The organism is Rhizobium sp. GCM10022189, assembly GCF_042656325.1.
In the GTDB taxonomy this organism is placed as follows: domain Bacteria; phylum Pseudomonadota; class Alphaproteobacteria; order Rhizobiales; family Rhizobiaceae; genus Rhizobium.
In genome coordinates this window covers 55,680-109,686 of sequence record NZ_JBHSOR010000057.1, presented here as the reverse complement: position 1 = coordinate 109,686, position 54,007 = coordinate 55,680, and the positions used below count along the sequence as shown (strand labels likewise).

Below are 54,007 nucleotides of genomic sequence, written 5' to 3'. Positions count from 1 at the left end.
GCCATGGATTAGTCTGTCCGATGCGCTTGGAAGAACGTATCCGACCGAGAGCGGCAACGCTGAAAAGGGTATCGATCTCTCCGGCGTCGACTCGGGATGGGCGACTGATCGAGTTTACCGGTTCTGTTCGGGACGGCCGAACGTCTATGCGCTCGACGGACGTGAACCGAGCGGCCTTCCTCCCCTTGGAACGCCGGTCAAGAAGGACATCAAGGATCGCCTGAAACGGGTGGTCGCAAAGTCTCTGCTCTACCCAGTAGGCTTGTTCGACGTCAAAACAGCGGTGACGGCCGCGATGGCGAACCTCGTTCAGGGGCGAGGAGACGGTGCCCAGTGGCCGCGTAATACGATCCATCTTCCGGCGGATCTCTGCGACGAGGAGTTCGCCAAAGAGCTGACCGGCGAAAAGCTGGTCGACGCCGAAGAGGAGGCTCGGGCAAGCATCACCCGCCGGGCTCGCCGAATGGTCAAGCCGAAGGCCGGCAAGAAGTGGATGAAGATCATCGGTCGTAAGAACGACTGGTTCGACGCCACGGTCTATGCCTATGCACTTGGCTGGCATCTGCAGAATAAGCGTCGGCTCAATCTCGATCGCTGGGCCGACCTGGTCCGCGATCTGCATGGTGTGCCGGAGGAAGAGAAGGATCTCTTCACGGTCGCCGACGAAAGCCCGTTCGTGAAACAGGCGAAGAAGCCAGCCGATCCCGTTGCCCCGAAAGGCAGCCCACGTAAACGCAGGAAATGGGGAGCGTATTCTTGACGGAAGCTAAGCCCCGCTACCGCGTAAAGGCAGTCGGCGTCCACACCCAGGCAGCGCCGCACGTCCCTGCGCCTCGTCGCCACACTGCCCGGTACCTGCGCGGCGACAGCGCTGGCGTCTTGGCGATGCGAAAGGCGATCACGCGTGACGCCAAGCGGGACGTTCGTGAAGCTGCCGATCGCGCCTCGGCGCTCGCAACTGATTTCCTGCACAACAGCGGATGGATCGCAGGCGCCGTCACACAGATCCTATCTGACACGATTGGCGAGGAGCTGAAGCTCAATTGCCGGGCTCAATTGAAGAAGTTCGGCTATACCGACGTACAGGCCGCGAAATGGTGCCGCCAGGTCGAGCGTGAATGGCGACGCTGGGCTTGGAACCCGAAGGAATGCGATCTCGCCGGCAAGGCTACTATTGCCGAGATGGTCGAGGCCGCAGTCCGCTCCTACCTGGTCACGGGTGAAGCATTCGGCATTCTCGACAATTTGCCGCTGCGAGAGCAGCGCCGCCTGGGCTTGAAGACCGGCACGAAGGTTTCACTGATCGCTTCGCACCGGCTGCCCAGGGTGACGCGCGAGGCTGAAGGCCTCGATCAGGGCATCTTTCACGACGCCTATTGGCGCGCAGTGTCGTATCGCTTCCGTGTCCGTGAGGCGGGGATTGAGAGCGATCGCGATATCGATGCCGCCGATGTCATCCACGTCATGGATCGCGGCGAGAACCTGAATAGCGCCCGCGGCATCTCTGTTCTTGCCGCAGCGCTGAAGGTGATTGCGCAGTCCGATCAGCTCGCAGATGCGACACTGGCGACGGCGCTGATGCAGACGATTTTCGCGGCGACGATCAAGAGCCCGGAAGCGAGCGCAGAGGCTTTCGAAGCGATCTCGACGCTCACGGATATTCCGGAGCCCAAGGATTTCGACGGCAGCGAAGGCTCCTGGGACGAGTTTCTCAGCGGCCTGCAGCATGACCTGCTCGGCGTATGGGATGCGCGCCTCGGCGCGCTGAAGGAAAAGGGCATCTCGATGTCCGATTCCGCAAGGGTCAATCATCTTGGCCCTGGCGAAGAATTCCAGATGCATACGGCGGCGACGCCGGGATCTCAGTATCTGCCGTTCTTCCAGAACCTGCTTCGGGAAGTCGCGCGATGCCTGGGGATCACCTTCGAAAATCTGACGATGGATCACTCGTCGGCTTCGTATTCGTCGGTGCGAATGTCGGTCGCCAGCATCTGGCCGATCGTTCTGCGCCGACGCACCCGCATCGCCGTTCCGTTCGTCCAGGCGATCTTCGAGCGATGGCTGGAAGAGAAGATCTTTCGCGGGCAGATCCCGTTCAAAGGCGGGTACGCTGCCTTCCAGGCTGACCGCGAGAGTGTGTTTCAGTCGGAATGGAGCGGTCCAGCCGCGCCGTCGGCCGACGATTACAAGGCTGCGATGGCTCAGAAGATCCGCCTCGAGTTGGGCACATCAACCTTCTTCGAAGAGTGCGCGATGATGGGAAAGAACGGCGAAGAGCAGATCGAGCAGCTCGGCCGCGAAATCAAGATGTTCGCAAGCGCAAACGTCCCGCATCCGTTCGGCCGTGCAAAAGGTGGGGGCGGCGGTCCAGATGGAGCGGCCGTCGAGGGAAATCGCGAACCTGTGAAGGAAGCCGCCTGATGGCCGATGAACAGGACCCGAGCGGCGTCGATTGGTGCGCGCGCGCGATCAAGCTTCGGAAGGTCGAGGAAGCACTCCTCAGCGGCGAAATGGTCACCGAAGCGCGCTTCGGCGAAGACATGGCTCGTTATGCCAACGCCAAGCTCGACGATGTGAAGCGGGCGCTCGATGAAGCCATCCGCAATTGCCAGCTTTCCCGCGGCGAGACACCGAAACGCAAGCGCTTCGCGATCCGTGGCGTGATGCGCCCTTACTGAGGTTTTTCATTATGGCTGCTATTCTCGAAGACGGAAAGCTCCGGCTCTCTGGCTATGTCGGCGATTATTATTTCGAGGACGGTTTTACGTCAGGCGACGTCGTCATGGCTCTCGCGCAGATCGACGATGCCGACCCGCTCACGGTGTTCCTCAATTCCGGTGGTGGTATTGCCACGGAAGGCGCGGCAATTCATGCGCTGCTTTCCGCACGGAAGGGCAAAACCGACATCGTCATTGAAGGCGTCGCCGCGTCAGCCGCGTCGTTGATTGCGATGGCAGGCAAGAAAGTCACCATGTCTGCCGGCGCCGTCATGATGATCCACGATCCCAGCGGTTATACGGCTGGAACCTCGGACGATCACAAGAAGGCGATCGAAGCTCTTGAGGCTTTGGCCACAGCCTATGCCCGCGTCTACGCGATGAAGTCCGGCAAGACTGCTGAAGATTGCCGCGCCATCATGAAGGAAGAGCGCTGGCTCACCCCTCCGGAAGCAGTCAGCGAAGGCTTCGCCGACGCCACGACCGAAACTGCGGCTGAGCCCGTCGCGGCATTCGATTATCGGATTTTCGCCCACGCGCCGACAGCGCTCGTCGATCTCGCAAAACAGAAGAATTGGTCGATGTCGACCAAGCCGGCGGCACCCGCCGCAAGTACCCGTCCAGCAGAGGAGCCCTCAATGACGGATAAGGAACGTGCGGAACAGCTTGCCGCCGAAAATGCCAAGCTGAAGACGGATCTCGCTGCAGCGACCGCGAGCGTGGACACCGCCGTAAAAGCCGACCGCGAGCGGCGCGCGGCGATCATGGGGTTGGAAGAAGCCAAAGGCCGCGAGACGCTTGCCGAGCACCTCTTCAATACAGGGAGCTCGGTCGACCAGGCGAAGGCAACACTCGCCGTTTCGCCGAAGGCCGGTGCGACTGACGAGAAGGAAGAGGAAGAGTTCCAGCCTCGTCGGATGAACGCGCAGGGTTTGAATAAGACCCCGCTCAACACGAAACCCGGTGACAAGGCAACGGCGCGGGCAGTTCTTTCTGCCTCTGTCGATCGTCTCAACAAGCGCCGATAACAGGAGATCGCTCCGATGCCCGTACTTACTCAGGGCCTTCGCCCGACCGGTCACTATCTCGTCTCCGAGGCGAACGGCTTTCGTTCTCGCGATGTTGGTGTCATTGCCAGCGGTAGCGGAAAGCTCGACGCAGGTGCCGTTCTCGGCCGTGTCACCGCCACGAAGAAGTTGGTGCCGCTTGCACCGGGTGCTGCCGATGGCTCGCAGAACGCCGCTGCGATCCTCTATGAGGCCTGCGATGCGACTTCCGCGGACGTTCGTCGCACCATTACCGCCCGAGATACCGAAGTTCAGGCCGCCGTCCTGGTCTGGGCTGCCGGTGTCACTGACCCCCAGAAAACCGCCGCGCTTGCCCAGTTGGCCGCGCTTGGCATCGTATCCCGATAAGAAGGAGGGCATTCCATGGCCTTAGTGACTGACGTTTTCAACCAGAATGCCTGGGGTGTCATCGAGATGCAGGAAGAGGTCGTCGACCGCGTCGATTTCAAGCCTCAGCTCCTTGGATCGCTTGGGCTCTTCTCTCCGATCTATTCGCGGTCGCGCACGATCGCCATCGTCGATCGGAATGGCACGCTCACCCTGATCCCGACCTCGCCGACCGGTGCTCCTCCCGAAGAGCTGATCCCGAAAGGCGCGAAGGTGCGGACTATGGAAGCGGTGCGGCTGGCGAAAGGTTCGACGATCTATGCGATCGAGTTGGCCGGCATTGCTGCGCTGCCGATGGAAGACCAGACCGTCGAGGTTGCCGACGAGGTGAGCAGCCGCACTGCGCAAATCACTGACGATCTCGAACTGACCTGGGAGCATATGCGCTTCGGCGCCATCCAGGGCAAGGTTCTGGATGCCGACGGCACGACGGTACTTGTCGACTGGTACAACTTCTGGGGTATCGCAGAGCCTGCAGAAATCGACTTCGAACTCGACGTCGACACCACTGATGTCCGCAAGAAATGCCGTGACGTTAAGCGTGCGATGCAGAAGGCCGGCAAGGGCATCTGGACGCCTGGCACGCGTGTCGGCTCGTTAGTGGGCGACACGTTCTTCGACACGCTTGTCAACCACAAGCAGTACAAGGAAACGAAGCTCAACACCGAAGGTGCAATGGCACTAGAAGGCATTGAGGGCTATTCGGTCGTCACTTTCGAGGGCATCACCTTCATCAATTACCGCGGCACCGATGATGACAGCACCATCGCCATCGCCACTGATAAGGCGCGCTTCTTCCCGATCGGTGCGCGCAACGCCTTCCAGGTCGGCTGGGCTCCCGCGAGCGAGTTCAAGCCGTATCTGAACAAGCGTGGTCAGGAGAAGGTCGGCCTTCTGCTGGCCGATACGTCCGGCCGCGATGAATGGGACAGGATCGAAATCTACAGCTATCCGCTGTTCATCGCGACCCGTCCTGAGATGCTTCTTCGCGGCAAGGCGTACTGATCGGCGCGAGGCCGCTTAGTCAACACCTCACGGAGGGAAGAGAGCAATGACAAGGCGTCTTGTAACTGAGGCGGGCTTCTATAACGGCGAGTTTCTGAAGCCCGGGCAGCACTACGAAGGCAATGACGACGAAGCAGAACACGCCGAAGTCACCGACCGGTTGACCAAGGACGAACTGCTCGCCATCGCCGCCGACCGTGGTGTCGAGGCCAATGCGGATATGACGAAGGCGGAGATCGTCGCCGCCATTAACGCAAAGGCCTGAGAATGCCGATAGCTGCACGGTTCCACGAGCTCCGCGATCGCGTCGTTTCTGCGGTCGACCAGGTGTTCGCGGAGCCCGTGCGGCTGTCGCCCATGAAGGCGGCTTCGGCTGATCCGGACCGGGCGCAGGTCACCATCGAGGCAGTGCTGCGCACCGGGGAGGAGAAGCCGACCAGTACCGATGGCGGAAGTGATCGGAAATGGAAGGCGAAGATCGTTGCCGGGCAAGCCGAGCTTCGGATCGACAGAGCGAAATATCCGGATGTCGAACTGAAGAAGGGTGATAAGGTGAGGGCGCTTTCGCGGCCTGGCGATGTCGTATTCGAGGTTCTTTCGGTGAACGGCCGCGATCATACGCGGCTTATCGTGAGATTGGGGCAGAGCTGATGAGCCTTGTTCGAGCTGCGGTGCGGATTTCGGCGATCATGGCGCTGAGAGACCGCACCCTCGTCGGCAGCAATGTTCTCGACAGCCAGATCGTCGCCATCAAGTCAAACGATGCCGGATCGCTGCGGCTTTCCGAGGATGCGCCGTTCATCGCCGTATACACGGACGAGGCGAGCACGAAGGATACCACGATCGGCAATGCCACCCGTGCGCTTGGCGTCAATGGGCCGACAGCGATCCTGTTCGAAAGCGGCATCGCGGCGACGATGACCGAAGCTGATCCGGACACCGACGAAACCAAGATCATTGGTATAGGACTGCCGGCGACCGATGGGCCGATGGAATTCATGCTCGACATGGTGATGCGCCAGATCGTCGATACGCTGAACGACCCACACAACGAGTGGTCCAAGATCTTTCTCGGCTTCATGTCCCGCGTTATCGATGTGGCGAGGGCAAGGGCTGGCAGCGATGAGGACGGTTTGCGTGTCGCCGGTCAGCAGATGCGCGTCATGGCCGATCTTTTGACTGATCCGGTCAAAGGCGAGCCGTTGAAGCCAACCTCGACCATGGCCCGTTTCCTCGCGAAGACCGACAGCGTCACAGACCCGATGATCAGGGCGCAGATGGAGATGATCTCCGCACAGATCAGCGGTTCGGAACTGCCGTGGCATATCGTTCAGCGCAGGTACGGCATGACCAGCGAAGAGGCGGATGCGCTGCAGGTCGGCTCGGCCGATCCGGCCGGCGGCGATATCGGGATCACGGAAGTCAGTGTCAGCCCGGCCGAGTTGGCGCAGCCGTGATCCCGGACAACATCGCCGATATGGTCGCTGACATCTATGGCCGGCTGGCCGAGCTTGAGCGCCGCAACCGTAACCGCAAGCGCACCGGGACGGTCAAGCATGTCGATCATGAGAAGGGGCTCTATAGGGTTGCTCTTTCCGAGCAGGGCGGCAAGCCGTACCTGACGGGATGGATCAGCCCGAAGCAGCTCGGGGCCGGTCTGGTGAAGATCGACATCCTGCTTTCCGAAGGAGAGCAGGTGGATGTCGTCTCGGAAACGGGCGACCTGACGGACGCACAGATCGACCTCAGCAGCTATTCCGAGCAGAACGTCCGGGATAACAGCGACGTCCCGTTCAAGGTGACGATCGGGCAGACGATCTGGAGCCTTACCGAGGATACAGCAACCCTCGAGGCTCGCAAGGTCAAGATCAAGGGTGACGTCGATTTCGAAGGTGGTTACCTGCATCACGAGGACAAGGATGTCGGGCACACCCACAAGCACAAAGACGTTCTGAAGGGCGGCGACCTTACCGGCCCTCCTGCTTGAGGTAAGCAATGACCGATTCTACGGGTGTAAACGCGCAGACGGGCAAGCCCCTCAGCGACTGGGAGCATACGGAGCAGTCGATCGAGAAGATCCTGACAACACCGATCGGAGCGCGCGTCATGCGCCGCACCTTCGGCTCGGATCTGCCGGATCTGGTCGACCTGAAGATGACCCGGCGCAACATCCTCGCGATCTACTCCGCGTCTGCGTCTGCGATCGCACGATGGGAGCCGCGCTTTCGGATGCGGCGGGGGCAGGTCCTGACGGTCGCCGCCACGGGCAAGGTCGAGCTCGTCATTCTCGGCACCTATTTTCCGCGCGGCCACCTCGGCGATTATTCAATTGCTGAGGATCGCACGACACGCATTGCCTTTACGAACTGATCGGGACGCCAGCATGATCGACATCAGCACGCTTCCCGCGCCCCGGATCATCGAGGAGCTGGACCATGAGGCGATCGTGACCCGTCAGAACGGGTTGTTCCAGCAGAAGTGGGCAGAGGTTCGCGCGGCCAATCCGTCCCTTGCGTTGCCCGCCTATGACGTGGTGCTGCTGGAGACCGACCCGCCGGTTATCCTGAACGAGGCGGAGAGCTATCGCGAAACATTGATGCGCCAGCGCGTCAATGAGGCGATCCAGGCCTATATGCTGCCACTCGCGGTGGACGCCGATCTCGACATGCTGGCAGCATTCTACGATGTGACGCGGCTTGTCGGAGAAAAAGACGACAGGTTGCGTGCGCGCGTCGTACTCGAAATTCAAGGCCGCTCCACCGGGGGCACTGCGCCACGCTACAAAGCGAGGGTCATGGCGGCCGATGTCCGGATCTCGGATGCGATCGTCTACACGGTCGGCCGTAGCCCGCTGATCCATATCGCGATCTTCTCGACCGATCCCGATGGGGTTGCCTCCCCGGAACTGCTGGCGATTGCCGACGCGGCCGTGCAGCCGCTCGACTTCAAGATGGTCAACGACACGATCGTCACGGAGACAGCGGTTCGCACCGTCGTCAATATCGCCTTTGATGCATGGCTGCTGCCGGATGCAGATGCAGCGACGCTGGAGCGAGCTACGATGAGCCTGAGAACCGCGTGGGCAACAGAAAATACACTTGGCCGCAACCTGGTGCTGGAATGGTGGAAGTCAAAGCTGATGATCGCGGGCATGTACAAGGTCACGCCTACATCACCGCTCGGTGACGTGATCGTGCCGCCCAACCAGGCGATCTCGATCGGAACCATCACGGGGACCCTTCGCGGTCGGGATTTCTGATGGCCGGTTCACTGCTGCCGTCGAATTCCGGGCTGCTGGAAACGACGATCGAGGCTTCGCTCGGTGACCGCTGGGAGGATATCGGCGCCGCTGTGACGGCCATCCGCACGGCAAAACTCGTTTCGCCGCCGTCGTCGTTCCTGCCATGGCTGGTGCTGGAATACGGTCTTGGCGAACTGACGCCCTTCGTGCCAAACCTCTATAACCTTGTCGTCGACCGGGAAGGGGTGAAGTGGCAGCGCATTCGCGGGACGCCGGCCTCGGTCGCCAAGGGGCTTGGCTTCGTTGGCTACAGCGCCACGCTGGAAGACGCATGGTACGGCCGGGCCTTCTGGAATTCGACGCAGTTGCGCTTTCCGGCGCTTCCGGCCGCCGACGATCCGGACCTGTCGCGGATCGAAGGCATCACGCAGCTCTCGCTGCCCAAGCGGTCGATCCTGCGCCGCGGCGTCTACCAGTACGATGCGCAGGCGATTGAGCTCGACCGCTCGCGCCTCGATGACGGGATGCTGGAGCGGGAGAGCGGCGTTGCCGTAACGAGCGCCGGAACGCTCTGGTCGTTCGGGCGCACGTCCGAGATCGAGCACCTGCTGACTGAGGCCGAAGGACTTGCGATCGGCAACTGGATCGATCCGCCTGAAGGCGACAGCCTGATCTGGATTGACATGGATTACCCCTGGGTCGACGCTGATTTCGGCTGGGCCGACAATCCAACGGTTGCCCGTCAGATCCTGATGGCGTCGTGGTTTCAGAGCCGCGCGCTCTACGTCACCTTCCGCGATGGCGAAGGCGCCGTCATCGGCCACCGCCGATGCCGCGCCGTGCGCCCGGTCAACCAAGGATTCGGTGCGGGTTATACCTTCGGCGGCGCCACCTATCGCCCGGCTACAGGCGCCACGATGCTCTATGTCGAGGCGATGACCGATTTCGGCGATGCTGCGGACGTGCAGGCGGCGAGTCTCGAACTGACGGTCGCACCCGTTCTTGCGCCGGGCGTCCCGTCCGGTCGGCTGTGGCTCGATCCCGACGACATGACCGGCGGAGATGCAATTGCCGTTCGCCCGGTCTCCCTTCCGTTGCGTACCACCGTGCGCGACCAGATCAAGTTCCTGATGAGGTTCTGATGTACGAACACGAGAGCGGCTTGCCGAACGCCTTCGACAGGGCGGCCGGCAAGGGAGCGTGGCAGAGCGTCGTCTTCTACGGCGACCGCCCGTTCCTACAGGGGCCGGAATTGCAGGAGATGCAGACCATCGCGCGCAGCCGTCACAACCGGCTCGGACGCCTGGTCGCCAAGGATGGTAATCGTATCGATCGCGCCGACGCTGTCGTCGACATCGAGGCTGAAACCGTGACGCTTAGCGCCGGCAGCATCTATGTCGAGGGCGATGTGTTTCCGGTCGCGCCGGCCGTGCTGACGGGCGTGACGATGACGGGCCGCACCGAGGTCGGTGTGCGCGTGAGCAAGACCTACATCACCCACGAGGACGACCCGTCCTTGCTCGGGATTGTGCCCGGCTCGCTTGCAGAGGGTGAGCCAGGTGCTGCGCGTGAAAGCGTGTCCATCTCCTGGGCATGGGTCGACGATGACGGCGAAGGTCAGTTCTATGCCGTCTATACATTGCAGGGCGGGACGATCCTCGACCAGACCGGTCCGTCGATCCTCGAGCCGGCCATGCAGGCGCTGGCCGCCTACGACCGGCCGAACGGCAACTATATCGTCAGCGGCTGCCGCGTGACCGCGCTCGGCGCCGATAGCGGCGATCAGGTGTTTTCGATCGAGCAGGGCGAAGCGAACATCAACGGCTGGAAGCGGACGCGCTATGCCGCGCTGCGCCATGCCGAGCCGGAGGCCTGGGAAGAGCTGGCGATCCCCGGCGAAACGCACACCTATACGGGCGGTGCATCCGTCACCTTCAATGTCGATGCCGCGCCGATCGGCGTCATCAACTCGATCCTGCTGACGAAGGAAAAGACTGTCACCGTCACGCGCGGCGCGATCGTCAACGGCGCCGACGGCCTGCCGGACACCAGCGTCATCTCCGTTTCGCTCGTCAAACAAGGGGGCACGACCTATGCCTCGCCGGCTGACTACACACTTGTCGGGAATACGATCGACTGGGCACCGGCCGGAAGTGAGCCATCGGTCGGCTCGACCTATCAGGTGACCTATCGTTATCGCGCGCTGGTCACGGCCGACAGCTTCACGGATACCACGATCACGGTCTCCGGCGGCGCGACAGGCGGCGACATCATCGTCGCCTATACCCAGAAGCTGCCGCGAATCGACCGGCTCTGCCTGCAACAGGACGGCTCGCCGCTCTACGTGAAAGGCCTGCCGGCGAGGATGAACCCGCTGGCGCCGGGCGTCCCGTCCGATGTGCTGCCGCTCTGCCAGATCAGCAACAACTGGATGGCACCACCTGCGATCGTCAATGACGGCGTGCGCTCGCTGCCCTATTCCGAGATGTGGCGTTATTTCGGCCGCATTCTGGACCTTGACCGGCTGGTGCAGCTTGAAAGATTGAAAAGCGGGATCGATAGTCGGGAGCCGGTCGCCAAGCGTGGCATGTTCGTTGATCCGTTCATCGACGATTCTTATCGCGATGCCGGCGAGGCGCAGACCGGCGCGATCGGAAACAGCATTCTCGAGCTGTCGATCACGCCGACCTTCTACCAGGCCGATTTCGATGCGCCTGTCATGCTCGACTGGACGGAAGAGGTTGTCGTTTCGCAGTTGCTGAAGACGCAGTGCGAAAAGATCAATCCTTATGCCAACTTCACGCCGCTTCCAGGCGCGATGAAGCTGACGCCGGCTGCCGATTTCTGGACGGAATCTCGCACCGAATGGCTTTCGCCGCAGACCAACGAGTTCAATCGCGGCACGCGGCGGGACAACGGGCCGCTGCAGGAAGTCACGACCGATAACCAACTTGTCGACCAGCGCGTACAGCAGGCAGAATTCCTACGGCAGATCAGCGTGAGTTTCGAGATCAGCGGTTTCGGGGCAGGCGAGATCCTGGCCACGCTGACGTTCGACCAGATCAGCGTGAAGCCGCCCGGCACGCAGACGGCCGATGCCAGCGGCAAGATCATGGGCACATTCACGATCCCGGCCAATGTGACGGCCGGCACGAAGGAAGTGCACGCGCTCGGGCAGGGCGAGACAGAGGCTATCGGTCTCTTTACCGGGCAGGGCACGATTGAGATCGATGTGATGCGCCGGGTGACGACCGTCAATAACTGGACGCGCCGCCAGCTCACCGTCCGGGCGGGCAGCGGCAATGGAACCGGTGGCAGCAGTGATCTCGGTGGCGGCGGATGGGGCGGCGCGGATCCGCAGGCGCAGCTCTTCGCGCTCGCGGAAACACGGCAGGTGGTCGGCGTCGACTTCCATCTCTGCAATATCGGCGATACGGCGAAGCATCTGCTGGTCGACCAGGTCTCGACCGATACCGGCTATCCGACGACGGATGTCGCAGCCGAGGCTGTTGTCTCGATGGCGGGCGCGATCGTTGGCTGGAAGTCGGCCCGCTACAATCTGCCGCTGACGACGCCCAACGATCGCAGCCATGCCTTCGTGATCAAGACTGACGATAACGCGCACTCTATCTCGATCGCCAAACTCGGCGGGTTCGACGCGGATCAGCAGAAGTGGGTTACGGTCCATCCCTATGTGACCGGACCGCGCTTTTCGTCCGTCAATGCGGCGACATGGACCGCACATCAGGACGAGGCGCTGACATTCAGGGTCGTGGCAGCGAAATTCGCAACGCTGACCAAGACCGTCGAGCTCGGCAGTTTCGACCTCGTCGACTGCTCGGATCTTCAGGTTCGCGCGGCCGTCGAGCTGCCGTCTGCCGGCTGCAATGTCGTCTTCGAGATCGAGCGGACCAACGGCACGATCTACCGGCTTTTGCCGTTCCAGGTGCTTTCGCTTCCGGAATTCATCACGGAAACGGTCGAGCTGCGCGCAGTACTCACGGGCACCGCGAAGCTTTCGCCGATCCTCTATGCACCGGTCGAGCTTGTCGCGGGCGAGATCGCGACCGACCTGACCTATGTGACGCGCGCCTTCGATCTCGGAACGGCCGTGCGCATCACCAGTTATCTGAAAACCTTCCTGCCGGGCGGAGCGACGATCAGCATGGCCTATTCGATCGATGGCGGGGCGTTTGTAGCTCTGCCGCTCATCGGAACGGATCCTCTCGCGTTTCCGCTCTGGACCGAGAAGAAGTTCGAGGCAACGGCGCTGACCGGTGTGCAGGCTCGGCTGAAGATCTCGGCGACGGGCGGTCCGGACGCGCGGCTCATGATCGGCGATTTCGGCGCCGGAATTTTCTGACGAGGATAGTCCATGGACCAGACGCCGAATTTCAACATCCCGATGCCTGATGCGGATGCCGACCCGTCACGGACCGTCAGCGAGGAATTTTTGCGGCTGGCGGCTGCATGGCTTATCGTCGATGCTTTGCTGAAGGCGCAGGCCGACGGGATCGCCGGCAAGGCAAACACCAACCATACGCACCAGATCAACGAGATTTCCGGCCTCGCATCGGCGCTTGCCGCCAAGCTCGATGCGAATGTGCAATTCAGTCTCGATGATCTCTCCGACGTGGATGGAGCATCGTCGGCCGCTCTGAACTATGTGCTGGTCAAGGGTATCAACGGCATCTGGCGGGCATCGTCGGCAATCGCTGCACTCGGGCCGCATCAGCATCAGCGCAGCGATATCGCCGGCCTCGACAATTACATCGACGGACGGTTCAGTGCCCTGATCGGCGGCGCTCCGGACGCTCTCAATGCCATCAATGAATTGGCAGCGGCGATCGGCAATGATCCCAATTTCGCGGTCAGCGTTTCGCAGCAGGTGGCCGATGTCAAAGCCCTTGTGCCGGATTATTTCGGTGGTTTCGTACCGGCATACGTGTCTACCACAACGTTCTCGGTCAGCGCGGGTGCCGGGATATTTGGAGGCAAGAAGCACTCGACGGCGGTAGCTACTGGATGCTCCCTTGCGGCGATCTTTGGTACTGGCAACGGTTGCCTGGATACTGGCGCCATACAGGCCAACAAGTCCTATTTCGTGTACGCCATCAGAAACCTTTCCAATGGGGCAACCGCGTTCATCGCCTCACGGTCAGCCACCGAGGGCGGAGTTGCAATACCTTCTGGCTGGGAGTTGTTGTCGGGAAGCCGTGTGGGGATCATTCTCACCAATGGTTCGGGACAGATCATGCCCTTCGTCCAGAGGGGCAACAGAGTGGTGATGCCGGATGTCCTCTGGCTAAGTTCCAGCACAGACCTGACTACTCTGGCAACTACTACGACAATTCCTAATGGGCTGTCCGTTGATGTCGCTGTCTACCTGACAGTTCAAATAGCAACCACGGGTGCCGATGCCTTTTGTATCGTGGGGGACGCCGATGCAGCCAATGCGCTAGTCGCTTCACCATCACCCAGCTATAGGGTGGCGTGTCGTGCGAGGACTGGCAATGATTACCCAGATAGCAGCCTTGCGGCAGGTCTTGCCCGATCCAATGATCTTGGACAGGTGTACATTGTCATTGACCACTCAACGACAGCGGCGGCATCAGCAATTTACGTCAATGGGTGGCATGACTACCAGTGCAAGAGGCTCTTTGCATGACCAAGGTTTACGTTCGTAAAGACAGCCTCGGGACCATCCTAGGGGTCAGCACCTCACCACTGGAAGGTTACCTCGCAGTCCACGATGACCAGGAACCGGCCATCGCGAAATTCCTGAATGATCCGCTCGGCCTGAAAAATGCCGCGCCGACAACAGAAGCCGTCGGCAAGGAACGTGATCGTCGTCTCGCACTGGGTTTCAATTACGACTTCGGAGACGAACGCGGCGTTCACCATTTCGCCACGACTGAGGCCGACATGCGCGGCTGGGATCGCGTCACCAAGTTGAAGGATGTGATGCTGCAGGGCGGCGACACGACCTCGACGATCACGATCGCGACCGCCACCGGCATCACGCAAGTGACTGCACCCGAGTGGAACGAGATTCTCCTCTACGCAGGGATGCACTTCGAGCAGCCGCTCTACCAGGCGAGTTTCGCACTGCAGGCAATGAACCCGATCCCGGCTGATTACGCCACCAATCCGGCCTACTGGCCCGCCTGACACCAAACCATCGACATCGCCAACCTCTGCCAAAGGAGACCCCCAGTGGCCGACCTATCCTATTACCATGGCGTCAATCTTGCCGAGAGCGGTGATACGCCCTCCGTCGCCCGCGTGACGAATTTTGGCGTGACCTTCCTGAATGGTGTCGCGCCCAATGCCGACCCGGCCGCCTTTCCGCTTAATGAGCCGAAGCTGATCACCTCGCTTGCAGGTGCCGAAGCGCTTGGATCGGCCGGCACCCTGCAGGATGACGCGATCACCTATTTCGGTGAGGGCGCCTCGATGCTGGTCGTCAACCGGGTCGCCAGCGACAATGATGCCGCCGTACAACAGGCAAACCTGATCGGCGATCCGGTCGCCCGCACCGGCCTTTATTCCGCGCTGCGCGCCAAGGCTCTCCTTGGCGTCGCGCCCCGCGTGCTGATTACGGCCGGCCAGACCGGCGTCTGGATCGAGGGCGGCCTGACATCGGTGGCGCTGACGAGCGGCGGGCAGAACCTGACGGAAGCGCCTGTCGTTGTCTTCACAGGTGGCGGCTCCGATGCCGGCAAGGTGTTGCCGACCGCGATGGCCGTGATGGGCACGGGTGCGGCCGCGGGTACGGTAGTCGGTATCACCATCACCAATGCCGGCAAGAAGATGACCGCAGCGCCAGCCGTCGCTTTCACGGGCGGTGGCACAGACCCGGACAAGGCCTTGCCGATCGCGGTCGCCAATATCGGCGATGTCGCCAACCCCTTCATTTCGGCGCTCAACACCATCCTGCCGCAGATCCGCGCCCGTGCCTATATTGCCGGTCCGAACACGACAAGCGACGAGGCCGTGCGCTTCCGCAACACGATCAATGGCGGGCGCATCCTCGTGATCGATCCGCAGGTGCTGAAGAATATCGACGGTGTGCCGGTCACCAAGCCGGTCGCGCCGGTCTTTGCCGGCGTGCGCGCCCGCGTCGTCGCGTCGGCCGAGGGTGTCTCCGGTTCGGTGTCGAACAAGATCATCCGCACGATCGACGGTGTGGCTCGCACCATCGCCTATCCGGTCGACAGCAACTATCTGAACGAACGGCAGGTCTCGACCATCATCAACGAGCGCGGCGGCTTCCGCACCTGGGGCAGCCGCCTCTGCACCGACATTCAGCTCTGGCAGTTCGACAGCGTTCGCGCCACGGCCGACATGATCAACGAGGCGCTGGAAGATCTCTACTTCCAGTATGTCGACCGCAAGTTCACCAAGGGCAACCTGAAGAACATGATCGAGGACGGCAATGCCGCCCTTCGCACCTTCAAGAACAATGACGACATTCTCGGCGGCCGTGTCTGGCTCTCCGACCTCAACACGCCTGATCTGAATTCCAACGGCAAGGTCTTCCTGAACGTCGAGTTCGAGCCGGTCGGCATCATGGAACAGATCAACCTCACCACCTTCCGCAACATCCTCTACTACCAGCTCCTGCTGGACGAGGTTCGCGGCGCAATCGAAAACGGCCCGCTGACGCTGGCGGCATAAGGAGCGCTTCCGATGACAGAAAGCAACAAACCCCGCCTCATCATGCGCGACTGCACGCTCTGGGCGGACCGCGAAAGCAAGCTCGGGCAGATCGGCGACATTACGCTGCCGGTCGTACAGAAGAAGCTCGAGGAGATCCGCAACGGCGGCATGATCAAGCCGCGCGACATCACGCTCGGCTACGAGAAGCTCGGCTTCAGCTTCAAGATGCCAGGCCTCGACCCGCAGATCGTCAAGCTCTTCGGCTTGCGGCCCGGCGTCGAAACGCCGTTCATCATCACCGGTGCGCTGGTCGATGAGGACGGCACGGTTCATTCGGCCGTAGCAACCGTACGCGGCTCGATCAACCAGCTCGACCACGGCAACTGGAAGCCCGGCGAACTGCCGGAAAACGACAACACGGTTTCGGTCAACTACTACAAGCTTGAAATCGACGGCGAGGAGCTGATCGAGATGGACGATTTCGACATCAAGATCGGCGGCGTCAGCCAGTACCAGGGCATTCGTAACGCGCTGTTGCTCTGACGGTGCGTGATCCCAAGCATCATCCATAACGGCCGCTCAGAGCGGCCATTTCTTTAGGTGAGACATGACTGACGAAATCATTTCATACACGCTCAAGAAGCCGATCGAGCACGGCGACAAGACCTTCTCACGGCTCACGTTCCGCGAAGCCACGGTCGGGGACATCATGCTCGCGGAATCGGTTGCCGGCGGCAACGTCGCGCGCTCTGCCGTAATGCTTGCGAACATAGCTGACGTGCCGCTGCCGGCCTTCAAGAAAATCCCGGCGCGAGAGTTCAACAAGATCCTCGATCTGACGAAGGATCTCCTGGGAAACGAGGAGGAGACGACTGGCGATTGATCGCCAGCTTCGTCGCCCACTACACAAACACATCGCTCGACGTCATCGAGCGATGGCCTCCCGCAAAGCTCCGCGCCTATTTCGACACTGCGCTGGATCTTCATCACCTACTTAAGGGACTGTAGCCATGGCAACGCAGGAATCGAAACTCCGCGTCAGCCTCATCGATGACGTGACGCGCAAGTCGCGCGGTATCGCCGCGGCACTCGGAGACCTGCAGCGGCGGGCGGCATCGCCGCTCGGCGGCCTGGCTGCCAAGGCCATTGCCTTCGGAGGCGCGTATCTCGGCGTCAATTCAGCGATCGAGGATGGCTTCAAGCCAGCGGCAGAGATGCAGGCGGCAATGACGGAGATCGGCATCAAGGCCGACCTATCGGCGTCACAGCTTGCGCAGATGCAGGACCGGCTGAAGAAGCTGGCGCCAGAGGTAAACCAGTTTGTGCCGGCGCTGACCGAGGGCGTTGACACGATGTTGACGATGGGTCTTGCCGCCAATGACGCCAGCACCGCCATCCCCGCGGTCGGCAAGGCGGCAACCGCGACCGGCGCGGCGATTGCCGACCTCTCGTCCGCATCGGTTTCCGCAATCCAGAACCTGAAGGTCGCTCCTGGTCTTGTCGCGCAGATGCTGGACGGAATGGCAGCGGCCGGAAATGCCGGCGCCTTCGAGCTGAAGGACATGGCGCAGTATTTTCCGCAGCTCACGGCCTCCGCCCAGACGCTCGGCATGGAAGGCGTGCCTGCCATCAACGACATTGCCGCTGCACTGCAGATCGCGCGGCGTGGCGCGGGCGATGCCTCGACAGCGGCGAACAATCTCAGCGACTTCATGGGCAAGATCATGACGCCACAGACGATCAAGAACTTCAAGAAGTTCGGTGTCGATGTTACCAAAGAACTTCAGAAGGCGCACAAGAAGGGTGTGTCGCCGATCGAGCACTTCATCAAGCTCATCGACGAAAAGACGAAGGGCGGTCAGGGTGACCTGCTGACGCAGATCTTCGGCGACAAGCAGACGCTTGACTTCATCCGCCCGATGATTGCAGGTTTCAACGATTACCTGCGTATCCGCGGCCAGGCGGACCGTGCCAATGGCACGGTCGCAGATGCCTTCAACCGGCGCATGCAGGACGCCAACCAGAAGATCAAGGCGGCGCAGATCGGCCTGTCCAATCTCGGCATGTCGATCGGCGCCAACTTCCTCGGGCCGGTGGGCGAGGGTGCCCAGCATCTTGCCGATATCCTGAACACGCTCGACGAGCGGGCGACGATCTTCGGCAAGATCGGGACCGGCGCGCAGGGTTTCCTGAGCGGCCTGGGGCTGGGAAGCGGCGAGCTGAAGGACATCGCCAAGGAGGCGGAAGAATTCTTCTTCGGCGTGCAGGATGCCGGCAAGGCGGCTGACGCCTATGGCCGCATCTTCCATCGCTTCCAGGAGTGGGGCCAGAACGTTCGCAGTTTCTACGACGCGATCAAGGATAATCCGATCGTCAAGTTCTTCGAGCAGATGTCGGGCTATGGCTTTCAGCTCGTGTTGTGGTCGGCCGGGATCTCGATGCTGGCCGGCACCATCCTGAAGCTCGGCCGGGCGATTGCATTCCTGACGGGGATCACCAGCGCCGTCAGCATCATCAAGACGCTCGGCAAGGTGGGCGGGATCGTCGCCGGCGGGAAGGTGGCGGCAGGCGCAGCCGGTGCTGCCGGCAAGACGGGCGGTGGCTTCTGGGGCAATCTGCTGCCGATCATCGGTCGCCTGAGTACAGTCGCGGGGCTTGGCCTCATGCAGACCCGCTCGTCGCGAGAGATGACGCCCGAGGAGCAGCAGCGGGTCCGCGACAACGCCGGGCGGGAATGGATCAAGACCCATCCCTTCATTCCGCAACGGCCCGACACCTATACCGGTTCGGAGGCGCAGCTCAATGCGCAGCGCGGCACTGCCTATTCGCCGCTGCAGCAAGCGGTGGACAGCAGCAACAGCCCGATCAAGCTCGATCGGGCGACGATCGGCGAACTCGTGAGGCCGAGCGGCGTGCAGGACGTGAAGATCACGAACCCGACCAGGCCAAACGTCATGATCAATGCGCCGATCAGCATCACGGGCGTTGTGGATCCGAAGGCTGCGGCAGACGCGGCGATCGAGCAACTCGGCAAGACGGCGAAGAGTGCGGTCGAGGAATCGTTTGGCGGCGGTGGCGGGTTCTGATTTCAGATGCCGCAGGCTGCGAGAGCAGCCATAGTTGGCCCGTCGATATTGATGACGAACCGATCGTCCCCTATCGAACGCCAGATGTAGTCGAAGGTCGTGATCTCGCAGTCGCTCGACAATTTTCCGTCGGCGCGGCTGACCGTGAAAAAGCCCCTGTATTCGCTCGGGAGGAGACCGGGCAGAGAGCTGAAAAACGGCGCTTCCACGTGGTTGACCCGCAGGAGCATCATAGCATTTTGCTTGGAGAGCAGGTTGTCGATCGTGTTTCCGTTCGCTTGCAGTACTGCCTGTCTATCATAGTAGATGTCGTATCCGAACCAGAACGCTCCAAGGACGACGTATACCAGTATCGAGCGGATCATTCTGGTGCTGCCGATCGCTCCGCTCGTGTACCGAACAATTGACCAGACGATCAGCACTGCCGCGACCGCCAGCGGCAATATAAAGAAGATTGCAGCGTTCATCAGTACCCCCAGCCTCCGTTCCCTAACGCAGGCGCTTCACACTACTTTTCGTTGAAATCGGTGACAAGCCATATGACCGCCCAAACTTCAATGATGCTCGGCTCCTTTGCTTTCGAGGCGCTGGGCTTCGGCTATGACGGGGTGAGCCGCAGCCTGCAGACCCCGTGGGCGAAGGTCCAGGTCGTCAACCGGTTCAACGTCCAGCAGTGGATGGGGCCGACATCCGACACGGTGACTATCCGCGGCGTGCTGTTTCCGGTCGAGCTCGGCGGACAGGCGCAGCTCGATGGGATTGCCGCGGCGGCGATCTCGGGGACGCCGATGCTGCTGGTGACCGGCGACGTGGCGGAAGGGGTCATTCACGGCACCTTCACCGTCCAGTCCGTCGACGAAGACCGGAGCTTTCATACCGCATTCGGTGCACCGCAGCGCAACGCCTACTCGATCGTGCTGGAACGCTACGGCGACGAAAACGCCGTGCCGGGCGGGCCGATCTCCATCCTGCAGCCGATCCTCGATCTCTTCGGATAGACCATGCCCGGAACCTACACGACAAAGCAGGGCGAGACCGTCGATCTCGCCTGCTGGCGCTACTACGGCCGAACGGCCGGCACCACGGAAGCGGTGCTGAAGGCCAATCCGGGTCTCAGCGCCAAGGGGCCAGTGCTGCCGATGGGCACGATCATGGTCATGCCCGACCAGCCAGCGCAGCCTGCTGCGACGAAGCTCGTTTCGCTTTGGGACTGAGATGCATCCGAAAATCGAGATCAGCATCGACGGCAATCCGGTGGCCGGCCTGTTCTATGAGCGGCTGATATCCGCCACCGTGACCGACAAGCAGGGCGTAAAGGCGGATACGGTATCGATCGAGCTCAATGACGGGGCGCCTGATTTTCTGGCGATACCGCGCAAGGGCGCGATCATCACTGTCGCCATGGGTTACGGGACGGCGCGGCCGCTCGGGCAGTTCACCGTCGACAAGGTGTCGCCGAAATGCCTGCCATATTCCATGTCGATCTCCGGCAAGAGCGCCGATTTCCGATCCGGCAAGCTGAAGGAAGCAAAGGAGCGGCATTGGGACAATGCCCGGCTCGGCGACGTGATCCAGCAGATCGCCAGCGAGAACGGCCTCGTCGCATCGATCGACCAGTTGCTCGGCGGCTTCATCTATCCCTGGCTGGCGCAGCAGGACGAAAGCGACCTGCAGTTTCTGAATCGCCTGGAGAAGCGCCATAACGGACTGATGTCGATCAAGGGCGGCCGGCTGGTCTTTGCCAAGCGAGGATCCGCGCGCTCGGCAAGTGGCGCCTTCGTCGGCACTGTGATCATCAGGCCCGAGATGATCATGCAGGGAAGCTGCAGCTTCGAGGCCAACGACCGGACCAAATACTCCAAGGTCGTTGCCTATTACCAGGATCGAGATAAGGCGCAGCGCGTCGAGATCGAGGCTGATGGCGATGCGGACGGCGACAGTGTCTATCGCATCCCGGAACCCTACGGCAGCCTGGAGGAGGCCGACAAGGCGGCGCAGGCCAAGGCCAAGGCACTGAAGCGGGGGGAAGGATCGAGCTCGGTCACCGTCACCGGAGACGCGACCATCATCGCGGGCGCGCCGCTGCTCTTCGAGGACGTGCGGCCCGGCTTGGATGGCGTTCCCTACATCATCGACACGGCGACGCATACTTACGCCAAGGCGAGCTATACGACGGCGCTCAGCAATACGCTCTACGACGGCAAATCCGGGAGCGACGACGGTGAAGGCGAGGGGGGCGGCGCAAACGGCGGCTCATCTTCGGGGGGCAAGGTCGCCCCCAACAGCCCGCCCGGTACGCCGGCAACCCCTGACAATTGGCAGTTCACGCGCCGCAACGGGCGGACGGACGAAAACTGAGGAACCCTATGGTTGACCTATCCTACTTTCACGGCGTGAAGGCCGATGAGAGCGGGGAAGCTTTGTCTTTCTCGCTCGGCCTGCTCACGTCGGCGGAGCTTCGCGGCAAATTCGGGCAGGGGTTCGAGGTCGATGCTCCGGCCGCGGTCGCACTCTCGGTTGCTTCCGTCAATGAGCAGGCACCTGCAGGCACGATCGTCGGCCGCTTCAGTGTGGTCGACGATGCCGAGGGCGGCTGGAGCTATGCGCTCGCCGACGACGCCGACGGAATGTTCTCTGCGAACGGTGACTGGCTGCTCGTGGGTGAGACGCCCTTGAGCCATGCCGATGCCCCGACTCCCACGATTACTGTCAAGGCGGCGCGGGGCGCCCGACTTCTGGCGGCCAACATTCAGATCTCCGTGACCGGCGCCGCGCCGATGCCTTCTGGCACACCGATCGGTCTTCTCCTCGCTCTCACCTACGCCTGATTTCACCAAAAAGGATCCTGTCATGGCAAATGATATCAATGTCACCCCCGGAGTAGGCAAGGCCGTCGCTGCGGAAGACATCAGCAATCGCTTCTTCCAGCTCATCAAACTCATGGTCGGCGGCGTCGGCGTCGCGCTTCCGCTCGAGTTCGGCCAGAAGGTCAAGGATGCCTCTCTGCCGGTAACCCTTGCCAGCGACAGCGATACGCTGCCGGTCAATCAGGTGAGCAATGGGCGCAGCGTTAAGACGACCATCACCCGCGCCGCAAATACCAATGTGTACGCTGCCGGCGCCGTTGTCGGTGGGCCACTTCAGTTCACCGCCGCGGGAAAGCCCGCACCTGGTGGGCCGGCCCTGATCATGGGGGCTCAGCTCCAGTTCAACATAGCAGCCATACCCGCCGGAATGGATACGTTCCGTTTGCATCTCTACAGTGCCGCGCCGGTCTCCAACTTTACAGACGGGACAGCGTTCGATCTGACGGACAATGACAGCGCTCTCTATCTAGGCGCGATCGAGATCCCGAAGCCGGTGAAGCTTGGGTCGAAGCTCTATGTCGAGGTCAACAACATCGGCAAACTGGTGAAGCTTACCTCACAGAACGTCCATGGATATCTCCAGACCGTGGCAAGCTGGGCTCCGGGGGCCGGCGACGTATACGTCCCGTCGATCCAGACCGCGGAGATTTGAGGATGGCTCTCGCTATTCGTACGAGGCAGATGATCCTCGCCTCAGCCGCCCATGCAAAGGGCGGTGGGGTTAAGCTCGTAAATCCGCGTATCGGTCTGGTCGGGCCAAGCACCGTCGAATACAACCATTACGGCGCGATCAACAATTCGGTGTATCGCAACTATGGCCTCGCCAGCGGGCCTTTCACCTGGGCGCTGATGCGTGACAGGCGGGCGCAGATATTGATCGAGCCAAAGGCAACTGGAAACTTCATCGCCGGCGATAACCAAGGCGTCGGCGGCGTCGGCGGGTCAGCATATCCAGCACAGATAGCGGCGATAAAGACACGGTTCGCGGGAGTTCCGACCAACAAGCGGATGATCTACTACGATCCCGGCAGAAATGACCTCACGGACGGCCACGATCTCGCTTACTACCAGACGTTCATCAACCGTGACGTTGCTGACATGAAGGCGTTTGGCTTTGCGAAAATCCTGATCGGAATGTTGTTCAACCGTGATCCAGCTTACGGTCCGCCTTGGGAAGAGGGCGGCGTAGCGCGAGCCACATTGGCGCAAATCAATAACTGGATGACAGCAACCTTCGGCGCCGATCCTGATATAAAATTGATCGATTTTCCATCGGCGCTGATCGACCCTGGCACAGGCAACCCGCTGCCTGGAACGATGCGAAGCGATTACACGCACCTGACAGCGAAGGGCGGAGACTTTGCTTCAGTGGCTGTCTCAGCGGCACTCGCAGAACTGTGTGATGCTGTACCGTATCCGGCACCTGGCGCTGACAACCTTATCGCGCCGCTCAGCGGCACTGGCGGATCAAAAACATCTGTCACCGGCACGGTATTCGATGACTGGACGGCGGCGCTCACGGTCAACACGACCGCCAGTGTCGTGGCCTCGCAAGTCGTTCTGGACGGCAAGAGCTTCCAGCGCTTCGACATCAGCAACACCACGTCTGTTCCGAGTGGTGGCGCTCAACTGGCGTTCACAAAAACTACGCCGATTGCAGTTCCGGCGAACAAGAAGATCGGCCAGCGGATGCGGGTCAAGATACCGGCTACTAACGTGCCGTATATGCTTTTCGCGCTCTTGGGAACAAGCGGCTTTTCAGGCATTCCCACGGCTGCCCGTAGCCACGCCATCGCGTCGATAATTGACGAGACGGCCAATACGCCAGTCGAAGCCGCAGGAACGAATTTCTCAGGAGGATTCAAATTCGACGGCACCAAGGACATGGACCTTTGGATTGAGACGCCGAATTTCGTTCAAGCCGATGTAGCCGGCAGCAGTATCGGCCTGGCCCTTCGACTGTTCTTTGGCAACGGGGGAGCCGGCGCGACGCTTAGACTAGACGTTGGAGAAATCCAAACTTTCGACTGGCCGACTTAATCGCGGGCAGGAACCCCGAAGATCGATAGGGCGCTCCTGGCAATATCCATGAGAGAGCGCCTTTTAATCATCGGGAAATTGTATTGTTTCCGGCCGTGATCTGTCAGGCTGATGCGGTAAAGATCGCTTAAATCGAAGCGCACTTCTTTGTCGATGAGCCCGGCCAGCTCGGCTTCCTCTATCAGTGCGATCTCGTGTTCTGTGAGCTGATATTCTGAGATTTCCCACACGCCGAACGGAGAGGCCGCCGCGCGGCGGTGAATTTCTGTCAGCATTTCGTGCAACTTCATAGTTTTGCTCCCTGCTCGCAACTCGCTGCTTAAGCCTCCATCGCTCTCATTCGGCGATTTCTGGCGTCGCGTCGCCATTTATTAAATTGTCGTTCGACCGCTAGATGAAAAGCGATACCGGCAATCACGGCAACCACCGCTGTGATTGCCACTGCCTCGTCTATGAACGTCACAAATCCCCATCCAATCAACTTTGGGTAAATCCGCGAGAGTATGTGGTAAATGACCACGATGTGGATCAGATAGATGGAGTATGAGGCGTCCCCAAGCCTTGCAAACTTGTCTCCAAGCCAGCCTTCTGCCTTTAACGGCAACACAGCCGCGACGATGATGGCGGCAGGGATGCCCCAATAGATGACGCGCAAGACCTCTGGTAGCGTATCGGCTTCATGATAGTACGATGCAACCGCCATGGTCGCTACCGCCGGCGCCAGTATGAATATTGGAAGCGCCGGCAGACGCTTATTCAGATAAAGATGACCGATGCAGCAACCAAACAGGAATTCAAAAACAATCGGGCTGCTGAAGAAAAGACCAAGCGCAGACGGACTGGAAATGATTGTCGCGATCAACCAAACGGCGATGATCGCCGTCATCAATACAGGAAGATATCTTTGTTTTCCGACCGCCAGCGCGAATGCGAACATGAAATAGAAATACATCTCATAAGAAAGCGTCCACCCTACGCCGAGGATGGGCTGCACGGTTCCCGCTGCATCAAACGACGGGATAAGCGTCAGGGAAGCGAAGATCCTCCAAGGAGAAAAATCGGCAGGTATCGAGCGGCTCCAGGCGATCGTCAGGCACATCAAAACCAATGTTGCGACGATGTAGGGCGGATAGATCCGCTCGATGCGTTGAACGATGAAGTCAGTCGGCTTCTTTCTTCCTTCGGCATGGTCCCTCGACACGTAGACCATGATGAAGCCGCTGATGACAAAAAAGATGTCAACGCCAAGGGCCATCCCGTCACGGAACCACGGAGCCGACAGCCACGATTGGGGAAGCCCCTGCATGTAGCCAGGCGGGTTGATCGTGTAGGCTCTGATGGAGTGGGAGAGAACAACGATCAAGGCCGCAACGGCCCTGAGCACTTGAATGGAATTAAGCTTTCCGCGCTGCATGATTTTTCCCCGGACCCGTTTGCAACTGCGTAACACATCCCGAGCGCGAGTAAAACAAAACTGCAACACCCCACCGCCCCATCATCAAATGGGGTGGTAGCACTGTCCGAGGACAAGGAAGCTACCGAAGGCCGTCTGGGTGGATGTCATGAAAGGATTGAAAAGGGTGCCCCCCGGTCAGGGAGAGACACCCTTTTCGTGCTGATGACTTTGAAGACGTCACCAGCACCGTAATTAGCGGACAGACCGTGGCCCGCAATCGGACTTAGGTCCGATGCCCGTTCATTTCGTCGCTTTCGGCCAGCGCTATTTTCCGCGTTACGCTGGCCGAGGAGCGTTGCCTACGCCGTGGTAACCAACCATGCTCGACGCGTCGACAGTGTGCGACGCTCGGCCGTGAAATGATATCCGCAAAAGTACGGATAAAGGTGGTCTGAGACCATCTGCCAGATACCCACAAGCCGCCTCAGGGCGGCTTTTTATTTTCCACAAATCGGAGACATCCATGAACAGAGGAGCGTTTTACGACGCGCTGCGAGGCGGCGTGCTTTTTCCGCATGGGTTCACGCAGGGTCAGGTCGAAGGTTTCGAGCGGCTGCTCGACACTTGGGACAAGTACTTCTCGGCCGATCCGGCGGCGCACCTGGCCTATAACCTCGGGACCTCCTACCACGAGACGGCGCAGACGATGCAGCCGATCGTCGAGCGCGGGCCGCGGGCCTATTTCGACAAGTACGAACCGGGCACCAGGCTTGGCCGAATGCTTGGCAATACGCAGCCCGGCGACGGTTTCCGATTCCGTGGGGAGGGCGACGTGCAGAATACCGGCCGTCGCAATGCAAATTTCGCGTCTGACCGGTTGAACCAGGTGTTCGGCCTGTCGCTGGACCTGGTGGCAAATCCCGATCAGCGCGGCGATCCCTTCGTTTCGGCCATGTCGCTCTTCCTGGGGAACAGGGAGGGATGGTGGACGGGCAAGGACCTGTTCGACTTCATCGACGGTATCGACGAGGGCGACGCGGAAGACCTGCGCGAATTCGTCAACGCCCGCCGCGTCGTCAACGGAACCGACAAGGCGGAGAAGATCGGCGGTTACGCGCTCGTCTTCGAGCGGGCGCTGAAGGCTGCCGGCGCATGAAGCGCAAGCGAACCGGCGAAGCGAAGTGGGTCTGGCGGCGGGTGATCATCTTTCCCGTCGTCGGCTGGGCCTGCTACGAGATCGACGCGCTCATCACGGCGGCCGATACGCGCGTCAACGAGACGATCGCCTATGGCCTGATGATGCTGATCGCCATCCTGATCCTCGGCTACACGGGCTTTGCGACCGCGCAGGATGTCGCCGCGATCTGGCGCACGGGCCGGGCCAACCCTTACCGCGACGATCTGCGCGACGACGCCGACGAGCGCCTGCCAGTCGGGGCGGGATACGACCCAACGACCGGGCGCGAGGTGCAGTGATGTTCGGCTTTTCAAAACCTGTTGTCGCAGGCCTTGCCGTTCTCGGCCTGGTTCTGGCGATCATCGTCGCGGGGCTGCTCGGCATCCGCGAGATCCGGTCGATGCTGGATGCCGCCGCAGCCGGGGCCCGGGAGCTTTCGGACGCGAAGTGGACTGCCGAGTTCGAAAAGGCCAATGCCCAAGCCAACAAGCGTATCGCCGATCAGGCGAACGCGACCATTCAGATACAAGCCGACGCGGCCAATCGCGTCAATTATGCCTCCCAGCAGCTCGAGGAATTGAGGAAACGAAATGCGGCTCTTCCTGATGGCGACACTATCGGTCTTTCCGCTGATCGCGGCCGGATGCTCCCAGACTGAAAACAAGGACCCGGTCGTCGTCGTCAAGACAGTGGCGCCTGTCCTTCCGCCGGAAAGCCGCAAGACGACGCCGGCGCTGACACCGAAGCCGGATCGCGCGCTGACGCAGGAGGAGATCTTCGACCGATGGTCCTCCGACCGGACGGCGCGCAATGTCGGGGAATGGCGGCGGGCGGCCTGCGTTGCGGCCGTCGACGCTGTGAAGTGAGGTTCTCAGATGCCACCAGCGAGGACTTCTAACGACGACATCATGCGAGCTCTCGGGAACATCGAGGCCAAGCTAGACGCAGTTGCAGACAGGCAGGATCGGGCCGACAGCCTGTTCGCCGTCGAACAACAACAGGCGCACCACAGCCGCGCGGCGATCCATAAGCGCCTGGATCAGCAGCAGCAGCAGATATCGAGGATGGAAACGACGGTTGCGATCAGCGGTCAGGTGGACGCGCAATTGCGCGACAGCATCGCGGTACTGAAACAGACGGTGATGACTGATATCTCTCCAACGATCGACGAATGGAAGCGGATCAAGTTTCTCGGCGGCGTCCTTTCAGGTGCGCTGGTCGCGCTCGGGGTGACGGCGGCGACGGCGGTGGCGTGGCTTTATGACTGGCTGGCGATCGTGCTGCGGTATTTGAGCAAGGGGCATTAGGGCCGATCAATGCGATCGGCCGGGGATGTCGCTCAGCTTCTTGTAGGGGTAGTGCTCCCAGCACCACCATTCCTGCTGATCTTCCCGCCGAGTGAGCGAGAAGCCGAAGCCTGCCCATTTGCCGCAATGGCACTTGCGCGCGACGAGAACCGGTGTGTGATCGGCGGAGGTCTGGTTGTTGTCGCTCATTCCATCAATCCATTGAGTCGTTTCAGAATGTCGTAATGATCTTCGACATCGCGCGCTGCCTGACGCGCAATGTCGGCGCCGCCTTGCGGCAGGCTATTCAGCTGCCGATCCATCGTCAGCAGGCATTCCCATTGCCACCATGCCTCCGGCCCTTTTGAATGTGCGTACCATATACGCCCAAAGGCCAACTCCCCATCAAAGCCGGTGAAGTCCGGCTCGAACATCCCTGCTGTTCTTCTCCAGCGATAGCGTGGGCGCAGCTCCGCCCGCCGATTCGCTTCAGCAAGCGCCTCGTCGCCCCATGATGGACCGGGTTCATGGACCCTGAAATTCCACGTGCTGTTGTCGATCTGGGACAGCGTGTAACGCTTTCGCATGATCTTCGACATGCGCCGCGCGATCATCTGACCTATCTGCCGGCGGTGGCGATCGTCGCGGCTCGCCAGCAGGAATGCCTGTTCGTCCGGGATAGATCTCAAAACCTGCTCGAGCAGATCGATAAGCTCCTTCTCGCCAACCTTCCGCTCTCCATCCCGAACGTCAATTGGGTATAAATATCTGGGGGCGATACGCTCCGCTATAAATTTGCACACAATCAGCTTGCGACGCTTGCCGACAGCATGGCCGGCGAAATCTCGAATGACACCCTTTCTTTCGCAGGCAAGGAGAATACGCGTGATCGATTCGATAGTTTCATGGGGCGGTTCTTTGAGCATGCAATTGAAGGGGTCTCTCTGACCGCAGCATTTTGAATGGCTCCGCCCGAGCCGGTGAAATCAGGTCAGCGTGCGCAGGGAGTTGGGCCGCGCAGCGGTGTGAAACAAGGAGGTCGCCGCGCGGCCGTCCGCCCGTTCGGGCGAACCGAAGGTTAGAAGAGATATCCCTGGTCGCGGGACCTCTCGTAAAGATCGACAAAGGCCACATCGATATCGCCGTCGAAGGAAAGTTGCGACGGCTTGCCGAGGCTCTCGCCCCTGAAAATTCCGCGTGCGCGGCCGTTGTTCTTGTCGATCGCGACGATGAAATCTCCAGCCGGGGCGCAGGACGCCATATCGAAAGCACCCGCCACGTAGATATCGTAGGGGTTAGCATCCCCAACATTGCCGAGCCGCAGCTCGATCGCATTCTCAATGAGAGGGTCGAGCTCGTCGACGCTGATGGCAACTGGAGGGGTCCAGTAGGTTCCGATCGGCGTTGCGCTGCCGTCTTCCCACGACTTATCGTTCGGCACTGAGGTCATTGCCGTCATCCTTTCGCAGTGCGTTATAGATGTTCTTATTATGTTCTCATTTCGAGAGGAGTCAAGGCTCAACCGAATCACTCAGATCGGCTTGACAAAACGGGGAGTGAAACGAACTCTCCAAGGATTGTTGGGAGGCAGGTTTCGATGTGTAATCTCTATCGCATGCATGCCAAGGACTGGGTGAACAAGTGGGCTGGTGACGTGGCAAGCCGTGTCAATCTCATGCCCGCCTACCAGATGAACCCCGATCAAATGGGGCCTATTGTTCGCAATACCCCTGATGGCAGCAGGGAACTCGTGCATGCGAGGTGGGGAGTGCCTTCGCCGTTTTTCGTCATCAAGGAGGCGGCTGAGGCCCGCGCCAAAAAGCTGCGCGAGAAGGGTAAGCCGGTCGACATGGACATGCTGCTCCGCATGGAGCCAGACAAAGGTGTCACCAATATTCGTAACCTCAACCTCCCTCACTGGAAGAAATGGTTCGGCGTCGAAAACCGCTGCATCGTGCCGGTAACAAGCTTCGCCGAACCCGATCCGGCAAGCAAAGGCGAGGGCGCGACGCCGAACGCCTGGTTCGCTCGCGACGAGAGCCTGGCACTGATGTTCTTCGCCGGCGTTCATGTTCCGCAATGGCAGAGTGTCCGAAAGGTCAAGGACGGCCTCACGACCGACGATCTCTATGCGTTTTTGACGACGGAGCCGAACGCGGTGGTCAAACCGATCCATCAGAAGGCAATGCCCGTCCTGCTGCTAACGCAAGAGGAGGTCGACGTGTGGATGCGAGCGCCATGGGAAGAGGCTAAGACCCTCGCTCGGCCGCTGCCAGATGATGCAATCAAGATCACGTCCCGCGAGGCATACGGTTCCAGCATCATTAGCAAGGCCGGAGATCCGGCAGAGCCTGCGCTATTGTGATAGCGATCATTTGCCGCCGCGTCTTAGGACGTCGAGGGCTGCATCAAGATCCGCGTTTGAAGCCAGCATCAGGGCGTGATTGTCGGCGAGTTCAATGATGGCGGTCAGAACCTCGTCGGCGTTCCATCCCGCCGCAACGGCGCGATCAACGAATGCCGCAAAGCCGATGTGCATCGCCTCCTGGCAACGGATGAACCTATCCGGATCGTCCCGTGGGGTGTCGGGCGGGAAGACGTCACTCATGATCGGGCGGCCCCATATCGACGGCATTTTAAGATTTGCTGATACAATGGTGGCATGACAAAGCCGCCAAAGTCAAAACCGCTCCTCCAAGTCGACAAGCCGCTTCGCTCCCGAGCGCGTAGGCCGCGAGATCCAGCGCAGCCAAATCTCCCCCTTGATCCAATGCCGGTCCGCATCGAGCCGTGTCTCGCGTTGCTGAAAGCGAAGCCTCCTAAAGGCGACCAGTGGACTTTCGAAGTGAAGTGGGACGGCTATCGGATTGCAGTGCATATCGAGCCGAAGGGCGTTCGCATCCTCACCCGCGGCGGCCATGACTGGACGCACCGCTTCCCGGCGATTGCGGCCGAGGCGGCGCAGCTCGGAGCGGCAACGGCAATCCTCGATGGCGAAGCTGTTGTCCTGGACGAGCAGGGGCGATCGGATTTCGGCAAGTTGCAGCAGTCGCTCGGCGGCCGCGGCGGGAAGCTCAACTCCGGAGCATCCGTGTTGATGGCCTTCGATCTCCTGTATTTCGACGGCCACGATCTTACGAACACAGAACTTTCGACGCGGCGGCACCTGCTCGAAACATTGATCGCACCCGGGCGGGAAGGTGCGATCCGGCTATCGGAGGAGATCGAGGCCGATGGCGCACAGTTGTTGCGCATCGCGTGCGAGCACGGGCTCGAGGGTATCATTGCCAAGGATCGAAACAGCACCTATCGACCTGGCCGGCTCGGCGACTGGTTGAAGATCAAGTGCATCCAGAGCGACAGCTTCGCTATCGTCGGCTGGGAGCAGTCGATGGTAGCCCGTGGGCATATCGGCTCTCTGCTGCTCGGTGCAATGAAGGATGGCAAGCTCGTCTATGTCGGCTCGGTTGGTACCGGGTTCAAAGACAGCGAAGCATGGAAGCTTCGCGGGATCATGGACAAGCTGAAGGCGGCGAGGGCGCCGGTGGCCTATAGTGGGCGTCGGAAAGACATCACCTGGTTGAAGCCGAAGCTCATAGTGGAAATCGAATATCGGGCATGGACGAGCGATGGGAAGCTTCGCCATGCTTCTTACAAGGGGTTGCGCGAAGCGGCCGACGAGGTGGCAATCCTCGAGCTTTGAGATTGTCTAAAAGTAGCCGGTTGCACGTTGGTCGCTACCGGCATGAAGCCTTCAAGATAACGGCAAGTGCCCTGTGCCGCTGGCAGAGATGACCGCCCTGCCGGCAAAGGTAATCAGCGCGGCGAAGAGGAACCATCCCCACCCATCGCGTTGCTTGAAGCACAAGGCACCGGCGATGATTGCAAATGCAACGCTGACCAAGTTGAGCGCAAGGATCTGAAGAACAGTCGCCATTGTGAGCGTCCTATCATGTTCTAGCGATACGGGGAGCAGATAGGCGGCGTGCACCGCCTATCCAGGAGCCATTTAAGCCGTGACCAGGATCGGCCACGCCTTGAGACCAAAGCTACGTGCCCAGAGGACCTTGCCGGTCTTCGGGCACGTGCGCCACGGCCGAAAGATGTACTTCGAGCCGGGGGGAGGCGGAGGAAGGGGCTTTTTGCCCATTCTGCCATGTCCCTAAGGGGCGCTGTTAACCTTGACACAAGCTTTGAAGGCTACTATTTGGAATTGCGACACTCCGTAGCTAAGCTTGTGTTTAGGCTTCCGTTCGGCTAGCCCCTTTGCAAGCCCGAGACGGAAATTTTTAAAGAAGGGGATTTGGCTGCTACCAGATCTCCTTTTTTATTGACCTCTCACCCTCCGCAGGAATTGCACTCGTAGGTGAGCCGCTTCGTCGGAAACGCCATGGTTCGCTGCGATTTGGATCCTACCCATCCCAGGAGGAATCAAACTGCGAGGCATCAAAAACTCAGCCGCGAACTGATTGGCTTGTGGCTCGCTTTTTCGATAGGGCGGCACGCCGTCGCCCTTTTCGCTTCGAGCTAATGGTATGCTCGTGTGGAGGAAGAAGTGGCCGAGTTCGTGCGCGATTGTAAATCGTGCTCTGCCATCGCCTGCGACGGCTTTCTCATACACGTCCTCTCTGATCTGGATGAACTGGCCATTTGGATCTGCCAATCCCTCGTTATCACGCATCTCTTCAGTTGATCCAACTTCGAAGCGTACCAGTTCGAGCTGTTGATCCATGACCTTTTCAAGCACGTCAACCACTGGAACATATGCGAACTGGGCAATGCCAAGTGCGCCACGTACAGCTTCCGCGACAGAATGGATGTTATCCCATGACCGCGCCGGAACAATGAAGTTCTGACTACTCATCCTTTTTGGCTCCTCTTACCAATATCTGATGGATCTCCTCCAAATCCGTCGTTGAGAGATTATTCATCCGCCGCGCCATTAAAGCAGCGGTGTCACGTCCTAAGGCGTTGTTCGGCTGAAGCACGAATGCATTTCGGGAGCGGTCGGCCGCGAGACGTATCCTTTGAGCAGCCTCACCAGCGAGGCCGTAGATACGGATCACCATCTGCTCGATATCGGCAGGAGGCGACTTCTTCCCGGTTTCGATCGCCGAAATGAACGCAGGTGACTTATCAAGCCGTTCCGCCATCTCGATCATCTTTTCGTCATTGTCGATTCTAAGCTTGCGCAGTTCCTTTCCGAGTTCGGTTAACATCTGTCTTCTCCAGGTTGCGGACCTAACTTCGATATAAGGCTGAGACCTTATAAAATCAACAAGCGAGTGAAATGATTTCACCTCTGAGGTAAAATTCCTTCGCTTTGGCTGTGGATAAGCTCAGCGCAAAGTGACAAGGAAGCGCGGTTAATCACTCTCCGAGCCGAGCAAGTTAGCCCCGGGATCGGAATGCAGCGTGAACGCGGTGTTGCTAACCGATCGGTTAGACGATTGATTGCTAAGAAAAGTGGTAGGCACGGAGGGACCGTGGCCTCACAGAACGCCAATGGCCCAATGGTCGTAGCGCGCCTGCTTCAGCCAGTCCTCTAGGTCATCACGGTTGCCTATGAACGTCAGTTCCCCGCCGGTCGGAAGGTGGGCGATTTTGAGGTTGTCTTTTGAGATGGTGATATCTTTTGGCGCGAAGGCAGCGGCGGCTTTTTCCAACCACTTCAATACCGCCCACTTTGCCCCGCCAATAAACACGACCTTCTTCCCCGCAGTTACGGCGGAAACGATCTCCTCAAGACCTTCGACTCTAGCCCCGCAGGACTTTTCGAAAACTCTGATGCTTATCGGCTGTCGTTTCAAAATGAACTCCGAGGCAATAGGTGTGGCAGGGTGTAGCAGTCGCTGTTGATTTTCAAATAGAATTATTCGGCTACAAGTGTGGCACTGATTATGACAAGTTATTGAAAACGCCTACTTGCATCTTTCCGGGCGAGGCCTCTACCTACTTGTCAGTGACGTCAACCCCGAGCTTTAGGCGATCATTCAGCAATGGCACAAGCTTCTTCATTGCTAGGTCGGCGTCTGCAAAATCCTGCTCGGCGCGTCGAGTAAGTTCTTTTGCTATCATTTCTACTTCAAACATCGCGGCCTCGAGATGGCTCCCACGCTGTACATCGAATTCGCCTCGGCCCTCGGTTTGGTCAAAAACATGATTGCCGCCCTGGGTGGGGATGGCTGCTCGCTTGGTTTCGTAGAGCGACCACACCGGGATAATTGAGTTGTGGATCTTGTCGAGAGATACCATCGAATTAAAGGTGTCATCGTCTTTCAGCGAAAGCAGCATTGCCATCTCCGCAGGCGCGAATTCGAGGGGAGTCGGAAGGTTTGCGATTGGAAGAAGAACCGCTGAGATGGATGCAATGTTCTTTTGCTTCGCCAGTTCGAGGCGCTCGCCGATGTGCGCTTTGATGTGTTTCAGGGAAGAGTGGATCGAAATCGTTTTGAAAAGGAGCGAGTAAGCGTGGCTCTTCGCTTCCATCTTACGATCATCCTCCCGCTCTTTGCGGGAAGCTCTTTGTTCCTGCCTTTGAATTAGAAGGGCGATAAGACCGCCGACTATGGCGCCAGCCAGAGCGGACCAGAATTCACTTCCAAGCCAGGTGCATAGGTCCTTAATGGCAGTGAAAATTTCCGACATGCTGGCCTCCTGTTCCTCCCTCATATCTCAGCGTGAGGTGATTCTAGAAGGTTCTCGTTGTGATGGTCACAGGATAAAGATGCACGCGAATAAGGCTAGCGTGTTTGATGAGAACAAACAGGAAATTCCGTCCGGGACTTTTCCGGGACTGATCGATCGCGTTCTGGAACTTTGTGCGTATTTCGTTCCGCTAAGCACCTCGCGCTTCAAGTGAAGCGGAGGATATTATGACTGAGATTTCAAGGGATTAAATGGTCGGGGCGACTGGACTCGAACCAGCGACCCCTTGACCCCCAGTCAAGTGCGCTACCGGGCTGCGCTACGCCCCGACCTGCCGAAACGGCTTGTTTCCTTTATGTAATCGCTATTCGGAGCGCAAGCGGAAAATGGGGCAGGGGAGAATAAAAATGGAACGCCGCGCAGCCTCGGCGCCGCATGCCGGCCAGCGAAACGGAGAAAATGACGCCGGCCGGGCCGCCGGCATCGTCTCCTGTCCCGCTGGAGGGTGCCGCGGTTTTTACGCCGGACAGAGCTGCCAGACGTCGTTCTGCACGCTCGGGCTCACATTGGTATTGCCGCAGACCATCAGGATTCGCCCTTCAAAACTGAAGAGGGTCGGGGCATGGCGAGCCGGATAGGATTCGGTCACCGTGACCCGCTCCCAATTCCCGCCGTCGGGAGAACGCCACGTGTCGTTCAGGTTGACGGCGTTGAAATTGTCCCAGCCGCCCGTCAGGTAAAGCAGGTCCCCGTGGACGACGAGGCCGGGCCACATGCGCCTGCGCCACCGCGGTGTCTCGTGCTTCTTCCAGGACGTCGGGTCTTCCGGATTGTCCGTGGACCAGACGTCGTTGACGGTCGTCCATTGAGGATAGGCGTCGGGATTTTCCGGCGGGCTGTTGGCGCCGTCTTTGGCCCCCGCGACGATATAGAGGCGGTCTTTGAACTTGATGCGGACCTGCCCCCAGCGCGCCGGCACAGGATGCGGGGTTACGGCAAATTGACCTGTCGACGGATCGAAGCTTGCGACGTCGTCCTGGCGCGTTGCCCGAATAATGTAGAGTATCGGTTGCAGTTTTTGATAAGCTAAATTGCCGGTAAACTATTTCCTTAATATTTCCTGTACATAGAGATCGGTCGCAAAGGGGATTTATTTAACATTGCGTTAAAATCCACCTGTGATTGAAGATGATGTGTGTGGTAATCCCATTTTTGGATTATTTGAAATTGAAATTTATTCGCAATTTTGTTTCCGAACGTGTAAGGAAGAGAGACCGCAGAAAAGCACAGTTTCGGACCTTATGACGATCGACAACAGCAGCCAGGATTGCCGGCAGGCGCTTGCCGCCGCGTTTAAGACCCTCTCCGACGAAGCCGTGGAAGCAGGCTGGCCGGAAGGGGAGGTTGCCCTTGCGCTTGCCGAACTTGCCGAGGCGCATGTGGCGGAAATCGGTGCCAAGGTGATCGTTGAAGGCTTCAATCAGCTGCAGCGTTACGCTGCCGCTGGCCAGCGGAAAATCTGAGCATCCGGCAATCCTTGCAGCGGCAGCCCGGCTGTCCGGGCAGCAGTCGTGAAAGACGCCTGTGCGGCCCGCGGGCTTCTCAACCCGTCCATCGCATCGAGGGCTATCCGGTATTCGCTGCCGCGCCTGGCCGGCCAGCGCTTGAGCTATTCGACGGCCCCCCAGGCCGTTGAAACGATGAAGCTGCTGCCTGGAGATTTTACCCTCACGGGCGAGGGGAAGCGTTTTTCGCCCACGGCTCTCTCATACCATATGAATTCCAAACGGCCCCGTAACGCACGAGACAAGAAATTGTTCCCGACGATTTTGATTTGCGCAGTTGCTAAAATTGGGGGCCACGCGCATAATATGTGCAAGGCTGGCTGGGAGGGCGTCGGCTGCGCAGAACGATGCGTCATGCCCTCTGAGGGAAATGCAGCACGATGTTGAAATCGTCAGTTCATCCCCAGGATTTACCGCTCTTTTCGGAAGATATCGATTTGCTGTCGCAGGTCCTGAACCGGGTTTGCGACGACAGCGGCATCGCTCCGCGCACGCCGGAGGCCGACAGGATCGGCGCGGCCCTCATCCAGCTTTACAGGCAAGGCGTGAAGGACAGCGGCAAGCTGACCATTCTCGCCAAGACCTATCTCTGAAGCTCAGTTCTGCTCGATCGAGACACCGTTCTTGCCGATGCTCATCTCGATGCCGTCAGGTTTGTTTTCCTCGTGGAAAATATAGGCACCGAGGCCGACGACCACGACGACCAGTGCGCCGATGACGAGATAAAGACCGCTGTTGCGATTCAAGGCGGATGACCCCCAACACGTTGACAGGACAGCCGAAACGCCTGAGATGGCGCTTGGTTCCGTCAGTCGTCGTTGGCCGCGTTGAGGTTTTCGGGCCGGATGCCGTCATCGCTGAGGCTGCGGGCGCGCAGGCGTATGCCGGGGCCGCCCTCATCCTGGTTGCCGCTGGCGATGAAGATGACGCCGTGGGTCTCCAGCGTGTTGCGCACCTCGACCATGGCACGCGTCTCGCCCGCCCATTCGCCGTTTTCCAGCGCCTGGACCGTTTCGACCGAAAGCCCCGCATGGGACGCGAGGTCCTCGATGCTCATGCCGATCATGGCGCGCGCGCCGCGTATCTGTGCGCCTGTAATCATGCCGGGAATTTAGCGCTTCCGCCGAACTTCTCAAGTGTTCGCGAGCGGTTCAGGCGCTTGTGGCGAACTTCCAGCGCCGCACATCCCCAGACGATGCCGAACAGCAGGTAGACGTGCCGCCAATGGTCGATATCGATGACGTTGCCGATCGCCGCATGGCCGAGAACGGAGATCCACGCCACCATGAGAAACGGCTGCCACGGCCGGTCGAGCAGCATGTTGCGGAAACCGAGGGTGAGCGTCCAGCACAGCATGCCGACATAGCTGACGAAACCGAGCCAGCCGTAGGTGGTCAGCGACTTCAGCCAGATATTGTGTTCGTCCTCCGGAAACATCGTGCCGAAGACCAGCGGCCCTATGCCGAGCGGCCGTTCCATCATCATCTGGAAGCCGATGCGATGGCGGTCGAAACGGCCGAGATGCTCGCCGTCATATTGCTGCACGAGCTGGGCGCGGGCGGAGAAGAGCTCGCTGACCTTGGGCACCTGCAGCGCCACCAGCAGCGAGGCGACCATCAGGATGATGGCACCGAGCGACAGGATCAGCACCCTCAGCCGGAATGCGCCGCTGCGCTCCTTCAGGAGCATGATGAAGATCAGCACCATCACCGCAAAGGCAAAGAGCCCCCAGGCGGCACGCGAGAAGGAGAGGAAGATGCCGAGTGCGAGGATGAGCAGCGCCCCCGCCTTGATCGGCGACGTCTTCAGGCTTCCGGCAAGAATGCCGTGGACGAGATAGAGCGCCGGCGGCACGAGGAAGGGGCCGAAGACGTTCGGATCCTGGAAGGCGCCCTTGGCCCGGTCATAGAGCGTGAAGACTTCCGAGCCCGGAAAGGCGTGGAAATAGCCGAGGATGCCGAGCAGGGAGGTGATGACAGCCGCAAAGCTCCAGGCGTTGAAGATCAGCGGCAGCCGCCTGTGGCTGTCCTCGATGATGGCGGCATAGAAGATCGATGTCAGCGCCAGGAAGGTGGAGACGGCGATATACATCGGGCCGGTCGCCAGGTCCCGCATCTGGGTGAGCGACAGCATGCCGCCGATGTTGAAGGTCAGCAGCAGCGCCAGCAGCGGCGCGGTGGTGCGGGATATCTTCAGGCCGAGGATGAACCAGAGGCCGATCAGCCCCGCCATCCAGAGTTCATAGGGCGCCGGCTCGTCGATGACGAAGCCGGAGAGAAAGACCCCGAAAGCCACCGCCGCCGAACCGATGAGGCGCAGCGTCAGCCGTTGCGGCTGCGCCACGCGCGCATGGGAGGCGTCGACCGCGCTCAATAGGCGTTTTCCGTATTGAGCAGCCGGATCGGCGTCAGGAACAGGATCTTGAGGTCGAACCAGAGCGACCAGTTCTCTATGTAATAGAGGTCGTAGGCCGTGCGGAACTTGATCTTCTCGTCACTGTCCACTTCGCCGCGCCAGCCGTTGATCTGCGCCCAGCCGGTGACGCCGGGCTTGACCCGGTGGCGGGCAAAATAGCCGTCGACGATATCGGCGAAAGCCCGCTCGCGCGCCTGGGCAAGCACGGCATGCGGGCGCGGGCCGACCAGCGAAAGCTCGCCCTTCAGCACGTTGAAGAGCTGCGGCAATTCGTCGATCGAGGTCTTGCGAATGAAGCGGCCGACGCGGGTGACGCGCGGATCGCCCTTGGTGACGGCGGCTTTGGCCGTCGGATCGCTCATGTTGGTGTACATGGAGCGGAACTTGAAGACGTTGATGACTTCGTTGTTGAAGCCGTGGCGCTTCTGCATGAAGAAGACAGGCCCTTCCGACGTCGCCTTCACGGCTATCGCCGTCGCCACCATGATCGGCCAGAGCAGGCAAAGCGCGACGATGGTGAAGAAAATGTCGAAGGCGCGCTTGGCGACGGAATCCCAGTCGCGGATCGGTTTCTTGAAGATGTCGAGCATCGGCACCGCGCCGACATGCGAATATGCGCGCGGGCGGAAGCGCAGGCGGTTGGCATGGGCAGCAAGGTGGATATCGACCGGCAGCACCCAGAGTTTCTTCAGAAGCTCGAAGATGCGCGCTTCGGCGGACAGCGGCAGCGCGATGATCAGCATGTCGATGCGCGTCATCCGCACGAATTCCACGAGTTCGCTCACCGTGCCGAGCTTCGGATAGCCGGCGACCATGATCGGCGAGCGCTTCTCGCCGCGGTCGTCGAAGATGCCGCAGATGCGGATGTCGTTATCCGCCTGCTGCTCCAGCATGCGGATCAGCTCCTTGGCCGGCTCGCCGCCGCCGACGATGACGGCGCGGCGCTCCATGATGCCGTTGCGCGCCCAGTTGCGCACGCCCTGCGCCACGAGGAATCGCTCGATCAGCAGGAAGAGCGCACCCGCGACGAACCAGATGCCGTAGGATTCCGCAGCCGCAGCGCCGAGGCCGTAAAACAGCGAAAAGCTGCCCGTCGTCAGCGCGAAGATGATGGCGAAGGCGCCGGCTGCGCGCGGCAGATAACGCAGACGGGCTCTGAGCGCCGGAATGGAATAGGCGTCGGCAAGCTGAAGCGCGACGACGGTCAATGCGGCAACGACGGCCGCCATGACGGCCCGCGTGAGGATAGTGTCGCTGCCGTCGCCCGGTGCGAAATAGAAGGCGACAAGGCCGATGGCGAATTGCGTCAGGAATTCCAGCAGCCGCAACTGGCCGATGATGATGGCAGGCGAATGGGTCGCGGCACGGAACTGCTCGGCGATCTGGCGCGCATAGGGATTGATGCCGGGCGTCTCGCCGGCTGCATGTGGGGCGGCGGCGCTGCGCGTCTGCGCATCGGAGACCTGCTTGCGCAGGGCTTCCACGTCGAACTGTCCGCTCTTTTCCAGCTTGTTCATGGGATTTCGTCGCTCGTTGATGTGAGCGGGATAACAGAAAGCCCCTAAGAAACATTTACGAGGCGGCCGGGATCGCCTGTGCCGCAACGGGATTGACGAGTTCGCCGTAGAGCTTGAGCACTTCGCGGGCCATGACCGGCGCGGAAAAGACGGATCTGACCGCGTCGGGAGAGGGCATGACCCTGTCGTGCCAGCCGGGCACCGTCAGCGCTTCCGCCATCACGCGCGCCAGATCGTCGGAATCTCCCGGTGTCACCAGTGCGGGACTATCCGCCCCGAGCACTTCCGGAATGCCGCCGACGCGGGAGGCGATGACGGTCTTGCCGGCGCCGAGCCCCTCCAGCACGATATAGGGCATGGCTTCGGCGCGGGAGGGAACGACGAGGTTCTGCGCCATGGAGAAGGCCTCCTTGACGCGCATGGCCGGCAGCATGCCGATGCGCTTGCCGAGGCCGCGCTCCACCATCATCTCGCGATAGCGGTCGCGGTCCGGCCCGTCGCCGATCATCAGCGCCGAAAGCGGCCGGCCGAGCAGGCGCTCGGTCTTGGCGAAGGCATCGATAAAGATGTCCGGGCCCTTGAGGTCGCGCAGCATGCCGACATAGATGAAATGCACCGCATCCGAGCGGGTCGGAACGTCGGAAAAATCCCGCGCGCCGATGCCGTTGTAGATCAGCCGGTTCGTCACCCGCGGACGACCCACCTTGGCGGCATAGGTCTGGCGCTCGTATTCGCAGATGAAGACCAGCGCGTCGGTAAAATATTCCTGCACCCGCTCCATGCGCAGCACGAACTGGCCGAGCAGCGAGGCGCGGGAATAGTGCAGGCTGCCGCCATGCGCGGTATAGAGGCGGGCTACGCGATACTTGTTGACCCGCAGGGCTGAGCCGGCAATGCGCGCGAGCACGCCGCCCTTGGCGCCGTGCCCATGCAGCACGTCCGGCCGCAAGCTCCTGATTTCCTTGAATGTATTCCAGAGCACCTTCACATCCGACGGGCTGATGGAGCGCCGGATCGGAATGCGCGTCAGGCCGAGCGAAAGGAAGGGGCGGATATCGTCGAAGAGGCGGTCCTCATATTCGCCGCCGGTCGAACTGTCGCAGATGATGCCGATTTCATGGCCCGCCCGGCTATGCTCCTCTACCAGGTCGCGGACATGGCGGAAAATTCCGCCGACCGGCGACCGGAAGCAGTGAAGAATACGGAGGGGCCTCTGTTCTGCCATCAGCTAGAAGAGCCGTTCACGGACATAGATCGTGTCGCCGGCGATGATCGGGCCGGAAATATTGACGCGGCCGGTCAGCACCTGTCCGTTGATCTTGCGCGTGACGTCGACCATGCTCTGGTTGGCGCGGCTGGTGAAGCCGCCGGCAACCGCGATGGCGTTCTGCACGGTCATGCCGGGCACATAGGCGTATTGGCCGGGCTGGCCGACTTCGCCCATGATGAAGACGGAGCGGTAGCGATCGACGTCGATCGTGACGTCGGGATCGCGAAGATATCCCTGCTGCAGCTTCTGCGCGATCTGGCCGGAAAGCTGCTGCAGGGTGCGGCCGCGGGCAGGGACCTGGCCGATGAGGGGGAACGCGATATAGCCGGCCTGATCCACCGTATAGGTATTGGTCAGCGTCGGCTGGTCGAAGACGGTGATGCGCAGGCGGTCGCCGCTGTCGAGCGAATAGGGCTGGATGGTCGCCTGGTTGAAGGCCTTCGGAGCGGGGCGATAGGTGGTGCAGCCGCCCAGAGCAGCCATCATGGCGGCGAGGCTCATGGCTATCAGGATCTTGGGCTGGACGAAGGGCATCCGCTTGCTCACAGGAAGATAATTCGGTCGAGCCGTTATCGATCTATTAGGGTTAATGCCCGGTAAAAGATCCGCCGATTTCCGCAATTCCTTTATCAGGAGCGCCTGATTTGCGGGGCAATTGCCATTAACCGTTGAGTTACCATGGTCGTTTACGCTTGCGGCAGTTCGTATTGGAGTATCGAGTATGTCCCGCGTAGCGAGTGATCAGGATATGGACATCGACCTCGGCCAGCTTGTGCGCGCGGTCTGGTCCCGTCGTCTGAGAGTTTTGACGATCACCGCATTGGGTGCGGCTGTCGCTTTTGCCGGCGCCAAGATGGTTTCGCCGCAATATCGCAGCGAGACCCGCATCCTCATCGAGCCGCGCGCCCCGGCCTTTGCCAATACGCAGACGACCGACGCCGGCTCCGGGCCGCTGCTCGACGAGCTGAACATCGCCAGCCAGGTGCAGATCCTTCAATCGGCAGACCTCATCAAGCAGGTCATCAACAATCTGAAGCTCTACAATCTGCCGGAATTCGATGCGGCTGCGAACGGCTCCGCGCTCACCGATATCCTCGTGAGGCTGCACCTGAAGAAGAATCCGCTGGAAAATCCGCCGGAAGAGCGCGTCATCGATGCCTTCACCGAGCGCCTGCAGGTCTATCAGGTGCCCGGTTCGCGCGTCATCGGCATTACCTTCACCTCAAGGGATCCGAAGCTCGCCGCCAGCATTCCGAATGCGATGGCACAGGTCTATCTGGCGATCCAGAGCGGCGCCAAGCTCGATTCCAACTCGGAAGCCACCCGCTGGCTCGAGCCGGAGATCGACAGCCTGCGCCAGAAGGTGAGCGAGGCCGAGAAGAAGGTTGCCGACTACCGCACCGCCCACGGCCTGCTGCAGACCAACGGGACCACGACCTTCACCGCACAGCAGCTCAACGATATTTCCGTCGAGCTGACCCGTGTGCGCACCGACAAGGCCAATGCCGAGGCGAGGGCGCAGGCCGTGCGCAACGCGCTGTCGTCCGGCGAAGCCTCCGATACGCTGCCGGATATCATGTCGTCGCAGTCCATCCAGCGGCTGAAGGCAACCGAATCCGGCCTGCAGTCGCAGATATCGGACCTGCAGACGAGCCTGCTCAACAACCATCCGCGGCTGAAGAGCCTGCGCGCCCAGCTTGCCGATATCCGCACGCAGATCCGCCAGGAAACGCAGAAAATCCTCGCCAGCATCGAAAACGAGACCAAAGTCGCCGATCTGCGCGCCAGGGAACTCGAGCAGCAGTCCGACAGGCTGCAGGCCAACAGCGCCAGGGCGGGCGAGGACGAAGTGGGGCTGAACGCCCTGGAGCGCGAGGCAAATGCCCAGCGCCAGCTTCTCGAAACCTATCTCGTTCGCTACCGTGAGGCCGCCTCCCGCGCCGACCGCAATTCCAGCCCGGCCGATGCGCGCATCGTCTCGAAGGCGATCGAGCAGGTCGATCCCTATTTCCCGAAGGTCGTGCCGATCGTCGTCGTCGCCGCGGTCGCAACGCTGATCATGAGCGCGATCGTCATCATGCTCTCCGAGCTTTTCAGCGGCCGCGCGCTGCGCCCGGTCGAGCCTCTCGAAGTCGAGGCCAGGAAGGAAGAGGAGCAGCCGGTCGAGGCGACACCCGTTCCTGCCGCAAAGCCTGCCAAGCCCAGCATGCTGGCGGCAGCCCTTGATGAGGATGAGGACGAAGGCGAGCCTGAAGCCGGGCAAGCCGATGAAGTGCCCGCCGACGACAACGAATTTTCCGTTTCCTCCGTCGCGACCTATCTCACCGATTGCCGCGCCCCGCTCGCCGTCGCCATATCCCCGACCGGTGACAATGGTTCGGCCGCAACCGTTTCCCTGGCCCGCGTGCTTGCCGATACCGGGCGCCGCGCGATCCTCATCGACATGACCGGCTCCGGCTATCCGAGCGAACTGATGGCCGAGAACCCCGAAGCATTGGGCGTCACCGATCTCCTCTGCGGCGAGGCTGCCTTCGGCGAGACGATCCACGGCGACCGCGCTTCGGATGCGCATATCATCCCGCAGGGTGTCAGCGATGTGCGCCGCGCCATGCGCGGCGTCGACAGGCTTTCGCTGCTGCTCGATGCGCTGACTTCGGCCTATGATATCGTCATCGTCGAATGTGGCGCCGCCGATGTCGCCAGCGTTTCGCGGCTGACGCGCAGCAAGGAAATCGAGATCGTCCTGTCGCTGCCGGAGATCGATGAGGCGGCTTTCGTCGGCCTGATGCAGGATTTCCAGGCTGCCGGCTACGAGCGCGTCGTCCTGATGTCGGGCGGCGAAGAGGCTGCCATGCGCAGCCCCGCGCGTCACGCCGCCTGATCTTTAGAGCCTGCGGCCTGCATACCTGATCGCTGCGCGCCGCGCGACTGCCTAACCGACCCTGGCCCGGATCTTCTGGGCGAATTTATAGAGGCCGGGGCGGGCCTTGACGTAGGCCTTGCCGCGGGTGATCGCCCGGTGTGCCGCGCCGGCTGCGATGCCGATGCCGGAAATCGGCAGAACCACATCGTAATGGTCCGTTTCCACCGGCGCCCAGGAGCGCTTGTAGGTCTGGTCGCCGAGGCCGAAATCGAAGAGCGCGACACCCTTGTCGTGCAGGCTCGATATCATCTGCCAGAAGAGGAATTCGCCGGGGCTTGCATCGGCAGCCAGGTGCTCGTCGATCGCGCCGAACTGGCAGATGACGTGATCGCCCTTGCGGGAAATTCCCGAGAGTGCGGCGATGCGCCCCTCATAGTCGCCTTTCAGGCGCAGGCCGCGCATCTGCAGGCCGAAATCGCCGCCGTTGCGCTTGTCGATCAGGCCGTGCAGGAAGGCCTTGGTCTGCGCATCCGCAAAGACGTCGGGCAGGCCGAGCGAGGCGAAGCGGGCGCTTTTCAGGCGGAAGAACATGTCGAGCAGTTCGTGCTGCTCCGCGGATGCTTCCGGCACGATATAGTCGAAGCCGCCGATCGCCTCCAGCCGCCGGCTCTGCGTGCGAAACTTCTTGCGCCGGCTCTTGGCGTTGAGCTGCTGCAGCGTCTTGTCGAACGTATCGAGGAGCGGAAGCTGGTAGGCGTGGTTCTGGTTCTGCACCATGGGCAGGCCGGCAAGCATGTTGCGGCGGCCGCGCCATTCCAGCGGGATATTCTGCAGGAGAAGCAGATCCGCCTTGCCGGCGAGCGTGGCACGAAGGCGGGCGGCAAGGTGATGGCTGTCCACAGCATCGCCGTCTGCGGCAAAATCGGGTGAGAACAGGCCGGTATTGATGTTGCTGTGCTCGGCACCGACGAATTTGGCGATCCGCAGGCCGCGCGAGGCGACGATTTCCACCGGCAGGATGAAGGCCGTGCGATTGCCGATGCTGCCGCGCAGGATGGCGAGCGGCCGGCCGAAGGCGGCCACCCAGGCCGCGCACCAGTCGTAGCCCTGGTGCAGCGAAGAAAGCCTGTCGCGCTCCAGCGCGCGCCATTCGGCTTCCAGGGGCTCCATCCGGTCGAAAAGCTCTATATCGAGTTCTGCCATGGCAAGTTTCACGCTGAGCTGCCGCAGCCGGGAAATGCCGGCTTCGGCTTGCGCTACGGCGTCGAAATTCTGATCTGCTACATCGAGCCTCTGCGTCTGCACGGGTCCTTCTCCGGTCGAGAGATTGCTGCAGGGGAAGGTAAGGCGGCCAGACGTATATTTGGTTTAACTGCGGAGCCGGCGCGCGGATTTCCGCGCATCAGGGTTATTCCGCCGTTAATTGGCCGCTACTGCTGTTTCGGACCGGCCATCCACTTGATGATGACCATGGCCGGCAGCACCCAGAGCAGGCCGGTCAGCAGGAAATAGAGCAGGTGGCCCCACCAGGGCGCGTTGCCGAGCGTGGCGACCGCGATCGTATTTGCCAGAACCGCATAGAAGAGCACGAGCAGGATGATCAGGATCGTGCCGATGAATTTGCGAAGGCGGACGGGCATCGTATAACTTCCGAGCGGGTGGAACTGAACCGGCGCGACGGCATGCCGCAAAGGATCGGGGCTTGTTTTGCATCAGCCGGTGGGGCAAATCAACTGCCGGATAAAAGGAGAGATCATGGCCGTCGCGAACCTGAGCCCGGAGCAGGCGATCCGCACCGAAATGCGCAGGCAGGACAACAACCGCCGCGCCGTACGCATCTGGCTCGGCTTCGTCCTTCTGGCACTCTTCTGTCTCGTGCTCGTGGGCGGGGCGACGCGGCTGACCAATTCCGGCCTTTCCATCACCGAATGGAAGCCGATCCACGGCGTCATCCCGCCGCTGAACGCCGCAGAATGGGAAGAGGAGTTCAAGCTCTACCAGCGCATTCCCGAATTCCAGCAGCTGAACAGCGACATGACGGTCGACCAGTTCAAGGGCATCTTCTGGTGGGAATGGGCGCACCGGCTGATCGCGCGCGGCATCGGCGTCGTCTTCGCATTGCCGCTGATCTTTTTCTGGGCGACCGGCCGGATCGAGAAGCGCCTGCGCTGGCCGCTGGCCGGCATCCTGGCGCTTGGCGGCCTGCAGGGCTTCATCGGCTGGTGGATGGTTTCGTCCGGTCTTTCGGTGCGCACCGACGTCAGCCAGTATCGCCTTGCCACCCATCTCGTCATGGCCTGCCTGATCTTTGCCGCCTGCATGTGGATCATGCGCGGGCTTTCGCCGCATTCCGACGATCCGGCCCCGACGAGAACGTCGCACCGCTGGGCGGCGGCGATCGCCGCCTTCTCGCTTTTCCAGATCTATCTCGGCGCGCTGGTCGCCGGCCTTGATGCCGGCTTTACCTACAATACCTGGCCGCTGATGGACGGCGCCGTCGTGCCCGGCGACCTCTTCATCCAGCAGCCTTTCTGGATCAACCTTTTCGAGAACCCGAAGACCGTGCAGTTCATCCATCGCCTTGGCGCCTACACGCTGTTTGCGATCGCGCTCGTCAATATGGTGATCGCCTTGCGCGCCGCATCCTGGACCACCCATGCACGCCGCGCCGTGGTGCTCTTCGCGCTCGTCACCATCCAGGCCGCGATCGGCATCACCACGCTGCTGCTCGAGGTCCCGCTGCACTGGGGCCTGCTGCATCAGGCGGGGGCGCTCGTGGTCTTCGGTTTTGCCGTCGCCAACTGGCGCGGCTATTACGGCGAATATCCCCGCGCGACTGCCATCGCCGAGCGCGATTGAGCGGGCATATCTGCCTCCTTCCGGCCGTGGCTCGCGGAAGAGTGAATGGGATCAATGCGATGCTCCTCGCATGGCTTTGCCGTGACATGCTAGGTTAGCGGTCGGCGCATGGGCGATCCTACGAAGGGGGTGTTCAGATGAACAGATTTCGCACATTCGTGATGGCGGGCGCGCTGCTCACGCTTTCCGCAATCGCCTCGGGCTGCACGACATCGAACGAGCGATACGACTATGGCGAGGATACGTCCCTGAACCCGGCCTGCGCGGGCGGTTTCCGTCCCAGCAACAATCGCCCCTGCTCTTATTGAGCCGCAGCCTGCCAGGTCCCGGCCAGCGCAGAGGCTGCCAGCAGCAGCCCGGTTTCACCATGTCGAGATCGAACAGTTCGCAATAGAAACCGCGTGCCTCTTCGATGGAAGCGGCGGCGATATTCGCAACGATGCGCAGCACAGTCATGGCGCTCCTCCTCCAAAACGGCGGTTGGTGAGCGGAACGGCACGGCCCTGTCTGCCGAACCGTTCCGCATATCGCAATCGTGGGCTTCAGATGCTTGCCTGCAGCCCGTAGAGACTGGCATAAATGCCGCCGCTTTCCATCAGCCTGTCATGGCTGCCTTCTTCGACGATGCCCTCGCCGGTGAGCACCAGAATACGGTCGGCATGGCGGATCGTCGAAAGCCGGTGGGCGATCACCAGTGTCGTGCGCCCCTTGGCAAGCGTCAGGAAGGCCTGCTGCACGGCGCGCTCGCTTTCATTGTCGAGCGCGCTCGTCGCCTCGTCGAAGATGAGGATGGCAGGATTCTTGAGGAAAGCGCGAGCGATCGTCAGCCGCTGGCGCTGCCCGCCAGACAGTTTTACGCCGCGCTGGCCGATGTCGGTCTGGTAGCCCTGCGGCAATGCCATGATGAAATCATGCGCATGGGCGGCGCGGGCTGCGGCTTCCACCTCCTCGTCCGTCGCGTCGGGGCGCCCGTAGCGCAGATTGTCCGCCACGGTGCCGGCGAAAAGGTAGACATCCTGCTGCACCACGCCGAGATGGCGGCGCAGCGAGGCAAGCGTCACGTCACGGATATCGGTGCCGTCGATTTCGATCGAGCCGCCGGTAACATCGTAGAAGCGGGGAAGCAGCGCGCAGAGCGTGCTCTTGCCCACGCCCGAGGGGCCGACGAGCGCCACGAATTCGCCGGGGCGGATCGTGAGCGAAAGCTTGCTCAGCACCTCCGCGCCGTCGTCATAGCGGAAATCGACGTTGGAGAGCCGGATTTCTCCTTTCGGGCTGGGCAACGCCCGTGCCGAAGGGCGGTCCACCACGTCGGGATCGATCTCCAGGATCTCCATCGCCCGCACGAAGCCGGTATAGCCCTCCTGCCAGAGCCGGGCGAGATTGGCCATGCGCTTGACCGGATCGATGAGAACCCCGACGCAGAGCAGGAAGGTCAGGAGATCGGCAAGCGTGAGCTCGGCCGCAAGGATGCGCAATCCGCCGAGGATGACGACCAGAAGCGTGATGATCTGGGCGAAGGTCTCGGCCCCGGCGGAAAACCAGGCTTCGCTGCGGTAGCCGTCGGCCCGGCTTTGCAGGAAGCGCCTGTTGAGGGCGGCAAAGCGCTTCCGTTCCAGGTCCTCGTTGGCGAAGGACTGGACGACGCGGATGCCGGCCAGCGCATCCTCGACCCTTTCGTTGACGGCGGCGATCTCCCGCTTGCTCGCCTCGAGGGCGTGGTTCATGCGCCTGTTGAAATGCAGCGCATAGGCCACCGCAAAAGGCGTCAGGAGGAGGATCAGCAAGGCAAGCTGCGGATCGATGAAGAACAGCACCGTCATCGCGCCGCTATATTTGAGGACGGCAATCAGCAGGTCTTCCGGCCCGTGATGGAAGAGTTCGCCCAGCCAGAAAGAATCGCCGACGATGCGGCTCATCAATTGGCCGGTGCGGTGCCGGTCGTAAAAGCCGAAGGAGAGTTTCTGGCAGTGATCGAACAGTTCCTGGCGGATGTTCGCCTCGATATGCGCGCCCATCATGTGGCCGCGATAATCGACGAAGAAGATCGCCGATGTCTCGACCGCCACGACAGCCAGCATGACGCCGCCCATGCCGAGGATCTGCCAGTAGGCCGAAGCCGTATCGGCGAGCACGATGAGACGGCTCATGACGATGTTGGCGCAGAGCGGCAAGGCGACTGCGGCGGCAGCGACGACGATGGCGCAGGCGATATCCGCCATCAGCAGCAGAAGATGCGGCCGGAAGTAGGATGCGAATTTGCGCAGGCGCAGCTGGCGCCTGTTGTGAATTTGCGATGCGGTTGAGAGGCTGCGGTTAAGACGCCGCGGGTTTTTCCTCGCGCGTGAAAGCAAACTGGACATGAAGACGGATATCCTGAGCGTTGATCTTGTTTTTCTGGTTTCTCAGGATCGTTTTCATGGGTGCCTCCCGTTGGCGCGAACAGTCAGTGCAGTGGCTGCCGGAGTCGTTATGCGAGCAGATGCCGACAGGCGGCAGCGCCTGCGCGATGCCGCTTTTACCGCAAAACGCAGACGAAAGCGACCTCCTTGTCGCGCGACGGCCATTCATCGATGAAACAGCCGACATTCCCCCCGTCGTGTTCGGCTGGCGCGCACGAAATGTTTGTAGCGCCCTTGCCGGGAAAGCTTCACGGGTCCGGCCCGCTGATTTCCTCCTGCAGGCGCTCGAAGGCTGTCGGAAACAGCGTGGCGGGCGGGCTGTAGGGGTTGGAAAAGGCGTAGATGAAGAAGAGGATGATGCCGGTAAAGACGCCGAAGATCGACAACAGCAGCAGGTTGCGGCCGTCTGGCGCGTAGGGGTAGTAGCCGATGGCGGTGAAGATGACCCCGGAAACGGCCGCAAACCAGAAGATCAGGCTGATGGAGTCGGTGCCGCTGTTTTCCCGCCGGTCGCGGGATTCCGAGATCGCGTGGATTTCCTCCAGCATGTGGCTGCGCAGGCTCTGCTGCTTGGCATTGGCGGGAGCCAGTTCGAGGATCCTCAGATAGGCGATGTTCCACTGGTCCCAGGCCGGCGAGGAGAGCTTGCCGCTATGCCCGAGTTCCCTCCATTCCTGTTCGATGACGATGCGGACATAGTCCTTCAACGCTTTCTGGATCGGCGCCTGCGCCTCCGGGCCGTAACGCTCTGCATCGTAGAAGACATCGCCGATCGCGTTGCTCTCCGTGGCGCTTTCCGAGCGCAACGCCTGGTATTCGATCATTTCCTGGGCAAAGACGAGCGCAAGGATAAGCGCATGCAGGCTGGCGATGCGGGTGATGACCGAACTCGCCAGTTCCCTGTCGCGCCCGCCGGGATCGCCGCCCATGAGCATATGCATGAAATAATAGGCCGCAAGCACCGTTGCGGTCGTGCCTCCAATGATGGCAATGCCGATCAGAACCGACGCCATTGAACTTCCCTTCGCGCGAGGGAGTGTAAGGCTTTCATAGCAGGCGGGCAATCGTATCGGGTGCTAGCGAACAGGCCGCCGAAGGCAGCCACGGCGATCGCCCGGCAACGGGGAGATGCCGGGCGTCACGCGCCCAGCATCAGGTCCATGTTCTGCACGGCGGCACCCGAGGCGCCCTTGCCGAGATTGTCGTAGACGGCGACCAGCAGCGCCTGCGCGATATCGTCATTGGCAAAGACGTGCAGGCGCATGCGGTTGGTGTTGTTGTAGATTTCCGGGTTGAGCTCGGGCGTGCGCTCCGGCGCCTCGAAGGGGGCGACCTCGACGAAACCCTTGACGCCGGCATAATAGTCGGCAATCGCAGCGTGCAGGTCGGCACCCTTCGGCACCTTGGGCAGATGCGACAGCTGCAGCGGCACGGTGACGACCATGCCCTGCGCGAAATTGCCGACGACCGGCTGGAAGAAGGGCACGCGCCCAAGTCTGGCGTAGCGCTGCAGTTCCGGCAGGTGCTTGTGCTTGAAGGTCAGGCCGTAGGGCATGTATTCGGGCGCATCCTCGCCCTTGGCGACATAATCCTCGATCATCGTGCGGCCGCCGCCGCTATAGCCGGTGACGCCGTTGACCGTGATCGGGAAATCGGCCGGGATAAGGCCGGCCTCGATCAGCGGGCGCAGCGTGGCGATCGGTCCCTGCGGCCAGCAGCCGGGATTGGCGACGCGCTTGGCCGAGGCGATGACGCCGGCCTGCTCCCGGCTCATTTCCGGAAAGCCGTAAGCCCAGCCTTCGGAAACGCGGTGCGCCGTCGAGGCGTCGATCACCTTGGTACGGTCGTTCTCGATCAGGCTGACGCTTTCCTTGGCGGCATCGTCAGGCAGGCACAGGATGGCGATATCGGCCTCGTTGAGCAGTGCCGCACGCACCGCCCTGTCCTTGCGGCTCTCGGTCGGGATCGACAGCAGCTCGATATCGCGGCGCTCTGCCAGACGCTCGCGGATCTGCAGACCCGTCGTTCCAGCTTCGCCATCGATGAAGATCTTTGCTGCCATGATTATCCTGCGCTTTCAGTGGGTTCGGACCGTTTCCGGAATCAGTTTGCCATGAAGTTGAATCAAGTTGGTAACGGCATTCATCCTGCCGTCGCACACCGTTCGGCATGGAGGCCCAGCATATACATCGCGACCGTCGCCCCCGCAATGGCGGTGATGTCGGCATGGTCGTAGGGCGGCGAGACTTCGACGACATCGGCGCCGCGTATGTCGAGCTGTTTCAGCCGCTGCAGCACGGAGAGGATCTTGGCGCTGGACGGGCCGCCGGCAACCGGCGTGCCGGTGCCGGGCGCAAAGGCCGGGTCCAGGCAATCGATATCGAAACTCAGGTAGACGGGCGAGCCCTTCGTATGCGCGATGATCGCGGAGGCGATGTCCGTCGCGCTCATGTCCTCCAGCTGGTGGCCGTAGAGAAGGTGGATGCCGAAATCCTCCGGCGCATGGGTGCGGATGCCGATCTGGATCGAGCGGTCGGGATCGATGAGGCCGGCGCGCGCGGCGCGGGCCACGAACGAGCCGTGGTCGATGCGGCGCTCGTCGTCGAACCATGTGTCCTGATGGGCATCGAACTGCACGAGCGCCAGCGGGCCGTGACGTTCGACATGCGCCTTCAGCAGCGGCCAGGTGATATAGTGGTCGCCGCCAAGCGTGAGCAGGAAGGCGCCGCTGTCGAGAATGGCGCTCGCCTGCCGCGCGATCGCATCGGGCGTATCCTGATGGTTGCCGTAGTCGAGCAGGCAGTCGCCGTAATCGATGACGGCCATTTCGGCGAAGAGATCGCGCTGGAACGGATATTGCGGATCGTTGTCGAAGATCGCCGACGCCCGGCGGATCGCCTGCGGCCCGAAACGCGTGCCCGGCCGGTTGGAGGTCGCCGCATCGAAGGGAATGCCCCAGACGACGGCGTCCGCGCCGGCCAGATCCTTGGTAAAGCGGCGGCGCATGAAGGACAGCGCACCGGCAAAGGTCGGGTCGGAGGCGGCCGATGTCAGGCTCTGCGCGGTGAAGGCATGGTCGATCGTCCTATTGGCCATCTGAGCTTCCTTCCTCTGCCGTGAACTCATAGGCGCGTTCTACGCGCGCAATGCGAACCTTATATTGCTTGTACCAGCGTTCGCGGCCAAGCCGCTGGGCGGCCAGGTGGCTGACGACCTGCTTCCACGCCCTGAGGCTCTCCTCGTCGGCCCAGTAGGAATTGGTGATGCCGAAGCCGTCGGCATCGCGCGCGCTTTCGGCCCCGAGACAGCCCGGCTGCTGCAGCGCAAGCTCCGCCATCCGGTCTGCCATCGCGCCGTAACCGTTGTCGCCCGCGGTGCGGACCGAGGAGAAGGTCACGACGTAATAGGGTGGTTCGGGCGTTGTGGCAAAGGGTGAGGGCTTGGTGGTGGAAGACATGTTCGGGTTCCTCGTCTCTGCCCGAAGGGGTAGGCGAGCTTCCGCCGGATTTCAAGCAATCCCATTTCAGGGCAGGCGGCGGATCGTCTCCGCCGCCCCTTGGCGTCAGCGGCAAGCGCCGATCCGGCGCAAGGCAAGCAGGGTGAGGGTAGCCGTCACCGCGCAATAGCCGGCAAGCGGCCATGCCGTATCGCCGTCCAACAGCAGCACGAAGAGCGTGCCGATGCAGCCGACGATCAGGCTTTCGACGCAGAAATAGAGCGCGACCGCCGTTCCCGCCGTCTGGCCGAAGGCGGCCAGCGCGCCGTTTGCCGTGACGGCGGTCGTCAGCACGATGCCGACGGCGATCACCCACATCGGCAGGACGAAGCTGGCGAAGGACGGGGTGAACAGCACTTCGCCGATGCCGAGCAGCAATGCGCCCGCAAGAAGCAGGCCCATGCCGCGGGCAAGGCTGCCGGCCGTGCCCCATCGCGCAACGAAGCGGCCGGCAAGGCGCGCGGATAGGATCATCACCGCGGCCGCCGTGGCAAAGGAAAGGCTGAAGGCGAGACCCGAAAAGCCGGCATGGTCGATGAGAATGCGGGGCGCGGTGGAGAAGAACACGAAGAACGCCCCCATCGCCGCGCTGAATCCCATCGTGTAGGTCCGGAAATGCGCATCCGCCAGGATCGCGCCGATACGGATCGTCGCGCCGGCCGATGCCGCCGGTCTTGTCTCCGGCCAGCCTTGGAGCGCGTTGAGCATGGCCGCAAGCATCAGCCCGCCGAGCAGCAGGAAGATGGCACGCCAACCGAAGTGATCGGCAATCACTGCGCCGGCGACCGGCCCGAGCGCCGGCACGAAGGAGAGGATCGCACCGAGCAGGCTGTAGATGACAGCGCCTTCCGGCCGCACGGCATAGACATCGCGCACCGTCGCAAAGGTCGCCACCAGCGCCGCCGATGCGCCGGCCGCCTGAAGCAGGCGCAGAAGGACGAACAGTGCGGCCGACGACGTGGTTGCAAGCAGCAGCGAAGAGGCCGCAAACAGCAGCGCGCCGCCAAGCAGTACGGGCCGCCGGCCGATCCGGTCCGACAG

General features: G+C 61.1%; 65 protein-coding genes, 1 tRNA gene and 1 pseudogene (2 of these 67 only partly in view). 38 read left to right on the top strand and 29 right to left on the bottom strand.

Going from position 1 to position 54,007, the window contains the following annotated elements; translation table 11 throughout:
- From ACFPWW_RS27740 to ACFPWW_RS27645, 20 genes are all read left to right on the top strand, one after another.
- A protein-coding gene (locus ACFPWW_RS27740) for a terminase gpA endonuclease subunit (protein WP_377314355.1) crosses the window boundary here: on the top strand, positions 1 to 760 show its 3' portion. Its footprint begins 1,361 nt before the window's first position; only the last 760 of its 2,121 coding nucleotides appear in the window; its start codon lies off the left edge, out of view; its stop codon occupies positions 758 to 760.
- 125 nt (positions 761 to 885) lie between these two features.
- A complete protein-coding gene (locus tag ACFPWW_RS27735; protein ID WP_377314353.1) occupies positions 886 to 2,421 on the top strand; it encodes a phage portal protein in 1,536 nt (511 codons plus the stop codon).
- A complete protein-coding gene (locus tag ACFPWW_RS27730; protein WP_377314351.1) occupies positions 2,421 to 2,678 on the top strand; it encodes a hypothetical protein in 258 nt (85 codons plus the stop codon). Before ACFPWW_RS27735 ends, ACFPWW_RS27730 begins: the two co-directional genes overlap by 1 nt.
- Before the next feature lie 11 nt (positions 2,679 to 2,689).
- Entirely contained in the window at positions 2,690 to 3,745 is a 1,056-nt protein-coding gene (locus tag ACFPWW_RS27725) for a head maturation protease, ClpP-related (RefSeq protein ID WP_377314349.1), read from the top strand.
- A gap of 15 nt (positions 3,746 to 3,760) precedes the next feature.
- Positions 3,761 to 4,132, top strand: a complete 372-nt coding sequence (locus ACFPWW_RS27720; RefSeq protein ID WP_377314347.1) for a head decoration protein — start codon at positions 3,761 to 3,763, stop codon at positions 4,130 to 4,132.
- Positions 4,133 to 4,147: 15 nt separating this feature from the next.
- Positions 4,148 to 5,176, top strand: a complete 1,029-nt coding sequence (locus ACFPWW_RS27715) for a major capsid protein (protein ID WP_377314345.1) — start codon at positions 4,148 to 4,150, stop codon at positions 5,174 to 5,176.
- 46 nt (positions 5,177 to 5,222) lie between these two features.
- Complete coding sequence (locus tag ACFPWW_RS27710; protein WP_377314343.1) at positions 5,223 to 5,441, top strand: Rho termination factor N-terminal domain-containing protein; 219 nt, start codon at positions 5,223 to 5,225, stop codon at positions 5,439 to 5,441.
- Positions 5,442 to 5,443: 2 nt separating this feature from the next.
- Positions 5,444 to 5,827: a hypothetical protein gene (locus tag ACFPWW_RS27705; protein WP_377314341.1), complete on the top strand. Its 384-nt coding sequence runs from the start codon at positions 5,444 to 5,446 to the stop codon at positions 5,825 to 5,827.
- Positions 5,827 to 6,633 carry a hypothetical protein gene (locus ACFPWW_RS27700; protein ID WP_377314339.1) on the top strand — a complete coding sequence of 269 codons (807 nt, stop codon included), beginning with the start codon at positions 5,827 to 5,829 and terminating at the stop codon, positions 6,631 to 6,633. Before ACFPWW_RS27705 ends, ACFPWW_RS27700 begins: the two co-directional genes overlap by 1 nt.
- Complete coding sequence (locus tag ACFPWW_RS27695; protein WP_377314337.1) at positions 6,630 to 7,163, top strand: hypothetical protein; 534 nt, start codon at positions 6,630 to 6,632, stop codon at positions 7,161 to 7,163. Before ACFPWW_RS27700 ends, ACFPWW_RS27695 begins: the two co-directional genes overlap by 4 nt.
- A gap of 8 nt (positions 7,164 to 7,171) precedes the next feature.
- Positions 7,172 to 7,546: a GPW/gp25 family protein gene (locus ACFPWW_RS27690; RefSeq protein ID WP_377314335.1), complete on the top strand. Its 375-nt coding sequence runs from the start codon at positions 7,172 to 7,174 to the stop codon at positions 7,544 to 7,546.
- 13 nt (positions 7,547 to 7,559) lie between these two features.
- Entirely contained in the window at positions 7,560 to 8,435 is an 876-nt protein-coding gene (locus tag ACFPWW_RS27685; RefSeq protein ID WP_377314333.1) for a baseplate J/gp47 family protein, read from the top strand.
- Positions 8,435 to 9,559, top strand: a complete 1,125-nt coding sequence (locus ACFPWW_RS27680; protein ID WP_377314331.1) for a phage tail protein — start codon at positions 8,435 to 8,437, stop codon at positions 9,557 to 9,559. The genes ACFPWW_RS27685 and ACFPWW_RS27680 overlap by 1 nt, the downstream gene beginning before the upstream one ends.
- Entirely contained in the window at positions 9,559 to 12,780 is a 3,222-nt protein-coding gene (locus ACFPWW_RS27675; protein WP_377314329.1) for a DUF4815 domain-containing protein, read from the top strand. Before ACFPWW_RS27680 ends, ACFPWW_RS27675 begins: the two co-directional genes overlap by 1 nt.
- 12 nt (positions 12,781 to 12,792) lie before the next feature.
- Complete coding sequence (locus ACFPWW_RS27670) at positions 12,793 to 14,085, top strand: hypothetical protein (RefSeq protein WP_377314327.1); 1,293 nt, start codon at positions 12,793 to 12,795, stop codon at positions 14,083 to 14,085.
- Positions 14,082 to 14,588: a hypothetical protein gene (locus ACFPWW_RS27665; RefSeq protein ID WP_377314325.1), complete on the top strand. Its 507-nt coding sequence runs from the start codon at positions 14,082 to 14,084 to the stop codon at positions 14,586 to 14,588. Before ACFPWW_RS27670 ends, ACFPWW_RS27665 begins: the two co-directional genes overlap by 4 nt.
- A gap of 45 nt (positions 14,589 to 14,633) precedes the next feature.
- Positions 14,634 to 16,097, top strand: coding sequence for a phage tail protein (locus tag ACFPWW_RS27660; RefSeq protein ID WP_377314323.1), 1,464 nt, complete (start codon positions 14,634 to 14,636; stop codon positions 16,095 to 16,097).
- A 12-nt stretch (positions 16,098 to 16,109) separates the two neighbouring features.
- Entirely contained in the window at positions 16,110 to 16,622 is a 513-nt protein-coding gene (locus ACFPWW_RS27655; protein WP_377314321.1) for a phage major tail tube protein, read from the top strand.
- A 64-nt stretch (positions 16,623 to 16,686) separates the two neighbouring features.
- Positions 16,687 to 16,962, top strand: a complete 276-nt coding sequence (locus tag ACFPWW_RS27650; RefSeq protein WP_377314319.1) for a phage tail assembly protein — start codon at positions 16,687 to 16,689, stop codon at positions 16,960 to 16,962.
- Positions 16,963 to 17,089: 127 nt separating this feature from the next.
- Entirely contained in the window at positions 17,090 to 19,165 is a 2,076-nt protein-coding gene (locus tag ACFPWW_RS27645) for a phage tail tape measure protein (RefSeq protein ID WP_377314317.1), read from the top strand.
- Between the two features lie 2 nt (positions 19,166 to 19,167).
- Here the strand turns inward: ACFPWW_RS27645 and ACFPWW_RS27640 are convergent, their stop codons facing one another.
- Positions 19,168 to 19,632 carry a hypothetical protein gene (locus tag ACFPWW_RS27640; RefSeq protein WP_377314315.1) on the bottom strand — a complete coding sequence of 155 codons (465 nt, stop codon included), beginning with the start codon at positions 19,630 to 19,632 and terminating at the stop codon, positions 19,168 to 19,170.
- A 72-nt stretch (positions 19,633 to 19,704) separates the two neighbouring features.
- On the opposite strand from ACFPWW_RS27640, the gene ACFPWW_RS27635 reads away from it, so the two are divergent.
- From ACFPWW_RS27635 to ACFPWW_RS27610, 6 genes are read left to right on the top strand one after another with little or no spacing between them, the layout of a single operon-like run.
- A complete protein-coding gene (locus ACFPWW_RS27635; protein ID WP_377314313.1) occupies positions 19,705 to 20,163 on the top strand; it encodes a phage tail protein in 459 nt (152 codons plus the stop codon).
- 3 nt (positions 20,164 to 20,166) lie between these two features.
- A complete protein-coding gene (locus ACFPWW_RS27630) occupies positions 20,167 to 20,379 on the top strand; it encodes a tail protein X (protein WP_377314311.1) in 213 nt (70 codons plus the stop codon).
- Position 20,380: 1 nt separating this feature from the next.
- The gene (locus tag ACFPWW_RS27625; RefSeq protein WP_377314309.1) at positions 20,381 to 21,523 is read left to right on the top strand and encodes a phage late control D family protein; all 1,143 of its coding nucleotides are present in this window, start codon (positions 20,381 to 20,383) and stop codon (positions 21,521 to 21,523) included.
- Between the two features lie 8 nt (positions 21,524 to 21,531).
- Complete coding sequence (locus tag ACFPWW_RS27620) at positions 21,532 to 21,993, top strand: hypothetical protein (protein ID WP_377314307.1); 462 nt, start codon at positions 21,532 to 21,534, stop codon at positions 21,991 to 21,993.
- Positions 21,994 to 22,015: 22 nt separating this feature from the next.
- Complete coding sequence (locus ACFPWW_RS27615) at positions 22,016 to 22,684, top strand: hypothetical protein (protein WP_377314305.1); 669 nt, start codon at positions 22,016 to 22,018, stop codon at positions 22,682 to 22,684.
- Between the two features lie 2 nt (positions 22,685 to 22,686).
- Positions 22,687 to 24,072 (top strand): SGNH/GDSL hydrolase family protein, encoded by a 1,386-nt coding sequence (locus ACFPWW_RS27610; RefSeq protein WP_377314303.1) that lies wholly within the window; start codon positions 22,687 to 22,689, stop codon positions 24,070 to 24,072.
- Here the strand turns inward: ACFPWW_RS27610 and ACFPWW_RS27605 are convergent.
- Together ACFPWW_RS27605 and ACFPWW_RS27600 are read right to left on the bottom strand one after the other, a co-directional pair.
- Positions 24,069 to 24,362 carry a hypothetical protein gene (locus ACFPWW_RS27605; RefSeq protein WP_377314301.1) on the bottom strand — a complete coding sequence of 98 codons (294 nt, stop codon included), beginning with the start codon at positions 24,360 to 24,362 and terminating at the stop codon, positions 24,069 to 24,071. The two genes, ACFPWW_RS27610 and ACFPWW_RS27605, sit on opposite strands and share 4 nt — an antisense overlap.
- Before the next feature lie 29 nt (positions 24,363 to 24,391).
- Positions 24,392 to 25,486, bottom strand: coding sequence for an acyltransferase family protein (locus ACFPWW_RS27600; RefSeq protein WP_377314299.1), 1,095 nt, complete (start codon positions 25,484 to 25,486; stop codon positions 24,392 to 24,394).
- Positions 25,487 to 25,991: 505 nt separating this feature from the next.
- On the opposite strand from ACFPWW_RS27600, the gene ACFPWW_RS27595 reads away from it, so the two are divergent.
- The 5 genes from ACFPWW_RS27595 to ACFPWW_RS27575 are packed head-to-tail and all read left to right on the top strand — an operon-like array spanning position 25,992 to position 27,952.
- A complete protein-coding gene (locus ACFPWW_RS27595; protein WP_377314297.1) occupies positions 25,992 to 26,624 on the top strand; it encodes a hypothetical protein in 633 nt (210 codons plus the stop codon).
- The gene (locus ACFPWW_RS27590; protein WP_377314295.1) at positions 26,621 to 26,944 is read left to right on the top strand and encodes a hypothetical protein; all 324 of its coding nucleotides are present in this window, start codon (positions 26,621 to 26,623) and stop codon (positions 26,942 to 26,944) included. Before ACFPWW_RS27595 ends, ACFPWW_RS27590 begins: the two co-directional genes overlap by 4 nt.
- Entirely contained in the window at positions 26,944 to 27,303 is a 360-nt protein-coding gene (locus tag ACFPWW_RS27585) for a hypothetical protein (protein WP_377314293.1), read from the top strand. Before ACFPWW_RS27590 ends, ACFPWW_RS27585 begins: the two co-directional genes overlap by 1 nt.
- Positions 27,251 to 27,511 carry a hypothetical protein gene (locus tag ACFPWW_RS27580; protein ID WP_377314291.1) on the top strand — a complete coding sequence of 87 codons (261 nt, stop codon included), beginning with the start codon at positions 27,251 to 27,253 and terminating at the stop codon, positions 27,509 to 27,511. The genes ACFPWW_RS27585 and ACFPWW_RS27580 overlap by 53 nt, the downstream gene beginning before the upstream one ends.
- 42 nt (positions 27,512 to 27,553) lie before the next feature.
- Positions 27,554 to 27,952, top strand: coding sequence for a DUF1515 domain-containing protein (locus ACFPWW_RS27575; RefSeq protein WP_377314289.1), 399 nt, complete (start codon positions 27,554 to 27,556; stop codon positions 27,950 to 27,952).
- 6 nt (positions 27,953 to 27,958) lie between these two features.
- Here the strand turns inward: ACFPWW_RS27575 and ACFPWW_RS27570 are convergent, their stop codons facing one another.
- The 3 genes from ACFPWW_RS27570 to ACFPWW_RS27560 all read right to left on the bottom strand — a co-directional run bounded on the left by ACFPWW_RS27570 (position 27,959) and on the right by ACFPWW_RS27560 (position 29,381).
- Positions 27,959 to 28,141: a hypothetical protein gene (locus tag ACFPWW_RS27570; protein ID WP_377314287.1), complete on the bottom strand. Its 183-nt coding sequence runs from the start codon at positions 28,139 to 28,141 to the stop codon at positions 27,959 to 27,961.
- Positions 28,138 to 28,857 (bottom strand): hypothetical protein, encoded by a 720-nt coding sequence (locus ACFPWW_RS27565; RefSeq protein WP_377314285.1) that lies wholly within the window; start codon positions 28,855 to 28,857, stop codon positions 28,138 to 28,140. Before ACFPWW_RS27565 ends, ACFPWW_RS27570 begins: the two co-directional genes overlap by 4 nt.
- Positions 28,858 to 29,009: 152 nt before the next feature.
- Positions 29,010 to 29,381: a hypothetical protein gene (locus ACFPWW_RS27560; protein ID WP_377314283.1), complete on the bottom strand. Its 372-nt coding sequence runs from the start codon at positions 29,379 to 29,381 to the stop codon at positions 29,010 to 29,012.
- Between the two features lie 147 nt (positions 29,382 to 29,528).
- On the opposite strand from ACFPWW_RS27560, the gene ACFPWW_RS27555 reads away from it, so the two are divergent.
- A complete protein-coding gene (locus ACFPWW_RS27555; RefSeq protein WP_377314281.1) occupies positions 29,529 to 30,296 on the top strand; it encodes an SOS response-associated peptidase family protein in 768 nt (255 codons plus the stop codon).
- A 6-nt stretch (positions 30,297 to 30,302) separates the two neighbouring features.
- On the opposite strand, the gene ACFPWW_RS27550 is transcribed toward ACFPWW_RS27555, so the two are convergent.
- A complete protein-coding gene (locus tag ACFPWW_RS27550) occupies positions 30,303 to 30,539 on the bottom strand; it encodes a hypothetical protein (protein WP_377314279.1) in 237 nt (78 codons plus the stop codon).
- A gap of 54 nt (positions 30,540 to 30,593) precedes the next feature.
- Between ACFPWW_RS27550 and ligD the strand changes: the two genes are divergently transcribed.
- Entirely contained in the window at positions 30,594 to 31,634 is a 1,041-nt protein-coding gene (gene ligD, locus ACFPWW_RS27545) for a non-homologous end-joining DNA ligase (protein ID WP_377314277.1), read from the top strand.
- Positions 31,635 to 31,685: 51 nt separating this feature from the next.
- Here the strand turns inward: ligD and ACFPWW_RS27540 are convergent, their stop codons facing one another.
- The 7 genes from ACFPWW_RS27540 to ACFPWW_RS27510 form a co-directional block, all read right to left on the bottom strand.
- Complete coding sequence (locus ACFPWW_RS27540) at positions 31,686 to 31,868, bottom strand: hypothetical protein (protein ID WP_377314275.1); 183 nt, start codon at positions 31,866 to 31,868, stop codon at positions 31,686 to 31,688.
- Between the two features lie 390 nt (positions 31,869 to 32,258).
- Complete coding sequence (locus ACFPWW_RS27535) at positions 32,259 to 32,795, bottom strand: ImmA/IrrE family metallo-endopeptidase (RefSeq protein ID WP_377314273.1); 537 nt, start codon at positions 32,793 to 32,795, stop codon at positions 32,259 to 32,261.
- Complete coding sequence (locus ACFPWW_RS27530; protein ID WP_377314271.1) at positions 32,788 to 33,150, bottom strand: helix-turn-helix domain-containing protein; 363 nt, start codon at positions 33,148 to 33,150, stop codon at positions 32,788 to 32,790. Before ACFPWW_RS27530 ends, ACFPWW_RS27535 begins: the two co-directional genes overlap by 8 nt.
- A gap of 273 nt (positions 33,151 to 33,423) precedes the next feature.
- Positions 33,424 to 33,741 (bottom strand): hypothetical protein, encoded by a 318-nt coding sequence (locus ACFPWW_RS27525; protein WP_377314269.1) that lies wholly within the window; start codon positions 33,739 to 33,741, stop codon positions 33,424 to 33,426.
- Between the two features lie 142 nt (positions 33,742 to 33,883).
- Entirely contained in the window at positions 33,884 to 34,579 is a 696-nt protein-coding gene (locus tag ACFPWW_RS27520; RefSeq protein ID WP_377314267.1) for a hypothetical protein, read from the bottom strand.
- 252 nt (positions 34,580 to 34,831) lie between these two features.
- A tRNA-Pro gene (locus ACFPWW_RS27515) sits at positions 34,832 to 34,908 on the bottom strand.
- Positions 34,909 to 35,096: 188 nt separating this feature from the next.
- A complete protein-coding gene (locus tag ACFPWW_RS27510) occupies positions 35,097 to 35,558 on the bottom strand; it encodes a Kelch repeat-containing protein (RefSeq protein WP_377314265.1) in 462 nt (153 codons plus the stop codon).
- Positions 35,559 to 35,880: 322 nt separating this feature from the next.
- On the opposite strand from ACFPWW_RS27510, the gene ACFPWW_RS27505 reads away from it, so the two are divergent.
- Complete coding sequence (locus ACFPWW_RS27505; RefSeq protein WP_377314628.1) at positions 35,881 to 36,102, top strand: hypothetical protein; 222 nt, start codon at positions 35,881 to 35,883, stop codon at positions 36,100 to 36,102.
- Here ACFPWW_RS27505 and ACFPWW_RS27500 read toward each other — a convergent pair.
- A pseudogene (locus ACFPWW_RS27500) lies at positions 36,072 to 36,338 on the bottom strand (DUF982 domain-containing protein). The gene ACFPWW_RS27505 and the pseudogene ACFPWW_RS27500 sit on opposite strands and share 31 nt — an antisense overlap.
- A 186-nt stretch (positions 36,339 to 36,524) precedes the next feature.
- On the opposite strand from ACFPWW_RS27500, the gene ACFPWW_RS27495 reads away from it, so the two are divergent.
- Positions 36,525 to 36,737 (top strand): hypothetical protein, encoded by a 213-nt coding sequence (locus ACFPWW_RS27495; protein ID WP_112566140.1) that lies wholly within the window; start codon positions 36,525 to 36,527, stop codon positions 36,735 to 36,737.
- 3 nt (positions 36,738 to 36,740) lie between these two features.
- Here the strand turns inward: ACFPWW_RS27495 and ACFPWW_RS27490 are convergent, their stop codons facing one another.
- The 6 genes from ACFPWW_RS27490 to ACFPWW_RS27465 form a co-directional block, all read right to left on the bottom strand.
- Complete coding sequence (locus ACFPWW_RS27490) at positions 36,741 to 36,890, bottom strand: hypothetical protein (protein ID WP_377314263.1); 150 nt, start codon at positions 36,888 to 36,890, stop codon at positions 36,741 to 36,743.
- Positions 36,891 to 36,952: 62 nt separating this feature from the next.
- Entirely contained in the window at positions 36,953 to 37,246 is a 294-nt protein-coding gene (locus ACFPWW_RS27485) for a helix-turn-helix domain-containing protein (RefSeq protein ID WP_377314261.1), read from the bottom strand.
- Positions 37,243 to 38,517, bottom strand: coding sequence for an O-antigen ligase family protein (locus tag ACFPWW_RS27480; RefSeq protein ID WP_377314259.1), 1,275 nt, complete (start codon positions 38,515 to 38,517; stop codon positions 37,243 to 37,245). Before ACFPWW_RS27480 ends, ACFPWW_RS27485 begins: the two co-directional genes overlap by 4 nt.
- Entirely contained in the window at positions 38,514 to 40,076 is a 1,563-nt protein-coding gene (locus ACFPWW_RS27475; protein ID WP_377314257.1) for an undecaprenyl-phosphate glucose phosphotransferase, read from the bottom strand. Before ACFPWW_RS27475 ends, ACFPWW_RS27480 begins: the two co-directional genes overlap by 4 nt.
- 55 nt (positions 40,077 to 40,131) lie before the next feature.
- Entirely contained in the window at positions 40,132 to 41,301 is a 1,170-nt protein-coding gene (locus tag ACFPWW_RS27470) for a glycosyltransferase (protein WP_112754487.1), read from the bottom strand.
- 3 nt (positions 41,302 to 41,304) lie between these two features.
- Positions 41,305 to 41,880, bottom strand: a complete 576-nt coding sequence (locus ACFPWW_RS27465; protein WP_112566155.1) for a polysaccharide biosynthesis/export family protein — start codon at positions 41,878 to 41,880, stop codon at positions 41,305 to 41,307.
- 187 nt (positions 41,881 to 42,067) lie between these two features.
- Between ACFPWW_RS27465 and ACFPWW_RS27460 the strand changes: the two genes are divergently transcribed.
- Entirely contained in the window at positions 42,068 to 44,227 is a 2,160-nt protein-coding gene (locus ACFPWW_RS27460; protein WP_377314255.1) for a GumC family protein, read from the top strand.
- A 51-nt stretch (positions 44,228 to 44,278) separates the two neighbouring features.
- Here the strand turns inward: ACFPWW_RS27460 and ACFPWW_RS27455 are convergent, their stop codons facing one another.
- Positions 44,279 to 45,514 carry a GNAT family N-acetyltransferase gene (locus ACFPWW_RS27455; protein ID WP_377314253.1) on the bottom strand — a complete coding sequence of 412 codons (1,236 nt, stop codon included), beginning with the start codon at positions 45,512 to 45,514 and terminating at the stop codon, positions 44,279 to 44,281.
- A 125-nt stretch (positions 45,515 to 45,639) separates the two neighbouring features.
- A complete protein-coding gene (locus ACFPWW_RS27450; RefSeq protein ID WP_112566428.1) occupies positions 45,640 to 45,849 on the bottom strand; it encodes a DUF2842 domain-containing protein in 210 nt (69 codons plus the stop codon).
- Between the two features lie 115 nt (positions 45,850 to 45,964).
- Here ACFPWW_RS27450 and ACFPWW_RS27445 point away from each other — a divergent pair, with 115 nt between their 5' ends.
- Positions 45,965 to 47,068 carry a COX15/CtaA family protein gene (locus ACFPWW_RS27445; protein WP_112754493.1) on the top strand — a complete coding sequence of 368 codons (1,104 nt, stop codon included), beginning with the start codon at positions 45,965 to 45,967 and terminating at the stop codon, positions 47,066 to 47,068.
- 137 nt (positions 47,069 to 47,205) lie between these two features.
- Complete coding sequence (locus ACFPWW_RS27440; RefSeq protein WP_377314251.1) at positions 47,206 to 47,376, top strand: hypothetical protein; 171 nt, start codon at positions 47,206 to 47,208, stop codon at positions 47,374 to 47,376.
- A 234-nt stretch (positions 47,377 to 47,610) separates the two neighbouring features.
- On the opposite strand, the gene ACFPWW_RS27435 is transcribed toward ACFPWW_RS27440, so the two are convergent.
- From ACFPWW_RS27435 to cml, 6 genes are all read right to left on the bottom strand, one after another.
- Positions 47,611 to 49,431 (bottom strand): ABC transporter ATP-binding protein, encoded by a 1,821-nt coding sequence (locus ACFPWW_RS27435; protein ID WP_377314249.1) that lies wholly within the window; start codon positions 49,429 to 49,431, stop codon positions 47,611 to 47,613.
- 287 nt (positions 49,432 to 49,718) lie between these two features.
- Positions 49,719 to 50,483 (bottom strand): DUF4239 domain-containing protein, encoded by a 765-nt coding sequence (locus tag ACFPWW_RS27430; protein WP_112566179.1) that lies wholly within the window; start codon positions 50,481 to 50,483, stop codon positions 49,719 to 49,721.
- A gap of 125 nt (positions 50,484 to 50,608) precedes the next feature.
- A complete protein-coding gene (argC, locus tag ACFPWW_RS27425) occupies positions 50,609 to 51,532 on the bottom strand; it encodes an N-acetyl-gamma-glutamyl-phosphate reductase (protein ID WP_112566182.1) in 924 nt (307 codons plus the stop codon).
- An 80-nt stretch (positions 51,533 to 51,612) separates the two neighbouring features.
- Complete coding sequence (gene speB, locus ACFPWW_RS27420; RefSeq protein ID WP_377314247.1) at positions 51,613 to 52,566, bottom strand: agmatinase; 954 nt, start codon at positions 52,564 to 52,566, stop codon at positions 51,613 to 51,615.
- On the bottom strand, positions 52,556 to 52,927 hold the full coding sequence (locus tag ACFPWW_RS27415; protein ID WP_112566187.1) for an antibiotic biosynthesis monooxygenase family protein: 372 nt from the start codon (positions 52,925 to 52,927) through the stop codon (positions 52,556 to 52,558). The genes speB and ACFPWW_RS27415 overlap by 11 nt, the downstream gene beginning before the upstream one ends.
- A gap of 105 nt (positions 52,928 to 53,032) precedes the next feature.
- Positions 53,033 to 54,007, bottom strand: partial view of a CmlA/FloR family chloramphenicol efflux MFS transporter gene (gene cml / locus ACFPWW_RS27410; RefSeq protein WP_377314245.1) — the 3' portion only. 213 nt of this gene lie beyond the right edge of the window; the window shows 975 of its 1,188 coding nt (coding positions 214-1,188); its start codon lies beyond the right edge, outside the window — the gene reads right to left on this strand; its stop codon occupies positions 53,033 to 53,035.

Coding starts and splice junctions, on each gene's coding strand:
- ACFPWW_RS27735 (WP_377314353.1), top strand. CDS start 886: ATGCGAAAGGCGATCACGCGTGACGCCAAGCGGGACGTTCGTGAAGCT.
- ACFPWW_RS27730 (WP_377314351.1), top strand. CDS start 2,421: ATGGCCGATGAACAGGACCCGAGCGGCGTCGATTGGTGCGCGCGCGCG.
- ACFPWW_RS27725 (WP_377314349.1), top strand. CDS start 2,690: ATGGCTGCTATTCTCGAAGACGGAAAGCTCCGGCTCTCTGGCTATGTC.
- ACFPWW_RS27720 (WP_377314347.1), top strand. CDS start 3,761: ATGCCCGTACTTACTCAGGGCCTTCGCCCGACCGGTCACTATCTCGTC.
- ACFPWW_RS27715 (WP_377314345.1), top strand. CDS start 4,148: ATGGCCTTAGTGACTGACGTTTTCAACCAGAATGCCTGGGGTGTCATC.
- ACFPWW_RS27710 (WP_377314343.1), top strand. CDS start 5,223: ATGACAAGGCGTCTTGTAACTGAGGCGGGCTTCTATAACGGCGAGTTT.
- ACFPWW_RS27705 (WP_377314341.1), top strand. CDS start 5,444: ATGCCGATAGCTGCACGGTTCCACGAGCTCCGCGATCGCGTCGTTTCT.
- ACFPWW_RS27700 (WP_377314339.1), top strand. CDS start 5,827: ATGAGCCTTGTTCGAGCTGCGGTGCGGATTTCGGCGATCATGGCGCTG.
- ACFPWW_RS27690 (WP_377314335.1), top strand. CDS start 7,172: ATGACCGATTCTACGGGTGTAAACGCGCAGACGGGCAAGCCCCTCAGC.
- ACFPWW_RS27685 (WP_377314333.1), top strand. CDS start 7,560: ATGATCGACATCAGCACGCTTCCCGCGCCCCGGATCATCGAGGAGCTG.
- ACFPWW_RS27680 (WP_377314331.1), top strand. CDS start 8,435: ATGGCCGGTTCACTGCTGCCGTCGAATTCCGGGCTGCTGGAAACGACG.
- ACFPWW_RS27675 (WP_377314329.1), top strand. CDS start 9,559: ATGTACGAACACGAGAGCGGCTTGCCGAACGCCTTCGACAGGGCGGCC.
- ACFPWW_RS27670 (WP_377314327.1), top strand. CDS start 12,793: ATGGACCAGACGCCGAATTTCAACATCCCGATGCCTGATGCGGATGCC.
- ACFPWW_RS27665 (WP_377314325.1), top strand. CDS start 14,082: ATGACCAAGGTTTACGTTCGTAAAGACAGCCTCGGGACCATCCTAGGG.
- ACFPWW_RS27655 (WP_377314321.1), top strand. CDS start 16,110: ATGACAGAAAGCAACAAACCCCGCCTCATCATGCGCGACTGCACGCTC.
- ACFPWW_RS27650 (WP_377314319.1), top strand. CDS start 16,687: ATGACTGACGAAATCATTTCATACACGCTCAAGAAGCCGATCGAGCAC.
- ACFPWW_RS27645 (WP_377314317.1), top strand. CDS start 17,090: ATGGCAACGCAGGAATCGAAACTCCGCGTCAGCCTCATCGATGACGTG.
- ACFPWW_RS27640 (WP_377314315.1), bottom strand. CDS start 19,632: ATGAACGCTGCAATCTTCTTTATATTGCCGCTGGCGGTCGCGGCAGTG.
- ACFPWW_RS27635 (WP_377314313.1), top strand. CDS start 19,705: ATGACCGCCCAAACTTCAATGATGCTCGGCTCCTTTGCTTTCGAGGCG.
- ACFPWW_RS27630 (WP_377314311.1), top strand. CDS start 20,167: ATGCCCGGAACCTACACGACAAAGCAGGGCGAGACCGTCGATCTCGCC.
- ACFPWW_RS27625 (WP_377314309.1), top strand. CDS start 20,381: ATGCATCCGAAAATCGAGATCAGCATCGACGGCAATCCGGTGGCCGGC.
- ACFPWW_RS27620 (WP_377314307.1), top strand. CDS start 21,532: ATGGTTGACCTATCCTACTTTCACGGCGTGAAGGCCGATGAGAGCGGG.
- ACFPWW_RS27615 (WP_377314305.1), top strand. CDS start 22,016: ATGGCAAATGATATCAATGTCACCCCCGGAGTAGGCAAGGCCGTCGCT.
- ACFPWW_RS27610 (WP_377314303.1), top strand. CDS start 22,687: ATGGCTCTCGCTATTCGTACGAGGCAGATGATCCTCGCCTCAGCCGCC.
- ACFPWW_RS27605 (WP_377314301.1), bottom strand. CDS start 24,362: ATGAAGTTGCACGAAATGCTGACAGAAATTCACCGCCGCGCGGCGGCC.
- ACFPWW_RS27600 (WP_377314299.1), bottom strand. CDS start 25,486: ATGCAGCGCGGAAAGCTTAATTCCATTCAAGTGCTCAGGGCCGTTGCG.
- ACFPWW_RS27595 (WP_377314297.1), top strand. CDS start 25,992: ATGAACAGAGGAGCGTTTTACGACGCGCTGCGAGGCGGCGTGCTTTTT.
- ACFPWW_RS27590 (WP_377314295.1), top strand. CDS start 26,621: ATGAAGCGCAAGCGAACCGGCGAAGCGAAGTGGGTCTGGCGGCGGGTG.
- ACFPWW_RS27585 (WP_377314293.1), top strand. CDS start 26,944: ATGTTCGGCTTTTCAAAACCTGTTGTCGCAGGCCTTGCCGTTCTCGGC.
- ACFPWW_RS27580 (WP_377314291.1), top strand. CDS start 27,251: ATGGCGACACTATCGGTCTTTCCGCTGATCGCGGCCGGATGCTCCCAG.
- ACFPWW_RS27575 (WP_377314289.1), top strand. CDS start 27,554: ATGCGAGCTCTCGGGAACATCGAGGCCAAGCTAGACGCAGTTGCAGAC.
- ACFPWW_RS27570 (WP_377314287.1), bottom strand. CDS start 28,141: ATGAGCGACAACAACCAGACCTCCGCCGATCACACACCGGTTCTCGTC.
- ACFPWW_RS27565 (WP_377314285.1), bottom strand. CDS start 28,857: ATGCTCAAAGAACCGCCCCATGAAACTATCGAATCGATCACGCGTATT.
- ACFPWW_RS27560 (WP_377314283.1), bottom strand. CDS start 29,381: ATGACCTCAGTGCCGAACGATAAGTCGTGGGAAGACGGCAGCGCAACG.
- ACFPWW_RS27555 (WP_377314281.1), top strand. CDS start 29,529: ATGTGTAATCTCTATCGCATGCATGCCAAGGACTGGGTGAACAAGTGG.
- ACFPWW_RS27550 (WP_377314279.1), bottom strand. CDS start 30,539: ATGAGTGACGTCTTCCCGCCCGACACCCCACGGGACGATCCGGATAGG.
- ligD (WP_377314277.1), top strand. CDS start 30,594: ATGACAAAGCCGCCAAAGTCAAAACCGCTCCTCCAAGTCGACAAGCCG.
- ACFPWW_RS27540 (WP_377314275.1), bottom strand. CDS start 31,868: ATGGCGACTGTTCTTCAGATCCTTGCGCTCAACTTGGTCAGCGTTGCA.
- ACFPWW_RS27535 (WP_377314273.1), bottom strand. CDS start 32,795: ATGAGTAGTCAGAACTTCATTGTTCCGGCGCGGTCATGGGATAACATC.
- ACFPWW_RS27530 (WP_377314271.1), bottom strand. CDS start 33,150: ATGTTAACCGAACTCGGAAAGGAACTGCGCAAGCTTAGAATCGACAAT.
- ACFPWW_RS27520 (WP_377314267.1), bottom strand. CDS start 34,579: ATGTCGGAAATTTTCACTGCCATTAAGGACCTATGCACCTGGCTTGGA.
- ACFPWW_RS27505 (WP_377314628.1), top strand. CDS start 35,881: ATGACGATCGACAACAGCAGCCAGGATTGCCGGCAGGCGCTTGCCGCC.
- ACFPWW_RS27495 (WP_112566140.1), top strand. CDS start 36,525: ATGTTGAAATCGTCAGTTCATCCCCAGGATTTACCGCTCTTTTCGGAA.
- ACFPWW_RS27485 (WP_377314261.1), bottom strand. CDS start 37,246: ATGATTACAGGCGCACAGATACGCGGCGCGCGCGCCATGATCGGCATG.
- ACFPWW_RS27475 (WP_377314257.1), bottom strand. CDS start 40,076: ATGAACAAGCTGGAAAAGAGCGGACAGTTCGACGTGGAAGCCCTGCGC.
- ACFPWW_RS27470 (WP_112754487.1), bottom strand. CDS start 41,301: ATGGCAGAACAGAGGCCCCTCCGTATTCTTCACTGCTTCCGGTCGCCG.
- ACFPWW_RS27465 (WP_112566155.1), bottom strand. CDS start 41,880: ATGCCCTTCGTCCAGCCCAAGATCCTGATAGCCATGAGCCTCGCCGCC.
- ACFPWW_RS27460 (WP_377314255.1), top strand. CDS start 42,068: ATGTCCCGCGTAGCGAGTGATCAGGATATGGACATCGACCTCGGCCAG.
- ACFPWW_RS27450 (WP_112566428.1), bottom strand. CDS start 45,849: ATGCCCGTCCGCCTTCGCAAATTCATCGGCACGATCCTGATCATCCTG.
- ACFPWW_RS27445 (WP_112754493.1), top strand. CDS start 45,965: ATGGCCGTCGCGAACCTGAGCCCGGAGCAGGCGATCCGCACCGAAATG.
- ACFPWW_RS27440 (WP_377314251.1), top strand. CDS start 47,206: ATGAACAGATTTCGCACATTCGTGATGGCGGGCGCGCTGCTCACGCTT.
- ACFPWW_RS27435 (WP_377314249.1), bottom strand. CDS start 49,431: ATGTCCAGTTTGCTTTCACGCGCGAGGAAAAACCCGCGGCGTCTTAAC.
- ACFPWW_RS27430 (WP_112566179.1), bottom strand. CDS start 50,483: ATGGCGTCGGTTCTGATCGGCATTGCCATCATTGGAGGCACGACCGCA.
- argC (WP_112566182.1), bottom strand. CDS start 51,532: ATGGCAGCAAAGATCTTCATCGATGGCGAAGCTGGAACGACGGGTCTG.
- speB (WP_377314247.1), bottom strand. CDS start 52,566: ATGGCCAATAGGACGATCGACCATGCCTTCACCGCGCAGAGCCTGACA.
- ACFPWW_RS27415 (WP_112566187.1), bottom strand. CDS start 52,927: ATGTCTTCCACCACCAAGCCCTCACCCTTTGCCACAACGCCCGAACCA.